Source organism: Secundilactobacillus folii, from assembly GCF_009720675.1.
GTDB lineage: Bacteria > Bacillota > Bacilli > Lactobacillales > Lactobacillaceae > Secundilactobacillus > Secundilactobacillus folii.
Genome location: NZ_WNJO01000001.1, coordinates 1 through 56,853, shown reverse-complemented (window position 1 = coordinate 56,853; position 56,853 = coordinate 1). Strand labels below are relative to the sequence as shown.

The 56,853-nt window shown below is 45.1% G+C and carries 65 protein-coding genes, 1 tRNA gene and 2 other annotated features (1 of these 68 only partly in view); of the genes, 9 read left to right on the top strand and 57 right to left on the bottom strand.

Features of this window, described 5'->3' with window-relative positions:
* The 6 genes from rsmB to gmk all read right to left on the bottom strand — a co-directional run.
* Positions 1-1,123 carry the 5' portion of a 16S rRNA (cytosine(967)-C(5))-methyltransferase RsmB gene (gene rsmB / locus GM612_RS00330; RefSeq protein WP_155430397.1) on the bottom strand. 224 nt of this gene lie to the left of the window's left edge, so only the first 1,123 of its 1,347 coding nucleotides appear in the window; its start codon is at positions 1,121-1,123; its stop codon lies off the left edge, out of view.
* Positions 1,120-2,067, bottom strand: coding sequence for a methionyl-tRNA formyltransferase (gene fmt, locus GM612_RS00325; protein WP_155430396.1), 948 nt, complete (start codon positions 2,065-2,067; stop codon positions 1,120-1,122). The genes rsmB and fmt overlap by 4 nt, the downstream gene beginning before the upstream one ends.
* 39 nt (positions 2,068-2,106) lie before the next feature.
* On the bottom strand, positions 2,107-4,521 hold the full coding sequence (gene priA / locus GM612_RS00320; RefSeq protein WP_155430395.1) for a primosomal protein N': 2,415 nt from the start codon (positions 4,519-4,521) through the stop codon (positions 2,107-2,109).
* Between the two features lies 1 nt (position 4,522).
* Positions 4,523-5,731: a bifunctional phosphopantothenoylcysteine decarboxylase/phosphopantothenate--cysteine ligase CoaBC gene (gene coaBC, locus GM612_RS00315; protein ID WP_155430394.1), complete on the bottom strand. Its 1,209-nt coding sequence runs from the start codon at positions 5,729-5,731 to the stop codon at positions 4,523-4,525.
* A 132-nt stretch (positions 5,732-5,863) separates the two neighbouring features.
* Positions 5,864-6,076, bottom strand: coding sequence for a DNA-directed RNA polymerase subunit omega (gene rpoZ / locus GM612_RS00310; protein WP_155430393.1), 213 nt, complete (start codon positions 6,074-6,076; stop codon positions 5,864-5,866).
* A gap of 1 nt (position 6,077) precedes the next feature.
* Positions 6,078-6,698: a guanylate kinase gene (gene gmk, locus GM612_RS00305; RefSeq protein ID WP_155430392.1), complete on the bottom strand. Its 621-nt coding sequence runs from the start codon at positions 6,696-6,698 to the stop codon at positions 6,078-6,080.
* A 174-nt stretch (positions 6,699-6,872) separates the two neighbouring features.
* On the opposite strand from gmk, the gene GM612_RS00300 reads away from it, so the two are divergent.
* Complete coding sequence (locus GM612_RS00300; RefSeq protein WP_155430391.1) at positions 6,873-7,199, top strand: hypothetical protein; 327 nt, start codon at positions 6,873-6,875, stop codon at positions 7,197-7,199.
* Between the two features lie 181 nt (positions 7,200-7,380).
* Here GM612_RS00300 and recN read toward each other — a convergent pair whose 3' ends face one another.
* The 27 genes from recN to fabZ (GM612_RS00165) form a co-directional block, all read right to left on the bottom strand.
* Positions 7,381-9,093, bottom strand: a complete 1,713-nt coding sequence (gene recN / locus GM612_RS00295; RefSeq protein ID WP_343031719.1) for a DNA repair protein RecN — start codon at positions 9,091-9,093, stop codon at positions 7,381-7,383.
* A 92-nt stretch (positions 9,094-9,185) separates the two neighbouring features.
* Entirely contained in the window at positions 9,186-9,638 is a 453-nt protein-coding gene (locus GM612_RS00290) for an arginine repressor (protein WP_343031718.1), read from the bottom strand.
* Between the two features lie 75 nt (positions 9,639-9,713).
* Positions 9,714-10,529 carry a TlyA family RNA methyltransferase gene (locus tag GM612_RS00285; RefSeq protein WP_155430390.1) on the bottom strand — a complete coding sequence of 272 codons (816 nt, stop codon included), beginning with the start codon at positions 10,527-10,529 and terminating at the stop codon, positions 9,714-9,716.
* 8 nt (positions 10,530-10,537) lie between these two features.
* On the bottom strand, positions 10,538-11,449 hold the full coding sequence (locus tag GM612_RS00280; protein WP_155430389.1) for a polyprenyl synthetase family protein: 912 nt from the start codon (positions 11,447-11,449) through the stop codon (positions 10,538-10,540).
* Complete coding sequence (locus GM612_RS00275) at positions 11,433-11,678, bottom strand: exodeoxyribonuclease VII small subunit (protein WP_155430388.1); 246 nt, start codon at positions 11,676-11,678, stop codon at positions 11,433-11,435. The genes GM612_RS00280 and GM612_RS00275 overlap by 17 nt, the downstream gene beginning before the upstream one ends.
* A 2-nt stretch (positions 11,679-11,680) precedes the next feature.
* The gene (gene xseA, locus GM612_RS00270) at positions 11,681-13,030 is read right to left on the bottom strand and encodes an exodeoxyribonuclease VII large subunit (protein WP_155430387.1); all 1,350 of its coding nucleotides are present in this window, start codon (positions 13,028-13,030) and stop codon (positions 11,681-11,683) included.
* Position 13,031: 1 nt separating this feature from the next.
* Positions 13,032-13,883 (bottom strand): bifunctional 5,10-methylenetetrahydrofolate dehydrogenase/5,10-methenyltetrahydrofolate cyclohydrolase, encoded by an 852-nt coding sequence (locus tag GM612_RS00265; RefSeq protein ID WP_155430386.1) that lies wholly within the window; start codon positions 13,881-13,883, stop codon positions 13,032-13,034.
* 358 nt (positions 13,884-14,241) lie between these two features.
* The gene (nusB, locus tag GM612_RS00260) at positions 14,242-14,679 is read right to left on the bottom strand and encodes a transcription antitermination factor NusB (protein WP_155430385.1); all 438 of its coding nucleotides are present in this window, start codon (positions 14,677-14,679) and stop codon (positions 14,242-14,244) included.
* Positions 14,676-15,116, bottom strand: coding sequence for an Asp23/Gls24 family envelope stress response protein (locus tag GM612_RS00255; RefSeq protein ID WP_155430384.1), 441 nt, complete (start codon positions 15,114-15,116; stop codon positions 14,676-14,678). The genes nusB and GM612_RS00255 overlap by 4 nt, the downstream gene beginning before the upstream one ends.
* Before the next feature lie 24 nt (positions 15,117-15,140).
* Positions 15,141-15,704 (bottom strand): elongation factor P, encoded by a 564-nt coding sequence (gene efp / locus GM612_RS00250; protein WP_155430383.1) that lies wholly within the window; start codon positions 15,702-15,704, stop codon positions 15,141-15,143.
* An 84-nt stretch (positions 15,705-15,788) separates the two neighbouring features.
* The gene (locus tag GM612_RS00245; protein WP_343031717.1) at positions 15,789-16,844 is read right to left on the bottom strand and encodes a M24 family metallopeptidase; all 1,056 of its coding nucleotides are present in this window, start codon (positions 16,842-16,844) and stop codon (positions 15,789-15,791) included.
* Between the two features lie 68 nt (positions 16,845-16,912).
* Positions 16,913-17,209 (bottom strand): 50S ribosomal protein L27, encoded by a 297-nt coding sequence (gene rpmA / locus GM612_RS00240; protein WP_155430382.1) that lies wholly within the window; start codon positions 17,207-17,209, stop codon positions 16,913-16,915.
* A gap of 18 nt (positions 17,210-17,227) precedes the next feature.
* A complete protein-coding gene (locus tag GM612_RS00235; protein WP_155430381.1) occupies positions 17,228-17,557 on the bottom strand; it encodes a ribosomal-processing cysteine protease Prp in 330 nt (109 codons plus the stop codon).
* A gap of 19 nt (positions 17,558-17,576) precedes the next feature.
* Entirely contained in the window at positions 17,577-17,885 is a 309-nt protein-coding gene (gene rplU, locus GM612_RS00230; protein WP_155430380.1) for a 50S ribosomal protein L21, read from the bottom strand.
* Between the two features lie 21 nt (positions 17,886-17,906).
* Positions 17,907-18,004: a sequence feature (ribosomal protein L21 leader region), on the bottom strand.
* A gap of 73 nt (positions 18,005-18,077) precedes the next feature.
* Positions 18,078-18,836, bottom strand: coding sequence for an acetyl-CoA carboxylase carboxyltransferase subunit alpha (locus tag GM612_RS00225; RefSeq protein WP_155430379.1), 759 nt, complete (start codon positions 18,834-18,836; stop codon positions 18,078-18,080).
* On the bottom strand, positions 18,836-19,645 hold the full coding sequence (locus GM612_RS00220; protein WP_246147459.1) for an acetyl-CoA carboxylase carboxyltransferase subunit beta: 810 nt from the start codon (positions 19,643-19,645) through the stop codon (positions 18,836-18,838). The genes GM612_RS00225 and GM612_RS00220 overlap by 1 nt, the downstream gene beginning before the upstream one ends.
* A 60-nt stretch (positions 19,646-19,705) precedes the next feature.
* Entirely contained in the window at positions 19,706-21,082 is a 1,377-nt protein-coding gene (locus GM612_RS00215; RefSeq protein ID WP_155430377.1) for an acetyl-CoA carboxylase biotin carboxylase subunit, read from the bottom strand.
* A gap of 9 nt (positions 21,083-21,091) precedes the next feature.
* Positions 21,092-21,538: a 3-hydroxyacyl-ACP dehydratase FabZ gene (gene fabZ, locus GM612_RS00210; protein WP_281349172.1), complete on the bottom strand. Its 447-nt coding sequence runs from the start codon at positions 21,536-21,538 to the stop codon at positions 21,092-21,094.
* Positions 21,539-21,549: 11 nt separating this feature from the next.
* Positions 21,550-22,032 carry an acetyl-CoA carboxylase biotin carboxyl carrier protein gene (gene accB / locus GM612_RS00205; RefSeq protein WP_155430376.1) on the bottom strand — a complete coding sequence of 161 codons (483 nt, stop codon included), beginning with the start codon at positions 22,030-22,032 and terminating at the stop codon, positions 21,550-21,552.
* Positions 22,032-23,264, bottom strand: a complete 1,233-nt coding sequence (gene fabF, locus GM612_RS00200; protein ID WP_155430375.1) for a beta-ketoacyl-ACP synthase II — start codon at positions 23,262-23,264, stop codon at positions 22,032-22,034. Before fabF ends, accB begins: the two co-directional genes overlap by 1 nt.
* Positions 23,265-23,280: 16 nt before the next feature.
* Positions 23,281-24,015 (bottom strand): 3-oxoacyl-ACP reductase family protein, encoded by a 735-nt coding sequence (locus tag GM612_RS00195; RefSeq protein ID WP_155430374.1) that lies wholly within the window; start codon positions 24,013-24,015, stop codon positions 23,281-23,283.
* Between the two features lie 2 nt (positions 24,016-24,017).
* The gene (locus tag GM612_RS00190; RefSeq protein ID WP_155430373.1) at positions 24,018-24,950 is read right to left on the bottom strand and encodes an acyltransferase domain-containing protein; all 933 of its coding nucleotides are present in this window, start codon (positions 24,948-24,950) and stop codon (positions 24,018-24,020) included.
* A 1-nt stretch (position 24,951) separates the two neighbouring features.
* A complete protein-coding gene (gene fabK / locus GM612_RS00185) occupies positions 24,952-25,902 on the bottom strand; it encodes an enoyl-[acyl-carrier-protein] reductase FabK (protein ID WP_155430372.1) in 951 nt (316 codons plus the stop codon).
* A gap of 4 nt (positions 25,903-25,906) precedes the next feature.
* Entirely contained in the window at positions 25,907-26,155 is a 249-nt protein-coding gene (locus tag GM612_RS00180; RefSeq protein ID WP_155430371.1) for an acyl carrier protein, read from the bottom strand.
* A gap of 23 nt (positions 26,156-26,178) precedes the next feature.
* Complete coding sequence (locus GM612_RS00175; protein ID WP_155430370.1) at positions 26,179-27,156, bottom strand: beta-ketoacyl-ACP synthase III; 978 nt, start codon at positions 27,154-27,156, stop codon at positions 26,179-26,181.
* 10 nt (positions 27,157-27,166) lie between these two features.
* Complete coding sequence (locus tag GM612_RS00170) at positions 27,167-27,628, bottom strand: MarR family winged helix-turn-helix transcriptional regulator (protein ID WP_155430369.1); 462 nt, start codon at positions 27,626-27,628, stop codon at positions 27,167-27,169.
* 68 nt (positions 27,629-27,696) lie between these two features.
* Positions 27,697-28,140 carry a 3-hydroxyacyl-ACP dehydratase FabZ gene (fabZ, locus tag GM612_RS00165; RefSeq protein ID WP_155430368.1) on the bottom strand — a complete coding sequence of 148 codons (444 nt, stop codon included), beginning with the start codon at positions 28,138-28,140 and terminating at the stop codon, positions 27,697-27,699.
* Between the two features lie 249 nt (positions 28,141-28,389).
* Here fabZ (GM612_RS00165) and GM612_RS00160 point away from each other — a divergent pair, with 249 nt between their 5' ends.
* The 3 genes from GM612_RS00160 to GM612_RS00150 all read left to right on the top strand — a co-directional run bounded on the left by GM612_RS00160 (position 28,390) and on the right by GM612_RS00150 (position 29,990).
* Entirely contained in the window at positions 28,390-29,160 is a 771-nt protein-coding gene (locus GM612_RS00160) for a biotin--[acetyl-CoA-carboxylase] ligase (RefSeq protein ID WP_173021171.1), read from the top strand.
* Positions 29,161-29,220: 60 nt separating this feature from the next.
* Positions 29,221-29,547, top strand: a complete 327-nt coding sequence (locus tag GM612_RS00155) for a heavy metal-binding domain-containing protein (protein ID WP_155430366.1) — start codon at positions 29,221-29,223, stop codon at positions 29,545-29,547.
* Positions 29,548-29,720: 173 nt separating this feature from the next.
* The gene (locus GM612_RS00150) at positions 29,721-29,990 is read left to right on the top strand and encodes a hypothetical protein (RefSeq protein WP_155430365.1); all 270 of its coding nucleotides are present in this window, start codon (positions 29,721-29,723) and stop codon (positions 29,988-29,990) included.
* A 208-nt stretch (positions 29,991-30,198) separates the two neighbouring features.
* On the opposite strand, the gene GM612_RS00145 is transcribed toward GM612_RS00150, so the two are convergent.
* Positions 30,199-30,690, bottom strand: coding sequence for an AP2 domain-containing protein (locus GM612_RS00145; protein WP_173021170.1), 492 nt, complete (start codon positions 30,688-30,690; stop codon positions 30,199-30,201).
* Positions 30,691-31,158: 468 nt separating this feature from the next.
* Between GM612_RS00145 and GM612_RS00140 the strand changes: the two genes are divergently transcribed.
* Positions 31,159-31,232 (top strand) — tRNA-Arg (locus tag GM612_RS00140).
* A gap of 539 nt (positions 31,233-31,771) precedes the next feature.
* Here GM612_RS00140 and GM612_RS00135 read toward each other — a convergent pair.
* The 6 genes from GM612_RS00135 to miaA form a co-directional block, all read right to left on the bottom strand.
* Positions 31,772-32,260, bottom strand: coding sequence for a dUTP diphosphatase (locus GM612_RS00135; RefSeq protein WP_155430363.1), 489 nt, complete (start codon positions 32,258-32,260; stop codon positions 31,772-31,774).
* Positions 32,261-32,270: 10 nt separating this feature from the next.
* On the bottom strand, positions 32,271-33,203 hold the full coding sequence (locus GM612_RS00130) for a hypothetical protein (protein ID WP_155430362.1): 933 nt from the start codon (positions 33,201-33,203) through the stop codon (positions 32,271-32,273).
* Positions 33,196-34,083, bottom strand: a complete 888-nt coding sequence (locus tag GM612_RS00125) for an exonuclease SbcC (RefSeq protein ID WP_246147453.1) — start codon at positions 34,081-34,083, stop codon at positions 33,196-33,198. Before GM612_RS00125 ends, GM612_RS00130 begins: the two co-directional genes overlap by 8 nt.
* A gap of 377 nt (positions 34,084-34,460) precedes the next feature.
* A complete protein-coding gene (glnA, locus tag GM612_RS00120; protein WP_155430361.1) occupies positions 34,461-35,801 on the bottom strand; it encodes a type I glutamate--ammonia ligase in 1,341 nt (446 codons plus the stop codon).
* 42 nt (positions 35,802-35,843) lie between these two features.
* A complete protein-coding gene (locus tag GM612_RS00115) occupies positions 35,844-36,227 on the bottom strand; it encodes a MerR family transcriptional regulator (RefSeq protein WP_155430360.1) in 384 nt (127 codons plus the stop codon).
* A 79-nt stretch (positions 36,228-36,306) separates the two neighbouring features.
* Positions 36,307-37,230: a tRNA (adenosine(37)-N6)-dimethylallyltransferase MiaA gene (gene miaA, locus GM612_RS00110; protein WP_155430359.1), complete on the bottom strand. Its 924-nt coding sequence runs from the start codon at positions 37,228-37,230 to the stop codon at positions 36,307-36,309.
* 106 nt (positions 37,231-37,336) lie between these two features.
* Between miaA and GM612_RS00105 the strand changes: the two genes are divergently transcribed.
* Complete coding sequence (locus GM612_RS00105; protein WP_155430358.1) at positions 37,337-37,510, top strand: DUF3042 family protein; 174 nt, start codon at positions 37,337-37,339, stop codon at positions 37,508-37,510.
* Positions 37,511-37,613: 103 nt separating this feature from the next.
* Here the strand turns inward: GM612_RS00105 and GM612_RS00100 are convergent, their stop codons facing one another.
* The 8 genes from GM612_RS00100 to GM612_RS00065 form a co-directional block, all read right to left on the bottom strand.
* On the bottom strand, positions 37,614-37,928 hold the full coding sequence (locus tag GM612_RS00100; protein WP_173021169.1) for a DsrE family protein: 315 nt from the start codon (positions 37,926-37,928) through the stop codon (positions 37,614-37,616).
* A gap of 281 nt (positions 37,929-38,209) precedes the next feature.
* A complete protein-coding gene (locus tag GM612_RS00095; protein WP_155430356.1) occupies positions 38,210-38,623 on the bottom strand; it encodes a rhodanese-like domain-containing protein in 414 nt (137 codons plus the stop codon).
* 30 nt (positions 38,624-38,653) lie between these two features.
* Complete coding sequence (locus GM612_RS00090) at positions 38,654-39,628, bottom strand: ROK family glucokinase (RefSeq protein ID WP_155430355.1); 975 nt, start codon at positions 39,626-39,628, stop codon at positions 38,654-38,656.
* Positions 39,629-39,647: 19 nt separating this feature from the next.
* On the bottom strand, positions 39,648-39,857 hold the full coding sequence (locus GM612_RS00085; protein WP_155430354.1) for a YqgQ family protein: 210 nt from the start codon (positions 39,855-39,857) through the stop codon (positions 39,648-39,650).
* A gap of 40 nt (positions 39,858-39,897) precedes the next feature.
* Positions 39,898-40,572: a rhomboid family intramembrane serine protease gene (locus tag GM612_RS00080; RefSeq protein ID WP_155430353.1), complete on the bottom strand. Its 675-nt coding sequence runs from the start codon at positions 40,570-40,572 to the stop codon at positions 39,898-39,900.
* Positions 40,573-40,583: 11 nt separating this feature from the next.
* Positions 40,584-41,132, bottom strand: a complete 549-nt coding sequence (locus tag GM612_RS00075) for a 5-formyltetrahydrofolate cyclo-ligase (RefSeq protein ID WP_155430352.1) — start codon at positions 41,130-41,132, stop codon at positions 40,584-40,586.
* Positions 41,133-41,184: 52 nt separating this feature from the next.
* Entirely contained in the window at positions 41,185-41,334 is a 150-nt protein-coding gene (gene rpmG, locus GM612_RS00070) for a 50S ribosomal protein L33 (RefSeq protein ID WP_155430351.1), read from the bottom strand.
* A 146-nt stretch (positions 41,335-41,480) separates the two neighbouring features.
* Complete coding sequence (locus GM612_RS00065; protein ID WP_155430635.1) at positions 41,481-43,487, bottom strand: peptidoglycan D,D-transpeptidase FtsI family protein; 2,007 nt, start codon at positions 43,485-43,487, stop codon at positions 41,481-41,483.
* Positions 43,488-43,734: 247 nt separating this feature from the next.
* Between GM612_RS00065 and GM612_RS00060 the strand changes: the two genes are divergently transcribed.
* The gene (locus GM612_RS00060) at positions 43,735-46,365 is read left to right on the top strand and encodes a YfhO family protein (RefSeq protein WP_281349171.1); all 2,631 of its coding nucleotides are present in this window, start codon (positions 43,735-43,737) and stop codon (positions 46,363-46,365) included.
* Between the two features lie 333 nt (positions 46,366-46,698).
* On the opposite strand, the gene GM612_RS00055 is transcribed toward GM612_RS00060, so the two are convergent.
* The 9 genes from GM612_RS00055 to GM612_RS00015 all read right to left on the bottom strand — a co-directional run bounded on the left by GM612_RS00055 (position 46,699) and on the right by GM612_RS00015 (position 55,391).
* Positions 46,699-47,004: a HesB/YadR/YfhF family protein gene (locus tag GM612_RS00055; RefSeq protein ID WP_155430350.1), complete on the bottom strand. Its 306-nt coding sequence runs from the start codon at positions 47,002-47,004 to the stop codon at positions 46,699-46,701.
* Between the two features lie 198 nt (positions 47,005-47,202).
* The gene (greA, locus tag GM612_RS00050; protein ID WP_155430349.1) at positions 47,203-47,685 is read right to left on the bottom strand and encodes a transcription elongation factor GreA; all 483 of its coding nucleotides are present in this window, start codon (positions 47,683-47,685) and stop codon (positions 47,203-47,205) included.
* A gap of 94 nt (positions 47,686-47,779) precedes the next feature.
* Entirely contained in the window at positions 47,780-48,433 is a 654-nt protein-coding gene (gene udk / locus GM612_RS00045; protein WP_155430348.1) for a uridine kinase, read from the bottom strand.
* 21 nt (positions 48,434-48,454) lie between these two features.
* Positions 48,455-49,585: an endolytic transglycosylase MltG gene (gene mltG / locus GM612_RS00040; protein ID WP_155430347.1), complete on the bottom strand. Its 1,131-nt coding sequence runs from the start codon at positions 49,583-49,585 to the stop codon at positions 48,455-48,457.
* 258 nt (positions 49,586-49,843) lie between these two features.
* Entirely contained in the window at positions 49,844-52,258 is a 2,415-nt protein-coding gene (gene pheT / locus GM612_RS00035; protein WP_155430346.1) for a phenylalanine--tRNA ligase subunit beta, read from the bottom strand.
* A 9-nt stretch (positions 52,259-52,267) separates the two neighbouring features.
* Complete coding sequence (gene pheS, locus GM612_RS00030; RefSeq protein ID WP_155430345.1) at positions 52,268-53,314, bottom strand: phenylalanine--tRNA ligase subunit alpha; 1,047 nt, start codon at positions 53,312-53,314, stop codon at positions 52,268-52,270.
* A 41-nt stretch (positions 53,315-53,355) separates the two neighbouring features.
* Positions 53,356-53,580 (bottom strand) — a binding site (T-box leader).
* A gap of 20 nt (positions 53,581-53,600) precedes the next feature.
* A complete protein-coding gene (locus GM612_RS00025) occupies positions 53,601-53,984 on the bottom strand; it encodes a winged helix-turn-helix transcriptional regulator (RefSeq protein WP_155430344.1) in 384 nt (127 codons plus the stop codon).
* Positions 53,985-54,006: 22 nt separating this feature from the next.
* Positions 54,007-54,522, bottom strand: a complete 516-nt coding sequence (locus GM612_RS00020; RefSeq protein ID WP_155430343.1) for an HD domain-containing protein — start codon at positions 54,520-54,522, stop codon at positions 54,007-54,009.
* A 92-nt stretch (positions 54,523-54,614) separates the two neighbouring features.
* Positions 54,615-55,391, bottom strand: a complete 777-nt coding sequence (locus tag GM612_RS00015; protein ID WP_343031745.1) for a TrmH family RNA methyltransferase — start codon at positions 55,389-55,391, stop codon at positions 54,615-54,617.
* Between the two features lie 67 nt (positions 55,392-55,458).
* Here GM612_RS00015 and GM612_RS00010 point away from each other — a divergent pair, with 67 nt between their 5' ends.
* Both GM612_RS00010 and yidC read left to right on the top strand, forming a co-directional pair.
* Entirely contained in the window at positions 55,459-55,731 is a 273-nt protein-coding gene (locus tag GM612_RS00010; RefSeq protein WP_173021168.1) for an acylphosphatase, read from the top strand.
* A gap of 93 nt (positions 55,732-55,824) precedes the next feature.
* The gene (yidC, locus tag GM612_RS00005) at positions 55,825-56,766 is read left to right on the top strand and encodes a membrane protein insertase YidC (protein WP_155430340.1); all 942 of its coding nucleotides are present in this window, start codon (positions 55,825-55,827) and stop codon (positions 56,764-56,766) included.
* Positions 56,767-56,853 lie beyond the last annotated feature (87 nt).

Genomic DNA, 56,853 nt, shown 5'->3' with positions numbered 1-56,853 from the left:
CCTTTTGAGCAACTGCATTTAAAATATCCAGTTGAATCTTCGCTAATGCCAGAACATCTTTTAACTCTTTTTCGTAACGGATCTCTGGTTTACGGCGTACTAGACCAATTCCAGAGCATGGTGCGTCAACTAAAATTTCATCAAACAAATCGTTGTCAAATACCTGGTTGACGTTTCTAGCATCTAACGCTTGGGCGACGACCCGGTCGTTAACATGCATCCGTTTGGCATTTTGCTTAATCAGCTTAACTTTATGCTCGTGAATGTCCAACGCAACGACTTGACCACGCTTGTTTGCGTCAAGTTGAGCAGCCATCTGAACGGTTTTGCCGCCCGGTGCCGCACAGGCATCCAAAATCATCATAGCCGGTTGAATTCGCATACTTTCGGCTGGCAGCATGGCACTTTCATCTTGAATCGTCATTTTGCCCTGCTTAAATAACGCCGCTTGATTAGCCGGCTTACCATGAAGTACCAAGCCATCACCAGCCACCTGACTGTCAGCTACTTGATAACCCTCATCGCTCAATGCTTGCTTCGCTTCAGTCAAACTGATTTGGTCAGTTGCGACTCGAACAGACTGATTGGCCGGATGATTAATGCTTTCAAAAACGTGGGTGGCCTTTTGAGCACCTAACTGGGTAGTTAGTTCCTTAACTAGCCATTCCGGAATCGAATACATCAAGCTTTGTCGCTGAAGTGGATCTTTAATATCAGCGGGGTCATAGATTCCTTGACGATCCATTTGATGTAAAACGCCGGTGACAAATCGACGAATACCCTCATGGCCCCGATCCTTAGCAATTTGGATACTTTCATCAAAGATCGCTCGTTTTGGTACCCGTTCCAGATACTGCATCTGATAGACCGCAGTCTCCAGCAATATCATGACCCAGTCCTCGACTTTTTGCGGGTGCTTAATGAACGGTGCTAATTGGTAATCGATCGTCATTCGATGCTGGATCACACCGTAGACAATGGTCGTTAAAAGACCAGCATCCCGCTGTGAAATCGGTGATTGATCGATCATTTGATTCAATTGCAAATTTGAATAGGCACCCTTTTTGACCCGGGTGAGGGCGGTCACCGCCATGGACCGCGGATTACTGTCAGTTCTACTCATAGTTTAACCACCTGTTCGCCTTCGTTGAGCGCGTCTTCCGTGCCGTTTAAAAAGTCAGTGATGCTTTGTTTGGGCTTCCCGGCAGGCTGTAACTGGTTAATTTGCAACGTGCCATGCTCACCGGTTGACAGTACTAACTCGTGTTTACCACGACGAACCACCTTACCGGGCGTTAAATCAGTCTTTTCTGGTAAAACAGTCACTTTCCAAAGCTTGGTGCGACGACCAGCCAAAATAATGTAGGAGGTTGGAAATGGGCGCAAACCACGAATCTTAGCATCGATCATTTCCGCTGGCATTGTGAAGTCTACCGCTTCTTGTTCCGGCTTGATGGTCGGTGAAAAAGTGACCTGCGTTTCGTCTTGTGGTCTAGCCTGAGCCGTACCGTCAATTAATTTAGGCAGCGTTTCTAGTAATAGATCACGTCCTAAGAGGCTTAATTTATCAAACATACTGCCAACGTCATCCGTTTTTTCAATCGGAATCGCCTGTTGACTGATAATGTCGCCGGCATCCATTTTTTTGATCATGTAAATGATAGAGACACCGGTCTGAGCATCGTTATTCATGACAGCGTAGTGCACTGGAGCACCACCACGGTACTTTGGCAGTAACGATGCATGCACGTTGATAGCGGCCGTTTTAGCAGCGGCTAACAGTTTGGTTGGCAAGAACTGACCAAACGCTGCGGTCACGATAAAATCAGGTGCCAGTTCAATGACTCGATCCATTTCATCACTGCCGGCGATTTTTTCGGGTTGAAGGACTTCGACTTGGTGTGCAACAGCCACTTTTTTGACTGGTGAAGCGGTCAAAATATGTTTCCGCCCAACTGGCCGATCCGGCTGAGTGACCACCGCCAAAACGTTGTAGTCATGCTGAATCAAAGCTTCTAAAATGGGAGCTGCAAACTCTGGCGTACCCATAAATACAATTGATGTCATTTATTTTTCTCCTTTAAAACTAATAAGCTTTAAGCTGACTCACATAAAGCTCATCGGATTACGGTCGATAGCAATCTGTAACCCGCCTCGGCTGACCTTTTGTGCCTGACTAAGAATCTCAAACAAGGCCGAGTCAAGCTGCGGTTCTTTTTTATATTTGATGACAAGCTGATAATAGTAACGTTTATTGACCCTGGCAATGGCGCTGGGAGTCGGCCCCAATAGAATCGCTTTGGGGGTCAAGACTGTTTTAAGCTTCCTCACAATGCTGACCATCGCTTCAGCCGCTTTGTGCTCGTCAACGTCACTGGCTGTCAACTTGACCGCAAAGTAGTACGGCGGGTAATTACCGCGATGTCGCAACTGCATTTCCCGACCAAAAAACTGTTCATAATTCTGTGTCTTAGCAAGTTGGATCGCATAGTGATCTGGATTATAGGTTTGAATAAACACCTGGCCAGGCTTTTCGGCCCGGCCTGCTCGACCACTGACCTGCGTTAACAGCTGAAACGTGCGCTCACTAGCCCGAAAATCCGGTAACCCGAGCGAGGTATCCGCATTTAAAACACCCACCAGCGTCACATCTGGAAAATCAAGTCCCTTCGCAATCATTTGAGTCCCCAGTAAGATGTCTGCTTGGTGGCTGCCAAAGCGCCTTAAGAGTCTTTCGTGAGCACCCTTCCGCCGGGTCGTATCCACGTCCATACGGATGATTCGAGCCGCTGGCAGCAAGCTCTTTAATTCCTGCTCCACTTTCTGCGTGCCGGTACCATAATAACGAATGTGGCGGCTGTGGCAGTTAGGACAGATGTGGGGAATCGGTTCTTCATGACCGCAGTAATGACACTTCATGGTTTTCGTATCCATGTGCAATGTCAGTGAAATATCACAGTTTGGACACTGGAGCACAAAACCGCAGTCACGACACATCACAAATGAAGAGTAGCCCCGTCGGTTCAGCATGAGCAGCGTTTGTTCACCACGTTGCAGCCGGTCTTGAATCGCGGTCATCAGCGGTGTCGAAAAGTTAGATTCCTTATGGTGCCGTAACTCTTCAGTCATGTCGACCACCGTGACTTGCGGTAGTTGTTGCTGATTAACACGGTGGGGCAATACCAACCGCGTATAAACGTTTTTCTGCGCCCGCGCCCGGCTTTCAAGCGAAGGTGTGGCACTGCCTAAAACCACTGGGCAGTGATGATATCGACTCCGCCAAAGCGCAACGTCACGGGCGTGGTAGCGTGGATTATCTTCTTGTTTATAGCTGCCTTCGTGCTCCTCATCCACAATGATAACGCCTAAGTTTTTAAGCGGTGCAAAGACTGCGGAACGGGCACCAACGACTACCTGCGCCTCTCCGCGCTGAATCCGACGCCATTCATCAAAGCGTTCACCAGCCGATAAGCCACTGTGCAGCACAGCGACCCGCTTACCAAAACGGCCACGAACTCGGCCGACGATTTGTGGTGTGAGTGAAATTTCAGGAACTAGCATCAGTGCCTGTTTGCCCTGTTTTAAAGCGTTTGCCATGGCTTGTAAATACACTTCGGTTTTCCCGCTACCCGTCACGCCTTCCAGCAAAAACGTTTCCGGGTGCTGCTGATCAGTTGCCTCACAAATGGCATGGACAGCTTTTTCCTGGTCGGCGTTAAGGTGCAAAGCAGCCGTCTGAGCGACCGCTGTTTGGAACGGATCCCGGTAAACTTCCTTTGCCTGACGGGTGAGCCAGCCATTAGCTTCACCAGTGTTTAAAATCGTACTCGTTACTTTCAGATTGTGTTCCAGTTCGGGCTGACTAATGGGTTCGCGGTGCGCAATCAAATAATCGATCAACGTCGCCTGTTTAACGGCAGTTGACCGAAGTGCTTTGCGTGCCCGTACGAGTTCATTCGTACTCATAGCCGGTTTTACCATGGTGATTTTTTTCACATGAGACTGGTTATTCACCGCGTAGTGAACTTGAACTAGATGCTGCCGGTTCAACGTTAATAACTGTTTCACAATTTCGGGCTTCAGTGAATCGTCCCATAATAATTCAGACTGTTCACCAAAGATTTGCTGACGAACCGGCTGCGACAATTCGGGGCTTGGCTTGACCCATTTTTGGTATTTTGCCTTCAACGCATTGGGCAACATCGTTTGCAAACAGGTAATCGTAAACGCATAAGTTGTGCGTGCCAACCAACCTGCCAACTGCATCAATTCGGCATTCACAACTGGTGTCGGATCCATCACTGTATCGATGGTCTTTAACGTCACTTCCGGATCTGGTTTGGCATCCGGTTTAACCTGCCAAACAAATCCCTGAACCTTACGGCCACCATTACCAAAAGGTACAACGACCCGCATACCGGGCTGTAACTGGTCGGACAAAGCGGCCGGTATCTTATATGAATAAGGCGTGTTGGTCTGCATCGTCGGAACGTCAACGATGACCTCAGCGATTTGCGTCATACTATCCCTCTCTTTGTACTCGTTGACTGATCTGATCGACCACTTGTTGAGCGATGGTCTGTTTATCAGCCAGTGCAGTTTTAATTGGTGCGTGATCTGGTTGCAGAATAGTGACTTGATTGGTGTCGCCATTAAAGCCGACACCCGGTTTAGAGACGTCATTTGCAACTAACAGATCGAGTTGCTTACTCGTTAATTTCTGATTGGCATTATCAAGCAAATTTTGGGTCTCCGCCGCAAACCCAATTGTCATTTGCCCCGGACGCTTGAGCTTAGCCACGTCTTTTAAAATGTCTGGGGTCTTTGTTAATTCTAATGTCAGATGGTCATTATCAGCGGATTTTTTAATCTTTTGATCCACGCTATTAACCGGTTTAAAATCGGCTACTGCGGCTGCCATGACCAAAATATCACTCGTCTTAAAGGCTGTTGTGACGGCCTTTGCTAAATCTTCGGTAGAACGGACGGAAACCAGTTTAACTCCCGTTGGCGGCGTTAATTTAGTGGGTGCACTGATTAAAGTAACGACAGCTCCGCGCGACTGCATCTCGCGCGCAATCGCGTAACCCATTTTACCCGATGAATCATTAGTAATAAAGCGTACTGGGTCGATACGTTCACGCGTTCCGCCAGCGGTCACAATGACCCGCTTGCCAGTTAACGGTGTGTTATGCGGCGTTAAATCGGTAATCATGTTCATGATGGCTTGCGGTTCTGGCATTCGTCCACGGCCAGTGTAACCCTCAGCGAGAAAACCGGTGGCTGGCGCCATGATTTTTACGCCATCCTCAGATAGTGTCGCCAAATTACGCTTCATTGCTGCACTATCTAACATGTGCTGATTCATCGCTGGCACGACCAATTTAGGTGCGGTAGTTGCCATCAGTGTCAGACTAGCCATGTCATCCGCAATCCCGTTAGCCAACTTACCGATCAAGTTTGCGCTGGCAGGCGCGACAACAGCCAAGTCGGTCCAGTCAGCCAGTTCAACGTGATCCACGGCTTTGACATTCGTGCCCGCAAACATATCCGTAGCTACGGCATTTTTTGACAGCACTTGAAAGCTCAGCGGTGTAACGAAATCTGTGGCGGCTTTTGTCATCACAACTCTTACAGAGGCACCACTTTTAACCAGCAGCCTTGTTAGCGTCAAGGATTTATAAACCGCAATACTACCCGTTACGTATAATGCGACGTGTTGTTCACTCATTTTCAGTGCCCCCATTGGTTAATTAATTACCCTTAATTGTACCAGAGTCCGTCTGCCCTTGCACAAACAAACCGCCGTTCCAACCCGAACCACGGGGTTAAAACAGCGGTTTAAATATGACAATGATTCAAATTAGTCGTGATCTTCTTCATCTGGGTCTATAATCACCTTACCGGCAGCAATTTCTTCAAGTGCTCGGCCGATAGTTTTAGGTGACTCATACGAATCAAGCAGCGGCTTAGCGCCGGCATCCAATTCGTGAGCTCGCTTGCTGGCAAGCATGATCAGCGAATAACGGGAATCCACACGTTCTAGTAACTTATCAACTGATGGGTATAATAACATTTTATTCGTCTCCCTCTAATAGCATCTGTTCATAGTCTGGCATTACCCGTGAGACCCGCAATCTTTCCGAACGAATAATCGTCCGAATACGGGCAACGGCGCTGTCGACTTCATCATTGACGACCGCATAATCGTAGTTGCGCATCATCTTGATCTCTCCAACCGCTTTCTTGATTCGCGCATTAATAACGCTCATCTCTTCAGTACCACGATTAATCAAACGGTGTTTCAATTCCATCAGGTCAGGCGGTGTCAGGAAAACGAAAACGGCGTCGGGACAGTTAGCCCGAACCTGCATCGCTCCGTTGACTTCGATCTCCAAAAAAACGTCCTTGCCTGAATCCAAGGTCTCATTAACATATTTTAATGGCGTGCCATAGTAGTTGTCAACGTATTTGGCATATTCCAGCATTTCACCATTCTTAATGTTCTCTTCAAACTGATGCTTCGAAACGAAGAAATAGTCGACCCCATTTTTTTCACCCTCACGTGGCTTACGCGTAGTCATTGAAATGGAGTACTGAAAGTCAGTATCCGGTTCGTCAAAGAGGGCCTTACGAACGGTTCCTTTGCCAACACCAGAAGGACCGGAAAGCACAATCAACATACCTCTTTTTGTCATTACATGAGATCCCCTTACATATTTTCGGCGTGATAATAAGACCCATTATCGCACGTCACGCAACGATTTGACAAGTTATAGATGATAAATAATAAAATTAATCATTTTCAGCTTGCAAAATCAAACATAGGTTCGTATAATAATAAATGCAAACAAATGTTCGAGGTGATAAAAATGTCAAACCAAGTCTCCGCAATTAGAAAAATTTCATCACAAATTAATGACCGTTACCGTCAATTTTTAGATTTAGATCCCCTTGATCCATTACAAATGCCTGACAGTCAACTCGATTATTTCTTAACACAAGCATTGAACCGTCATTACAATGTCACGCTACATCTTAATACCAATTCAAATGAGGATGGCGAAGACGCTACGATGGCAGGATATTTAACCAAGGGGCCAAAAGATACTTTCCTGGTGAGCGTGGCTGATCAAAAGATCACCCAATTAGTTCACACTCCTCAAATTAAATTTATTGAACGTAACGATTACCGCTAAATTGAAGTCATCATTTTAAAAAAGCCACTTGCTAGTTTGATGCGCCTATCCGCCCATCGAACTAGTTTTTTTGTGTTTAATCCCAGCAGCCTTTGAAAGTGACCGTAAAATTGTCAACACTAAGGGGTTCTCAAAATCTAACGCGATTGCTTTGCACTGATCTTGAGAGCCCCGTTAGTAATTATTTGCTTTTTACCCGTTGTTTTTTTTCGTCAACTGCCATATCCAATAATTCTTTAGCGTGGTCGAGTGTTAATTCCGTGACCGTCGTCCCGGCCAACATCCGTGCTAGCTCTTTGACCCGAGCTGGCCGATCCAGGCGGGCAATGTGCGTTTCGGTCCGGTTGCCCTTGATCTCTTTAGCTATGAAGTAGTGGTGATCACTCATGGCGGCCACCTGTGGTAAATGCGTGATGCAAAGCACTTGGGAGTTATTGGCAATGCCACTGATTTTTTCAGCAATTGCCTGGGCGACCCGGCCGGATACCCCAGTATCCACTTCATCGAAAATAATCGACGTTACACCCTGCGACTGAGAGAAAATCGTTTTAAGTGCCAGCATCAATCGTGATAACTCACCACCAGAGGCGATCTTAGCCAACGGCCGAATCTCTTCACCTGGATTAGGCTGAATGTAAAACTCCACGTCATCCATTCCAGTCGCAAAAAACTGATCTGCTGAGACTTCTTTAAATCGAACTTGAAAGACCGTTTTTGCCATGTAAAGATCCTTTAATTCCGACTTAATGGCAGCTTCGAGCTTAGTAGCCACTTGATGGCGTTTTGCAGATAGCTTTTGCCCGTATTTGACCAATTGCTGCTGCTTTTGATCCAGTTGTTCATCCAGGTCACCTTCGTCAATTTCGGCGGCTTCCATGTCTGTCAACTCTTTTTTAATTCTATCTAAATAGGTCAAAATCTGCTGCTCAGAATCACCGTACTTGCGTTTGAGCTGATGAATGACATTTAAACGTTGTTCGATCTCATCCAGCTTATTATCGTCATATTCCAGCAAGTCCACCTGCTTTGATAGCTCTCCAGACGCGTCTTGTAAGGCATAGTAAGCCGATTGCAGTGATTCAAACAACTGCTTAAAAGCGGGGTCTAAGTCAGCAATTGTCGACAGCGAATTCATCGCCTCACCGCTTAAATCGAGTGCCCCAGTGGCTTCTTCATCACCGTTTAGAGCCAAAAAGCCCTCCTGCAAAGCGGTATTGATCTTTTGGTAATTCATCAATCGATCGCGCTGCTGGGTCAACGAATTTTCTTCATCTGGTTGCAGTTGAGCATCTTCAATTTCTTTGACTTGAAACCGCAGCATGTCTAAACGTTGGGCCCATTCTTTTTGGTGTGTATTTCGCGAAACCATTGAATGGTGCAGACGCTGATAATCTTGATAAGTTGTCTGATACTGTTGCTTGATTTTTTGGAGTGGCGTGCCGCCAAATTCGTCTAGCAGGCGTAAATGCTTATCTGGTTGCATGAGCTCTTGATGTTCATTTTGACCATGAATATCAACAATCGTCTCGCCCAACTGTTTCAGAGTCGACGTGTTGACCAACATCCCGTTGATTCGGCAAATATTGCGTCCACTCCGGTAAATTTCACGTTGTAAAATAACGGTTCCGTCATCGTGGTCGATACCAAGGTCATCCAGTTGCTGGTAGGTCTGACCGTTTTTGGGAAATACAAATGCGCCCTGAATGACTGCTTTGTCAGCACCCGTTCGGACAAAGTGCTGCGAACCGCGACCGCCTGCTAGCAAACCAACCGCGTCGATAATGATTGACTTACCAGCACCGGTCTCACCAGTCAAAACGGTCATGCCTTCCTCGAATTCAACATCCAAGCTAGCAATGATTGCAAAATTTTTGATTGAAAGTTCTTGTAGCACCGTTTTACCCCCTGTAATTTGTCTAGGCTAATTATAACCGATAACTCAAAAACGAGCTAGACCAGAAGTTTAACTCAAGTCTAACTCGCGCCTTAATTTAATAGTTCTTCAATGGTTTCCTGCAGCTGCAACGCGCCCTCCGCATCTTTACAGATTGCCAGCACCGTTTGGTCATCACCAATCGTCCCAAAAACGTAATCGTACTTCATTTGGTCGATCAGAGTCGAGATGGCGGGACCGTTACCTGGAAGGACCTTGATTAAAACATCCTTGTCCTGAACCGCGATACTGACGTAGGCATCTTGCAAAGTATGCTTCAATTTCTTTTTAGTGTCCAATTTCTTTTGAATCGGCATATTATACCGGTAACCGCCAGAAGCGGCCGGCACTTTCACCAATTGCATCTCTTTGATATCCCTTGAAATGGTAGCCTGAGTTACATAAATATTTTGCTCCTTTAACAGGCGAACAAAATCCTCCTGACGTTCAATGTCTTGAGTCGTCAATAATTGGCGTATCAAGCGCTGTCTGTCCTGTTTCTTCACGTTACCATCTCCTTAGGATATCATTTAGTAACATAATACCGCTAAGAGGCATATTTTAAAAGCTATTTGATAATTTTATGCAGTTAATATCCGATGGGCGTCACTGACAGTTTCGGCTACATCAATAGTTGGGGCAATCGCAGGCGTCCCAGTAGCTGATTTCAAGTGGATCAAAAACTCGATGTTACCTTCGCCCCCAGTGATGGGTGAAAAGTCCAAATGCAGCGGGCTAAACCCGCTATCTAAGGCGAGTTGAATCACTTTTTGAATCACTTCTTCATGAATCTTTGGATCCTTGACGATCCCGTGTTTGCCAACGTGCTCCCGACCGGCCTCAAACTGCGGTTTGATCAGGGCAACAACCTCACCATTTTCGGCCAGGATTTGCTTTAACGGCGGTAGGATCAGGCTAAGGGAAATAAACGAAACGTCGATGGAAGAAAAGGTTGGCCGTCCCTGGCTAAAGTCCGCCGGTTTGCTGTAGCGGAAATTAGTATGTTCCATCACCACCACACGAGGATCCTGACGCAGTTTCCAGACCAATTGGTTGCTGCCCACATCCAGTGCATAAGATAATTTAGCACCATTTTGAAGCATGACGTCAGTAAAACCACCCGTCGAAGACCCAATGTCCAGCACGATACGATCTTGAACGCTGATTTGAAAGACTTTCAGTGCCTTGGCCAGTTTTAAACCGCCACGGCTAACGTATGGCAGTGGCTTACCCTTAATATGTAGATCCGTATCCACGGGGATCTTGACCCCCGGTTTGTCGAGCCGCTCCTCGTTATCACCAAGAACTTCACCGGCCATAACTGCCCGTTTAGCTTGTTCACGGGACTCAAAAAGCCCCTTAGTCACTAATAAGACATCAACACGTTGTTTCTGCATGATTTCTCCTATTCCTTAATTTGAAAATAACTGCAAAATGACAATAATAATTGATAAGAATGGCCGGTCTTGCTTGCCAGATCAGTTAAACTTTGTTCAGCTTGACCAACAACTGCTTTGAGGCGCGTTTTTGTGCCTTCGATCCCAAATAACCCGGGATAGGTATTTTTGGCTTCGCTTGCGTCCTTATGCGTCTTTTTGCCTAACTCGGCAGCGGTTGCTGTGACGTCCAGTAAATCATCATAAATTTGATAGGCCAGACCAAACTGATCTGCAAATTGGAGTAGTGCCACCCGTTCAGTCGCTGGTACTTCAGCCATAATGCAGCCTGCTTCAACTGCGTAGTGCAGCAAAGCACCCGTTTTTTGACGGTGAAGTTTAGCTAGCTCTTCAATTTTAAGCTGGAGATGCTCACTAGAAATATCCTGTGCCTGGCCAGCGACCATTCCAGCAGGCCCTGCAGCATGACTCAAAGCGCTAACAAGTGCTAATTGTTGGGTCGCAGGTAAGTCAGCATGGCATAACCATTCGAAGGCCAGCGTCAAAAGACCATCTCCGGCAAGCGTCGCCATACCAGCACCAAATTTCACGTGGTTAGTTGGTAAGCCACGCCGCAGCTCATCATTATCCATTGCCGGTAGGTCATCATGAATCAATGAATAAGTATGCAGAAGTTCCAACGCACTGGTTGCCATTAGCTGGCCATCAGTGGGTTGATCGTGATAGGTTTGCAAAACAGCAAGCGTCAGCAACGGCCGCAACCGTTTACCACCTGCATTTACCGAATAGATCATCGCTCGCTGTAAAATTGGCTGGTCGATCCAGTCGTGGTTGAGCTGCTGAAGGGTTTGGTTGATGCGTGGCACGTAGGTCGCCTCAAACTGTTTAAGTTGCTGCTTCAGGTTACTCTTCTTTACCATCTGTATCATCCTTTGGGGCTTCAAACTGTTCCGTCGTGTCATCATCTTTCATCATTTTGGCCAGCGTTTTTTCGGCTCCTGTCAGCTTGACTTGGAGATCATGGCTCAAGGCGACCCCCTGCTTAAATTGTTCCAAAGCCTGTTCAAGCGGTACATTACCCTTTTCCAATTCCGTCACAATTTGTTCTAGATGGTTTAGATTCTCTTCAAAAGTTGGTTTTTCACTCATGATTATTCGTCCTTTTCGTTTGGTTGGATTGATTTAATCGTTGCGGCTGCTCGACCATTGACTAAGTGCATAGTCACATCGTCCTTAGGGTGCAGTTGCGAAACATCGGCGATCACTTTGTCATGACTGGTAACGTAACTATAGCCCCGGCCCATGATTTTAAGAGGACTTAAGTAGTCTAGGGACTGCGCTAATTCAGTGACGCGCTGTTTTTGCTGCTGGTAATCCTGTCGCATTGCCCGTCTTAACCGGTCAACTAGGTCGCGCCGACTCTGCTCTAACTGTGAAATTTGATTCGCCGGGGATGCCATGCGTAATCGCTGGTCAATGGCTTGAATCTGAGTGGTCACAAGGCTCAAGCGATGGGTCATATTTTGCTGCAATGCATTGGTCAATTGATCGACTTTTTGACTGTAGCCTTCATAGAGTCGTTCGGGTTGTTGAAATACATAGGTGTTGCGTAACTTCTTTAACCGTTCCTGATACATTGCCAGCTCGTTTTGAAAAGCATTCAATAAGCGAACCCGGTCCTGATTGATCTCCAAAAGGACATCACTTAAAACCGGCACAGCTAATTCAGCCGCAGCAGTTGGGGTCGCAGCACGAACATCCGCAACCAAATCAGCAATCGTCGTATCAGTCTCATGGCCAACAGAAGAAATCACTGGAATTTGACTATCAAAAATGGCTCGGGCGACGGCCTCTTCATTAAAGGGCCAGAGATCTTCTATTGAACCACCGCCACGACCGATGATCAGGGTATCAAAGTTACCGATCTGATTGACCCGCTGAATCTGTCGAACTATGTCACCGGCTGCTTCATTACCCTGAACCAGGGCAGGAAACAAAACAATCTGGGCAATTGGATAGCGTCGACGAGTAGTCGTGATAATGTCTCGAATCACTGCCCCACTGGGACTCGTCACAACGGCAATTTGTTTTGGAAAACGTGGCAGGGGCTTTTTAGGGGCGGAAAAGACGCCTTCCTGTTCCAACTTACGTTTTAATTGTTCATAGGCCTGGTAAAATTGACCAACGCCATCCGGTTCCATGTGGTCCACGTAGATTTGATAACTGCCACTGGGTTCGTATAGCGAGATGCGTCCCGTAACCAGTACCTTCATCCCCTCTTCAGGGGTAAACTTAACCTTTGCAAACGCCGACTTGAACATGATAGCGTTAATTTTAGCGTGGTCGTCTTTGAGGCTAAAATACTGGTGAGCGTTCGGCCGTAACCGAAAATTGGAGATTTCGCCAGTCAGATAAACTTTACCCAAGTAGGGATCCACGTCGAATTTACGTTTGATATAGCTTGTCAGCGCGCTGACAGTCAAATAGTCCTTAGGTTCCAAATTATTCACTCCATTTTGCAAGTTCAACAGTCTGCTGCATCAACGTCGCAATGGTCATGGGTCCAACACCACCGGGAACTGGCGTGAGCTTACCAGCCACACTGAACGCGCTATCAAAATCGACATCACCCGTCAGTTTACCGTTGGCATCGTGATCCATACCAACATCGATCACCGTTGCACCAGGTTTGATGTCACTGCCCTTGATCAGGTGAGCAATGCCCGTTGCCACCACCAAAATATCAGCTTGGCGTGTATAGTCAGTCATGCCTTTAGTTTGGGTGTGAACGACCGTTACCGTAGCACCTGCATTTAATAACAAAGCTGCCATCGGGCGACCCACAATATTGGACCGACCGACGACCACAGCGTTGGCGCCAGTAAGTTCAACGTTTTCAGCCCGTAACAGTGTCATGATGCCCTTAGGGGTGCAAGAGACGGGAAAATTCAGTTTGGCATTCGTATACAATTTACCAACGTTGACCGGATGAAACCCGTCAACGTCTTTAGCCGGTGAAATCGCCCGTGTGATAGCCGCTTCATCAATCTGTTTTGGTAGTGGCGACTGAACTAAAATAGCGTGAATACTTGAATCCCTATTATAGCCATCGATGACACTCAGCAAGGCCTCTTGACTAGTATCTGCAGGCAGACGCTTAATTTCTGACAGGATCCCGATTTTGTCAGCCTTTCGATGCTTATTACGAACGTAAATTTGACTCGCTTCATCACCACCCACAATGATTACTACAAGTTTAGGTGAAATACCACGTGCCTTTAAATCATCAACTTTCGCTTTCGTTTGAACGTTTAGTTGCTGAGCCCATTGTTTACCATCAATTATTTCTGCCATCGCATTCACTCTCACTATCTGCCCTGATTTGAAAAATCTACTGCCTACCATTTTATCACATTTCAATCTCTAAAGCGGCAACGAGAGCGACTTTGAAATCGAAAATCACACTGATTTTTTAATGAGCTGAGTGACGATTACTTAGGCGTGCTGGTCTTCAAAAGCTCATCGACATGCCAACCAGTCAATTTCAAAAATCCCGGTAACAGTTAAGGGGTGTCTCAAAGGTATCAGCAAGCCTCATTGACAACCAACAATTAATCCGCACAAAAAAGGCAGCCCAGTTGAAAAAGCTTCACTAGTCTGCCTAACGCACTTTGCGAGATTGATCCGCATGAATACGTCATTTTTTTGAATCTTATTTTTCGGTTTCATTTTTATCCGGTTCGATTTCATGGGACAAAACACCGTTCACAAAGCGGCGTGAACGATCATCACTAAATTGTTTTGCCAATTCCAAAGCTTCATTAACTGCAACCCGTTTTGGAATATCGGTTTGATAATCTAGTTCATAAAAGGCAATTCGTAAAATCACCAAATCAGTTTTAGCAATTCGCGGCAATGCCCAACCCGCACTCAGATACTTGGTAATCTGCTGGTCAAGCTGATCCTGGTGATTCAAGACACCCTCAACCAGGGTTTCAAGGTATGCTGGGACAGCTACAGTTTGATCGTCTTCATCCGACAACAACTGCTGAAAGATCACGTGCCGATCTGCCTCCGGGTTAGCATTCATTGCAAATAACGTTTGAAAAGCTCGAATCCGAATCTGGTGTCGGGTTAATTCTTCAGTCATTTATCGTCACCATTTTCACTTTCATCATCTTCAAAAATGTTGTTTGGATCAACAGTCGAAGTTGTTTTTTCAGGAATCACACCCTGAATATGGACGTTAACTTCTGAGATTCGTAAATCCGTCATGAATAATAACTGCTGTTTGACCTGCTCTTGAATTGCTAAAGCAACCTTTGGTACGGAGACGCCGTAGTTCAAATAGACGTAAACATCAACGTTTAACGCGTCACCATTTAATGATAGTTTAACGCCCTTACCGCGCTCTTTTTTGCCAAACAGTTCATTAACACTGTTAGCGAGCGAACCGCGCATTCTGGCAACGCCCTCGACGTTACTAGCAGCAATACCGGCAACAATTTCAAGAACTTGTGGTGCAACTTCAATTCTGCCTAAAACAGGCTCGGTTGCTTTTAAAACAATGTTCGTATCTTCAGCCAATTTCAAGCCTCCGTTTCAAAAAGATCAGTTGGCACGTGAGATGTATGACCCATCCTGGGTGTTAATTGAAAGCTTGTCGCCCTCGTTAACAAAGAATGGCACTTGAACCACTAAGCCGGTGTCCATAGTAGCGGGTTTTGAACCGCCAGAAGCCGTGTTGCCCTTGATTCCTGGTTCAGTTGCCGTGACCGTCAAAACAACCGTGTTCGGCACTTCAATTCCTAACGTCTCTGAGCCATACTGAACCAAGTTCACTTCCATATTCTCTTGCAAGTATGGTAATTGATCCTTGATGGTGTCATCTGGGACAGCAATTTGTTCGTAATTATCAGTATCCATAAAGACCCGCGAATCACCGTCAGCATAGAGGTACTGCATCTTACGGGTTTCAATAGGTGCCTGTTCCATCTTAGCACCAGCACGGAAAGTCTTTTCTTGAACGGCACCGGTTCTCAAGTTCTTTAACTTAGAACGAACAAAGGCGCCCCCCTTACCTGGCTTAACGTGTTGGAATTCAATGATGCGCCAGATTGCGTTGTCAACTTCAATTGTTAATCCATTTTTAAAATCTGCTGTAGAAATTGCCATATTGTGTTTCCTCCTAAATAATTCTTTCTAATGATACCAACTAACGGCCTATAATTGCAAGCTCACCGTTAAATAAATCACGAATCATAAGATCATCAAGTCCGTTGGCTCATCAGTTAAAATCTGCTGGCCAGTATTCGTCACCAAAACATCATCCTCAATTCGAATACCGCCTAATCCTGGTAAATAAATCCCTGGCTCAACGGTCACGACGTTATTGACCGTCATTTGGTCTTCTGAACGGGTTGACAGGGCCGGTCCTTCATGAATATCAAGGCCGATGCCATGTCCCGTACCGTGGTTGAAATATTTTCCATAGCCAGCGTCCGTAATGATCTCACGACCAATTTCATCCAAGCGTTTGCCTGAAACTCCGGGTTTAACGGCTTGAATGATGGCCCTTTGTGCTTCACGCACGATTTGATAAACGTGTTTCAATTTATCTCCCGGATTGCCTAGTGCAACGGTTCGGGTCATATCTGAAGTGTAACCATTGAATTCATAACCGAAATCGATCGTGATCATTTCTCCGTTTTGGATTGTTCGGCTGGTTGCAGCTCCATGCGGTAGTGCGGCACGAGTCCCGCTAGCAACGATCGTGTCAAAACTTGGCTTTTGCGCTCCGAGAGATTTCATGATCGCGTCTAATCGATTAGCCAGTTCACGTTCCGTTACACCCGGTTTAATGATGGGGAGTAACTGGTTAAATCCGGTCACGGTCAACTGGCACGCTTTTTTGATATCCGCTAATTCTTCAGGTGATTTAACCTCACGCATTTGTTCGATCAACTGGGTCATTGGCACGATGTCAGCTGCCATTATCTCGTCAATCAAATCGTAATCATGATAGGGTAGCGTATCTTCAAAGCCCATGACAGCAACGGCTTCACGAGTGACTTGCTGAGCTGCTGCGTGAAAGTATTGCCGGGTAATAATAACGTCAAAGTCATGTGGTTTTTGCGCTAATTCAGTTTCATAGCGTGAATCAGTGATCACAAAGGTGCGTGCACCCGTGATCAGAACCACACCATCCCCGTCAAAACCCGTTAAGTATTTTTTATTCACCGTGTTAGTTACGAGAAAAGCATCAATCCTCAAATCCTCAAACTGTGCCTGCAGTGCTCGAACTCTATTTACCACTTGCGTTACCCCTCCCTTTAAATCAAAATCACGTCAAATAAAAAAGGCCCTCACGGGGCCTTTTTTGATTATCTTGCTGCGGCTTCTGTTACAGGGTAAACAGAAACTTGGCGTTTGTCACGGCCCTTACGTTCAAAGCGAACGACACCGTCGACCTTTGAAAATAAAGTATCGTCGTTTCCACGCATAACGTTGGCACCTGGATAGATGTGCGTTCCACGTTGACGGTAAAGAATTGAACCACTGGTTACAGTTGAACCATCAGCAGCCTTCGTACCCAGACGACGTCCAGCTGAATCACGACCGTTGGCAGTAGAACCACCACCTTTATGGTGAGAGAAGAATTGTAAGTTCATTTCTAACATGAGTTTCACCTCCAGAAATTAGTTGATTCGAATGTAACTCGAATATTGTTTTTCAACATCTAAAAGTCCATTTTGAAAACTTTGTAATAATGCCTGACTAATTCGATCTTGAATATAGTCATCGACCGGCGGCATTCTTAGGCTTAAATAGCCACCTTCATCGGGCTTAGAAACCACGACTGGCTTAATTGAAGCCACTGAGGCCAAACCATTAACGGTACTGATTGACAACGCCGAAACAGCAGAACACACAATGTCACTGCCGTATGGGCTACTGTCCGCATGACCAGTTAATTTGAAACCGACGATTCGATCGTCATTATCATAATCAAATGCTGCTTGAATCATGAATGATCACCCACAGAACTTAAGCATTGATAGCGTCGATAACAACCTTGGTATATGGTTGACGATGACCAACCTTCGTGTGTTGACCCTTCTTAGGCTTGTACTTGAAGGTCACGACCTTCTTTTCACGGCCTTGCTTTTCAACTGTTCCTGATACCGAAGCACCGGAAACTAACGGTGTCCCAACTTTTGTTGAATCACCACCAACGAAAACAACTTGGTCAAAAGTGACCTTGTCGCCAGCCTTGGCGTCGAGTTTTTCAACGTAAACAGTTTCACCTTGTTGAACGCGGTATTGCTTACCGCCAGTTACGATAATTGCGTACATGTATGTGCACCTCCTTCTTAATTAAACACTCAGACTCGCCGGAAACAAGCGCCAAACTGCCGATTCAAAGGAATATAGGCAGCGATCTTAATACTTGGCCCGTGCGGTTGTAGCTGTGGAAGCCCACAAATACAACAAACTGTATTTTACAAAACATCCAGCGGTTCGTCAACCCCCCGGGCTAACAAATCGCTAGAATTTTCTGAAGAACGCAGCTCTTCTTGTTAGCCGCTGTTCAACACTTTGTTGACTTAATCGCTCCAGAGTGGTTGTCATCGCCGTTTGAAGGGACCCGTCCGCCAACATATCTTCTGGAATGATTCGGTGAATCGCGTGCTGCTCGAGTAGCCACTCAGGTGTTAAGCGCATCAAATCAGCCGCCTTATCAGCCAAGTGCGCATCCTTCCACATGATGGAAGCAAACCCCTCTGGAGATAGAATTGAATACATACTATTTTCAAACATCCAAATCTCATCCGAACAGGCAAGCGCTAGCGCACCGCCTGAACCAGCTTCGCCAACGATCAGCGTCAGAATCGGTACTTTTAACTTTAACATCTGCCGGATATTTTGCGCAATCATTTGCCCTTGTCCGGAAGCTTCCGCATCCGCACCCGGGTATGCACCTGGGGTATTAATCAGAGTTATAATAGGAAAGTTTAATTTTTCAGCCGTTTCCATGACCCTGAGTGCCTTTCGATACCCAGTGGGTTCAGGGCTACCAAAATGGGTGGCCATTCGTTCCTCTAGGGTATTGCCCTTTTGAGTAGCCACTAGTGCAACGGGATGACCACCAAGTTTAGCTAGGCCGGCAATGATTGCTGGGTCATCACCTGCCACTTGATCACCATGCATTTCAAAAAAGTCGCTAAATAGGCGGTCAATGATATCAGCCATGTTTGCTTTCCGGTCACTCCTGGCGCCCGCAATGATCGATTCTGTATCAGACATTAGTCACCACCCCACTTTTTAGCAGTCAAAATTCCCAAAAGTTGCTCCAGTCGTCCGGGTAAAGCCTCACGACTAACAATTTCATCGATAAATCCGCGCTTATAACCGTTCTCGACGCTTTGAAAATCAGCTGGTAGCTGCTTGTTAATGGTTTGTTCGATGACCCGTTTGCCAGTAAATCCTAACAGGGCTTTGGGCTCCGCCAAAGTGATGTCTGCCTGACTAGCAAAGCTAGCGGTTACTCCGCCCGTTGTGGGATCCATAATGACAGAGATAAAGGCCAGGCCAGCGTCAGAATGGTCGTTAACAGCCTGCGAAATTTTGGCCATTTGCATTAGAGAATAGATGCCTTCCTGCATCCTTGCCCCACCTGAGGCGGTCAGTAAAATCACGGCCAAATGCTGACTGGTCGCTTTTTCAAACAGACGCGTAATTCGTTCACCGTTTGCTGTCCCCAAACTGCCCATAATAAAAAGTGGATCCATAATGCCTAACGCTGCTGTTTGGGAACCAATCTGCGCCTTACCAGTTAATACACCATCTTTGAGGTGGGTGGTTGACTGGGCCTTTTTGATTTTACGTTCATAATCAGGAAATTCTGTGGGGTCAGCGGTTTCAAGGCCTGCATCCCACTCGTCAAAATGGTGCGTGAGCATGCGCAAACGTCGGTGAGCTGTCACGCGAAAGCCGTAACCACACTCGGGACAAACTTTATACTGGCCTGCCCGCTTGAAGTAAAAACTCGCCCCGCAGTGTGGGCAGACCATCCAGATTCCGTTTGGCACCTTGGCCTGATAGTGTTTCAGCATGGAAACGGAACGCGAAGAAAACCGCTTCACGTGTTCGCCAAGCTGTTCACTAAACGACATCTAACCCACCTCCTGAATCGAATCTTTGGTGTATTCTGGCATAAAACTGCTTGTCACATAGTCGGTAGTGGCCTGCCCTTTACGAACAACAGGATCATTTAATAACGCCTGCAAAAAATCTTGATTACTAGCGGTCCCAGACATTTCAAATTCAGCCAGTGCCTCGTTTAATTTCTTTAAAGCTTCTTTGTAAGTCGATGCATGGGCAATGATCTTAACCACCATTGAATCATAGAACGGAGAAATCATGTCACCAGCGTGAATGCCGCTATCAACTCGAATCCCTGGTCCACCAGGTAATTTCAGTTGCTTAACCACCCCTGCTTGGGGCATAAAATTCATTGCTGGGTCTTCAGCGTTCACCCGCGCCTCAACAGCAAAGCCGTGAACTTGAATATCGGACTGCTTAAAGGATAATGGTCTGCCCGAGGCCACTCGGACTTGTTCTTTAACCAGATCAATGCCGGTGACGGCTTCAGTAATCGGATGTTCAACCTGAATTCGGGTATTCATTTCCATGAAGTAGAATTGGTGATCCTGATCCATTAGGAATTCAATTGTACCGGTATTCAAATAACCAATCGTTTTTGCTGCGCGCACAGCAATCTTCAAAATGTTTTGTCGCTCTTCAGGTGAAACCACCGGGCTGGGGCTCAATTCGAGCACTTTTTGCTGGTGTCGCTGCAGTGAACAGTCCCGTTCTGGAAAAGCAACGGTGTGGCAAAAGCGATCAGCAAAAACCTGCACCTCGATATGTTTTGCTGGAGTAATGATTTTTTCCAAATACATCCGCTGGTCACCAAATGAAATTTTGGCTTCACTGGTTGCATCTCGGTAGGCAGCACTCATATCGTCTTCACTTTCTACGCGACGAATGCCTTTACCACCGCCACCAGAGGCAGCCTTTAGCATGACCGGATAACCAACTTGCTTGGCAACCTTAACCGCATCAGCTTCATCCTTTAAGAAGCCGGTGCTACCAGGGATTACCGGAATGTCACCCGCCTGCATTTGAACTCTTGCGTTGGCTTTATTCCCCATTAACGCAATGGTTTCAGGCTTTGGGCCGATGAAGGTAATATGGCAGGTTTCACACAGTTCGGCAAAGTCTTCATTTTCAGAAAGAAACCCATAACCAGGATGAATGGCTTCTGCACCAGTTAAAACGGCCGCACTCACAATATTTTGCATATTCAAATAGGAATCAGCAGGCTGGGGACCGCCGACACAAACTGCTTCATCCGCCAGTTTAACGTACTGGGCATCAGCATCCGCGGTCGAATAAATAGCGACCGATTTAATGCCAAGTTCACGTAGAGCCCGAATGATCCGGACCGCAATTTCACCGCGATTAGCGATCAGAACTTTTGTAAACATGTTATTCACCTACCCAATCATAAAGGTGAGATCTCCAGAGCAAACCCGTTTGTCATCTACGTAGGCCGTTCCGTGACCCAGTCCTGCGTTACCGCGAATCTTATCTAGGGTTACTTCTAACCGTAACGTGTCTCCAGGCCGAACCATTTGACGGAATTTAACTTTATTCATGCCACCAAAATAGGCCGTCTTGCCCTGAAATTCCGGTTTTGTCAACAGAGCGATGGCTCCAGCTTGGGCCATGGCTTCAACAATTAAAACGCCAGGCATAACTGGATTGCCAGGAAAATGGCCCTGGAAGAAGGCCTCGTTCACCGAAACGTTTTTCTTGGCAACGACCTTTTCGCCTGGTACAAAATCCACCACGCGATCAACTAAGAGCATCGGATAACGGTGCGGTAAAATTTTCTGGATCTCAACAACATCTAATTCATGTTTTGTTTGTTCTTCTGACAAGCTCTATCACCTCATTTAGTTACCTTAAACAGTGGCTGATCAAATTCAACCACCTCTTCATTTTTAACTAGTACTTCAGAAATCGTGCCCTCAACCTTACTCTTGATCTCCGTCATCATTTTCATGGCTTCGATCACGCAAACAACTTCGCCTACTGAAACATGGTCACCCACTTGTTTGTAGGCCGGCTTATCAGGCGCGGGCTGAAGGTAAATAACGCCGACTAAGGGGGCCTTAATGGTTTCACTGTTATCTATCGGTGCAGCTGACGCTTTGGGTTCGGCTGACTCTGAAGCGACAACGGCTTCACTTTGAACCCGCGGCGCCTGAGTTGTCCCTGCTGGTGACGGAAGAATCGAAGAGGCAGTGGCGTCACGATGACTGGTTTTATTTTTGTTCAAATACAGGTGGATATCTTGATAATCTAAATTGATCTCACGAATATCACTGTCGTTGATCTGCTTAATAATGGCTTGAATTTCTTCCAGTGTCATTATTCCGCCCACTTTCGAAACGCAAGGACGGCGTTATGACCGCCAAATCCAAACGAGTTGCTAATAGCGTATTCAGCCTGAGTATCTCGATTTTTAGCACTAACTAAATTGACGTTGCATTCTGGGTCCTGTTTGGTCACACCGACGTTTTCGGGTAACTGGCCAGACCGAATGGCACCCATCGTGGCAACGGCTTCAATTGCTCCGGCAGCACCGAGTAAGTGTCCAGTCATGGACTTAGTACTCGATACCAGGACGTCACTGTCAGTGCCAAAGACCGTGTTGATCGCCTTTGATTCAGCACTATCATTACCCATCGTAGCCGTGCCATGGGCGTTGACATATTGAACATCCGCTGGTGTCACCCCAGCTTCATCAATAGCCAACTGCATGGCACGTGCAGCCTGAGTGCCAGCTGGGTCTGGTGAGGTAATATGGTAAGCATCAGCGGTTGCACCGTAACCGACAATCTCGCCTAAAATTTCAGCGTTACGTGCTTGTGCGTGTTCCAGTGATTCCAGAACTAAAGTCCCGGCACCTTCACCCATTACGAAACCAAGCCGATTCTTATCAAATGGTAACGAAGCTTTTTTAGGATCCGTCGCAGTCGAAAGAGTAGAAAGGGACGCAAAACCCGCAATGCCAATTTCGTTGACAGAGGCTTCAGAGCCACCCGTCAACATGACCTCAGCCCGGCCCTCCTTAATCTGACGAAAAGCTTCACCGATTGCATTGGTTCCCGAGGCACAAGCTGTCACAATGGTGGTACAAATATTTTTAGCGTTGTAACGGATGGCCATATTCCCCGATGCCATATTTGAAATGGCAGTCGGAACAAACATTGGTGAGACTCGTTGTGGGCCCTTATTGGCCATCTTTATCACCTGTTCTTGAATCGTCGTTAGACCACCGATCCCTGAACCATAAATCACTCCCATATCTTCAGGAACGGTATTGGTGCCATCAATACCTGCCTGTTCAATGGCCTCCGCTGTGGCATACATCGCGTACTGAGTAAATGCATCCATCCGCCTGAGGTCTCGCTTTCCCAACCGCTTTAAAGGATCAAAATTGGAAAGTTCACCGGCCAGTGTGATACCAGTCTCCGTTGCGTCAAAGTGTGAAATTGGGTTAAAACCAACTTTCGAAGCCGCTAAACCGTCTTCGAATTCTGCGACGCTATTACCAATCGGTGTCAACGCACCCATTCCTGTAATGACAACTCTACTCATAAATTAAAATCGCTCCTTACTGCATGGTCAGACCGCCGTCGACGGTAATCGTCTGACCTGTCATGTAATCATTTTCCGCCAAAAAGATGGCCGCTTGTGCCACTTCATCAGTTGATCCCAAACGTTTGAGCGGAATCTGTTGTAAGATACTTTCTTTCACCTTGTCACTCAGTGCCGCAGTCATCGCAGTGTCAATCATTCCTGGGGCAATGGCATTGCAACGAATGCCTCGCATTGAAGCTTCTTTAGCAACTGACTTAGTCAGGCCAATGATGCCAGCCTTACTTGCCGCGTAATTTGCCTGGCCAATATTACCTGTCAGACCAATCACACTTGCCATGTTGATGAAGACCCCGCTGCGAGCCTTATACATCGAACGCAAGCAGGCCTTGATCACGTTAAATGTCCCCGTCAAATTGGTATTGATCACCTGACTAAAGTCGTTTTCGCTCATTCGGTTCAACAATTTATCATTGACGATTCCAGCATTATTGACAACGACATCTAAGTGGTCTGAAACCGTGTAGACGTGGTCGATCAATTGTTTGATCGCATCAGGATCCGTAATATCAGCAGAAACGTCCCAACAAGTGACGTTCTCATTTTGAATCAAATCAATCACTTCTTGGCTAGCTGCATGACGGCCGTTTAGGACAATATTAGCACCCCGTCTTGCAAATGCTTGGGCGATGGCTAAACCGATGCCCTGTGTACTGCCAGTGACCAAAACCGTTTTATCCTTTAGATCCAAACCTATTCACTCCTTAAAGCTGTTAGCGTCTCGTCTAACGTCTTCTGGTCATCAATATGATAATAGTTAATGCCCTTAATCGTCTTTCGAGCGAAACTCATTAGCGTTTTACCTGGTCCCAATTCAATCACGGCGTCAATTTGCCCTGCCAACTGCTGAATTGCATCGGCAAACCGCGTGGTGGAAACCAATTGATTGGTCAACGTAGTTGTTAAGCTGGTCGTCTTAAACGGTTCATTAGTCGTATTACTGATCACCGGAAATGACCCCTTTTGCCAGTTGACCTGTTGCAAAGCTTGATTTAACCCCGTTTGTGCCGGAGCCATTAGCGGCGTATGGAACGCACCGCTGACCTGAAGGGGAACCATTCGTGAAACATCATGGTTGGAAAGAAAATCAACTGCTAAATCAACGGCGGCCACCTCACCACCAATGACAACTTGCTTAGGCGTATTCACGTTTGCAATCGCGACCACGCCCTTTTGCCTGCCACTCTCGCAAGCCGCTTGAATTAAGTCGATTGGGGTACTCATGATGGCAACCATCTTACTTGGCTTTAGATCACTAGCTTCCTGCATCAACTTGCCACGACGCTTGATCAGTTGCAAAGCGGTGGTTTCAGTTAAGAAGCCACTGGCCGCCAGAGCGCTATATTCGCCAAGACTCAACCCAATACCGGCCACGATCTGGTGTAGGTCGGGCTTCACAGCCTCGTAAAGCGCTAGGCTCATCGCTACGATTGCTGGTTGAGTGAATGACGTTGCGTTCAAGTGAGCGCTCTCAGCTTTGTCAAAATACAGTTTGGGCAGATCCATTTCGAGCGTGTCACTCGCCTGATCGATCACTTGTCGATAAGTCTCATTATGGTCGTAGAGGTCCTGCCCCATTCCCGTTTTTTGAGCCCCTTGACCGCTAAATAACAATCCAACTCTCACGCTAAACACCACCCATCAATTTTGTCGCTTGTTCAAACACCTCTGCTAAAATTTCAGCAGCTGGCTGCGTCTGTTTAACTAGGCCGGCAATTTGACCCGCCATGTAGGCCCCAGTTTTAGCATCACCCGTCAAAACCGCTTGCCGCAGACTACCGTTCCCGATTTCTTCGACTTCTGAAAAATCAGGGTTGGGCTTTCCAGCCTCTGCTTTTTCCAGCCGGAGAAACTTTTTGGCCATTGGGTTTCGCAAGACTCGGGCTGGATGCCCAGCATATTCACCGGTAATCACAGTGTCAATATCCTTAGCCTTTAAGACCGCCTGCTTATAATTAGGATGAACCCGGGATTCAGTGGCCACTAAAAAGCGGGTTCCCATTTGAACTCCTGCTGCACCCAGCATGAAGGCAGCAGCCATCCCACGACCATCAGCAATTCCACCAGCTGCGATCACCGGAATATCGACGGCATCGACCACTTGTGGTACCAACGCCATGGTGGTCAATTTGCCAATATGGCCGCCGGATTCCATTCCTTCAGCAATGACAGCGTCAGCGCCGACACGAGCCATCCGCTTTGCCAAGGCAACCGACCCAACAACGGGGATCACCTTGATATTAGCAGCGGTAAATTGCGGTAGATACTTGGAAGGATCTCCAGCACCTGTAGTCACAACGGTAATGCTATCCTGAGCTGTTAAAATCACCTTCACAACGTCTTCTACGTGCGGTGACAGTAACATCACATTGACGCCAATGGGTTTATCAGTCAGTGATTTAGCCCGTTTAATTTCTTGAGCGACTACCTCACCTGAAGCGTGTCCCGCACCGATGATTCCTAGTCCACCGGCGTTTGATACGGCTGCGGCTAACCGACCGTCAGCGACCCAGGCCATACCGCCTTGAAAAATGGGATATTTTAATCCCAGCGTTTTCATCAATGGGTCTAATTGCATCGAACTAACCTTGTTCCTTAGCGAGTTGTTTCTCAACGAAAGTGACTAAGTCAGAAACGGTTTCGATTCCTTCCTCAGTTTCAATTTTAATGTCGAACTCATCTTCAATTTCGTTGATAACTTCGAAGATGTCTAAGCTATCAGCATCCAGATCTTGCTTGATGTTAGTCGTCATAGTCACTTTGTCATCGTCTTCACCAGTTTGGTCCACAATAATAGCTTGTACCTTTGAAAAAATTTCGTCGTTTGTCATGATTAATAATCTCCTTAAAGTTGTTAGTATCTAATGATTTGCGTGCCGACGGTAAGGCCACCGCCAAACCCGCTTAAAACGATGGTTTGACCACGCTTGATCGTCCCTGATGCCAGTTCTTGATCCAGCAGCATGGCCACGCTGGCAGCTGAAGTATTGCCATATTCAGCAACGTTACTGAGAAATTTGTTTATCGGTTGGTCTAGCCGCTTAGCAATTTGATCAATAATTCGCTGGTTTGCTTGATGTAAAATAAAATAATCAACGTCATTAACTAATAGTCCCGCTTTGTTCAACGCCCGTTCGATGGATTCTGGAACACTGTGGGTTGCAAACCGGTACACCGCTCTGCCGTCCATTTCAAAATACTGTTGATGGCTGTCCGTCGCATCCGTATTAAAAACGGAATTAACTGGCTGATAACCAGCGGTCAAACTATCACCAAGTTCACCAAGAGTTTCAAGATCTGATGCTATAAACTGGGATCCTTGCTCTGGTGAATTGGCTAGCAAAACACCACCGGCTCCGTCACCAAACAAAACGGCTGTTGACCGTTCATGCCAGTCAACTAACTTTGACAGTACTTCGCCGCCGATCAACATCCCTCTGGCGTGTGGTGTTTGCAGTAGTCCTTCAGCAATTTTTAAGCCATAAATAAAGCCTGAGCAAGCAGCGTTGATGTCGAATGCATAGGCCGACTTGGCACCAATGCGCCCTTGAACAATTGCGGCCGTCGCCGGTGTCAGATAATCCGGTGACATGGTTGCAACAATGATAAAATCTAAATCTTTTGGTTGCCAGCCTACTTTATCCAGCAGCTGCTGAGCAACAATTGTACATAAATCACTCGTTTTTTGACCAGTTGAAACGTGTCGTTGCGAAATACCAGTTCGCGATTTGATCCACTCATCAGAAGTGTCCATATAGTTGGTCAACTCGTCATTTGGCACTACTCGCTCAGGAGCAACGTGCGCGCTCTGGACAATTCGGATGTTTGTCATGAATAACCCCTCACTTATTTGGAGTAGTCGGATCAGCTAGTTCAAGAAACGCTTGTAGGTTTAATAGCGCCTTTTCAATGATTTGAAGCTGTTCATCGTCCATATCCCTAGCGAAGCTTTCAACCATTCGACGGTGGAAGGATTCGTGAGCCCGATAAATCAAGCGGCCACGTCGAGTCAGTCCAAGGCGGACAAATCGGCGATCATCATCGCTTCGAAGGCGCTGCACATAGTCCTTTCTGACCAGGTGATTCACCATAGTTGTTAGCGTTCCGGGGGTAATTCGCAGTTCGCGGGCGACTTGGGAAGTCGTCTTATGTTCATACATTGAAATGGCCGCAATAGCGTGCACTTCTTTGATCGAGATATCTTTGAACTGACTCTGCCTTAGTGCCAGTTCTTCGACCCTTAGTACCTCACCGTAAACCGTTGTCAATAACTGATTAATTCGTTTCGCCCTGCCGTAATCCATACACTCACCACCCATTTCGATCGTCAAATTGTTCCATTATCAAAATAATAGCAGTGAAAGCTGAAGAATCAAAGTTCGGTCTCTTCGGGCTCAACGATAAACATCAGTTCAGCGGTCAAAACGACTGTTTCTTTGACAACGGCTTCGCAGGAAACAACACCCATGTTGTCACGCTGCTTTTTCATCCTGACTTTTAGCGCTAGTTGATCTCCAGCGTGAACGTCCTTAATAAACTCCGATTTTGGTATGCCACCCAAATACGCTGTTTTATGAGCGAATGCAGGTGATTTTAAAATTAAAATCGAGGCTGCTTGTGCCAGTGATTCAACGATCAATGCAAATGGCATAGTGTACTCACCGGGACGAAAACCGTTCACAAAGCTTTCATCGGCTGTCACATTTTTTATGGCAGTAATTGACTCGCCAGCAACCAAGTCGGTTACCCCGTCCATATAGAAGATGGGAAATCGGTTGGGAATCAGCCCCCGAATCTCTTGAGAAGTTAATTGCATACGATGTAAAGCACCCCCTTCAAAACTATTTCAAACATCAAAGTATTTGATGGCAGTATCATATTCTAAAAAAAGGGCTCATGTCAAGTAAAAATTCAGATAAACGCCTTTAAATAACCGTTTAAATCCTTCAAATACAAGAGATAATCAAGTTAATCATCTTTCTAAATGCTTTGATTATCAAACCAATTTGTTGCATTTTCTAGAATTTTAGGTATGCTAGTCTTATCACAAATAAGGAGTTTCATCATGACAGACGCAGAGATCAAGCTTGAAATTGAACGCGTGATCAGGTCAAAAATAACTTTTTGGCATTTCAGTACAATTGATTCCACTAATGCCTACGCCAAGATCATTTGTCGACAGCGTCAGCTAAACACACCCGTTATTATTTGGAGCGATCAGCAAACTGCTGGAGTCGGGCGTTTCAAGCGTCCCTTCTATTCATCGCAAAATGGTGGCCTATATCTGACCGTTATTTTCCCCCACTCACGGCCTGATCCGCAGGCCATCGGTCTTTTGACCACTGGTTTAGCTGTCGCAACGTTTAACGCTATTCTGACGGTCTTCAAGATCACGACTGATTTAAAATGGGTCAACGACCTTTACTTAAACCATCGAAAAATTGCCGGCATCCTCACTGAGATAGGCGCTCAGGGCGCTTTGATCGTGGGCATTGGTATCAACCTTTATCAGCAGGATTTTCCGTCAGCTTTAAAAGCCATCGCGGGTAACTTACTGACTAGCCAGCCAAGTGATGAACAACGAACCAGCTTCTTAATTCAGCTAGTCGCGGAAATTACCCGCCTAACTCAAACCTATACCAATCATCAACATTTAGCGATTTATCGCCGGCATCTCAGTTTCTTGGGGCAGTCTATCCAAGTCCAGTATGGAAACCAATTGTTTACTGGTATTGCAAGTAATATCAACGACTTCGGTGAGCTAGAAATGATCGATGACCAGGACCATCAGCTGCACACGTTCAACGCTGGTGAGATCACCAAAATATTTGACTAACCAATTGGTTCTTTAAACAGCCTATGTTACAATAAGCACAGTTTTAAAGGAGGAATCAAAATGGCAGACATTTTAGTTTCAACCACGGAACATATTCCCGGACAAGACTACGAGATCATCGGCGAAGTGTTTGGGCTAACCACCCAATCAAAGAATGTTGTTAGAAACATTGGCGCAGGCTTAAAAAATATCGTGGGTGGCGAAATCAAGGACTATACCAAAATGATGGTTGAAGCCCGTGATGTAGCGATTCAGCGGTTACGACAAAACGCGGTGGACATGGGCGCAGATGCCGTCGTTATGATGCGTTTTGATTCGGGTTCAATTGGTGCCGACATGCAATCGGTCGCAGCCTACGGAACAGCAGTTAAATTCAAAACGGAATAACTCATAAAATCATGGCTGACAACCACACCGTCAACCATATTGATAACTCATTTTATGTTAATTTTTATCGTTAATTTTTGGCGTAATCAACCTAGGATATTCAGAGTTTAGTCACACTTTATTTTAATTATTCAGGTATAATAATGGCAACTTAAGGGAATGAGGTGATGATGATGGCTGACCATAAATTTGATGATCATACTGCTAATATGGCAACTTCAACCATTTTAAGGGCTTTGAACAATGCAGCGGATACCAAGAGTCTTCCTGCAGACATGAAGAAGGAATTTGCCTCGATGTTGACCGCTGCATTAAACGATGAAACCGTCAAACGTTCACTAACAAGAATCATGGTGCAAGAAATTGATTATTTGCGTGACACCGACCCAGAAAAACACCTACCCAATCATGATACTAGGACGTCCATTCTAAAGTTAGACTAATTTTTAAAGGGTTTATCAAGCTGATTAATGGCTAGTGAGCTGTCTGTACTTCCAGATCACTAGCCATCTTTTCTCGAAACATTAAGGCTTTTTTGCTCTTCACACAAAGAACAACTAAAATAATAAAGCAGCGCTAAATTCCGAAAAACGAAATTCAGCGCTGCATTATTATCAGTCGCGTTAAACACAAAGGCTCAATGAGTCTGTGTTAACTGACGGTTTGTTTTTGCTTATCTGATTTGTGCCAATATAGTGTCTCAGCTTCTTTACGAGCGTGAATTGCTTCAGTTTTAGTTTCAAAACTCTTCAATAATACATAGCGTCCTTGATACATTAACCGAGCTAACCAACGCTCAGTCGCTTTATCATACGAGACACCCACCACACCTGAGGTATTCCGCTGTGATTCCTTCATTGAAGAAACCATAATACCGTCGCTATTTCGTAAGTTCTGTGGGTTACCCATATTGCGGGTAAAGCCTTCGTTCTTCGAATAGCGCTGACGTGCTAACTCTCGACGTAAGCAACCGCAACTGCGAACGTAACCGCCACGCAGTCGAGAACCATCAACAGTGACAATGTTGCCACAACTGCAGCGACATTCCCACAACAAATCAGCATTCTTCGGATCTTGTCCATTCTGGCGAATAACGGTCAAGCGGCCAAACTGCTTGCCCTTCATTTCTATCATTCTGCTCATCGCGTTCCCCATCCTTTTAGTCATGGCTGACACCCCTGTCAATCATAGACTGAAATTTTTGACACCTACAACGAAAACTAAAAACATTCGTGACCAAGTCAAACAGCTCATGCTCCTGATCACAAGCCAACTGGGAACAACCTCCCAGACAGGTTCAAAAAACGTCCCTCCAAGTAACGTTTCCCGAAGCTGTACCTCAGCTTAAATTCATTTTATCAGTGAATTTTTTCTATTTCAATTGTAATTTACGAATCTAAGGATAAAATTTAAGTTTTTTCTTATTTAAATACATTTTTTACAAAATATTTACCTTTTTGTACATGAATATTTGACTAAGACAAGTGAATGCAACACGAAGATTCCCCTCTTAGTATGAGAAACGTATAAGTTTTTAATGAGTATTAAACCATTTCAGATTGACTTGATTCCCCCTGTCACGTATACTTATACATGTTGTTTTATTGCACTGCGGCAATAGCTCAGCTGGATAGAGCAACGGTCTTCTAAACCGTAGGTCGAGAGTTCGAATCTCTCTTGCCGCATAGAAATGAAAAAAGCGTTTATTTCCAATATCAGATTAATTAGCACAATGACTCTAATTAGAATCATCGTGCTGATTGATTTCTAGAAGGAAGTAAGCGCTTTTTTGAATTGCTTTTTTTAACATTTCAATGTTTCAAGAGCCGATAACATCAGTAATCTGTATGATACAAACATTAAGGAGAAAGTTTCCTGTGAACCTCAATCAATTTCTTGTACAGCGAAAACTTTTTGAATAAAATGCTTGCTTTTTCATCGTCATAAAACGATAATGAAACTGTAACGAAATTGACATCTTTATTTTGGAGGGATTGCGATGATCTTTATCTCATTTATTATCGGTTTATTTGTGATTGCCGGCGCGTGGGAAATGTATCAGAGCGCAAGTCGTCAGCGTGCGCAATCAAAGCACTTCATGAGCACTCCCAAGCGCGAATATGTGCACTTGTTCTTCAAACTTCTTCATCTTAGCTAACGGCTATCATTAATAAAAAAGTCCGTTTATCAACTGGTCATAGTGCCAGAATTGATAAACGGTTTTTTAATTTAAAAAGGTTTTTTGAATTGTCTCTTCATCAAAACCTAAATCAACTAAACCAAGTTTCAAAATCAGGTGCCAAGCATGTCGAAATGCATCTTGTTGCCGTTCAAATAAGGACTGATCAATGAAGTGCTGAATTGACAAGAATTCCTGACTCAAACTCTTTGCCTTTTGCTTTTCCTTCAGTGCTTCAAGGTCGTCCGGTTTAATCACTATTAAGTGTGACCAAGTTTGTCTGGCTGCAACGTGGAAGACCCGATTGATCAAATCTACATAGCTCGTCAGCAGCGTTTCCGAATCAGATGGATCAACATCTTCACCTAATTTATACCAGCCCATCACATTTGCCAAGCGTGCGAGGGAAACGTTCAGAGCAACATAATCAATTCGTAACCCCTCCTCCGGCCGAACGGCAACTTGGTGCTCATAATTAAACTGGTTGCGGCGCTGAATTGACGTTTGAAGCATATTCGCTAAATCAAGTATCAAAATGTCACCTCTAAAAAACTAAATTATCGGATTGAATTTGCAAATCTGCGAGATCATCCAAATACCAGTGACGCAAGAACGGGTACTGAAGTAAAATCTTAAACCAGGAAACCTCTTGCTTGCTGTCTTGAACATAAAGGCCCCAGGCAGCTGCCCCAGTACTATTATGACTGGCAATTTTAAGGGTGACGTCTGGTGTCAGCTCCAAAACTGCACCATCCTTGTCATGTTTTAGCATGTAATCCTCAGAAGCAGCAGCCACGAATAATTTGTCAACGATACCACTTGCTAAATTGCTGGTCTTGAACGCGTAGAATTCATTGTTGCTGGTATCCAGTAAATTAAAGTCGACATCAAAACCAAAATCAGTTTTCAGCGATTGTCCAAACGCAATCAGCAAGTCAGTAGCAGATAGCAGATGGTCAGAATCGATTTTATCCGCGTAGGTCTCAATAAACAGCGTCGTAATCGCACTGCTATTGAACCGCATAATCTGGCGTTTCAGGTTCAGGTAAAATACTGTTTCATTCGTCACCTGATCTTGATAGTAGACACCGCCAGTGGAGTCGTTGGCAGCTGTGAAGGCAAAGCTGGCCAAATCACCTAAAGCAGAAAGCGACTGTGTTAAATGTTGATCTCCTTCATGAGACTGCAAAGTAATTGCTTCACCCTTATCGTGTAATTCCAACAGCCGACTCATAAAAATCAAGTAGTAGTCCGCATTGTTATACTGGTGCGGAAAAGTAACGTAATCACTGTCGAGTTCAAAAACGGAGAGCGCTTCTGCTGCCTCTAGTAGCACCTTTGGATCCTTAGTATTAATTAATTGATCCATCAAATCGGTAAACTTTTCACCGGTTTTAAGCCCTTCTTTAACGGCGTCATTATACGAAAGTAAGCGTCCACTTGTACTAAGTGTCGACGGATCGTTATCATTAATCATCAGTCTTCACCTGCCCTTTGCCAATCAAATTATTCAAATAGTCCGCGTATAAACTCAGATTATGTGATTCAAAATGCGAAAAGTCTTCAAATGATTTTTGAATACTTTGCTTCTCATAAGTCAGAATTGTATCCTCTTTGGACAGGGTCAGGATCTGTTCATCATTTTCTTTAATCTGTTTATTGGCATTGATGGCAGCTTCGTCATCATCAGCCAGCTTAGAAAGCTGGTCAACAATGGTCTGACGCTCTTCTTTGACTTTACCAGAATCCCAGGGGAGCGTGCTTCGTTGACTGATCTCTTTCAACTGATCACGTAAACTCTCCTTTTGATGGTCCCGTTCGTCCTGTTGGTCAATGAGCTTTTGCAGTTCAGCACTTTTAGCCGTAATCTGAGCAATATTTTCGGTATTGTAACGTTGGTTAGCCGAATCGAGTTCAAAGGTTCGCTTCAACTTGTTATACTCGGTCTCATCAAATTTAAAGGCCACGTTTAACACATCTAACTGCCCAAACAAGCGACGATCCCACCAGTTACCAAAGTAGATATCAAACTCACCGTCCTGGACCTCATCGTAGTAAAAGAATGGGTAAGTCTTGCCTAAATATTCAATTAAATTTTGACTGAGGTAGTGACTTAACTGCGGGTGATCATCGGCCACAAGATCAGCCAAATTCTGGGTCTGGGTAGTCGACCGGGATTTCTTGATTTCACGTGCGTAGCGCGTGTTATCGATCAGTTCATAGATTTGTCGGTCATCACGATCGTGCAAAGCATCCTGCAACGTCTGCAAATAATTGATTTTTTGGGTGATCGACGAATCTAGTTGAGCTTGACCCGGCGTCAGTTCTTGATTTGATTCTTCGTTATTATTTTGCATATTATCCCTCGTTTGCTATTTCTCGCGTATATAGTTTAATCTTAAATGATATTTTGGTATTAATAAAGCTGTTTTTCCGAAATTTGTCAGAAATTATGAGTTTTGCAAACTGCTGAACTTAAAAACCAATGCACAGTGAGGCTTGAATCATTACAATCTTGAATTCAAAAACGGCTAGAACACCATGCCAGATGTCTTAGCCGTTTTTGGATGTGTACATATTTAATTGAACATCTTTTACCCAGTAATAACTTATATTCGGTTACTGAAACCACAGTTTGATTTTATTTGCGTGAAAATGGAGGTTTGAAGCATTGACTTCTTTGCCCCTAGTCGCAAAATAACTGCAACAATCAATCACTGACTTCATCACGATTTTAGTACAATTCTAGGTACTGGTCTCTTTCCCACTTTGAAACCTGGGTCCGATAGGCATCATACTCCATGTTTTTGGCTTCAAGGAAGCTTGGATACAGGTGTGGACCCATAGCCTTCTTCATGACATCATCAGCCGCCAGATCTTTTAATGCGTTGTGCAGGGTGTCTGGTAAATTGGTAATGTGACTTTCCGTTCTTTCTTCTGCATCCATCCGGTAAATGTTGCGGTCCACACTATCCTCTGGTTCAATCTTATTTTTAAGACCGTCCAGGCCAGCTTCCAAGACTGCGGCAATGGCCAAGTAAGGGTTAGCTGACGGATCAACACTCCGGAGCTCCAGACGCGTGGACAATCCACGGGAATTTGGTACCCGAACCAGTGGTGACCGGTTTGAACCGGACCAAGCCACGTAAACAGGGGCTTCATAGCCTGGAACCAAACGCTTGTAAGAATTAACGATTGGGTTGCAGATCGCAGTGAAACTACGGGCGTGCTTCAGCAGACCGCCTAAGAAGTAGTAGGCGTCTTGTGACAACTGTAATTCGCCCTTGGCATCGTAAAATGCGTTACCATCTTTATGGAACAAAGACATATTCAAATGCATCCCGGAACCGTTGATACCAGCTAATGGTTTCGGCATAAACGTTGCGTACAGACCGAACTTCCGCGCAACGGTCTTAACGACCAGTTTGAATGTTTGGATGTTGTCGGCTGCTTGCAAGGCATCGGCATACTTAAAGTCAATTTCATGCTGGCCTGGTGCGACTTCGTGGTGGGCTGCTTCAACATCAAAGCCCATTTCTTCAAGTGTCAGCACGATTTCACGGCGGCAATTTTCACCAAGATCCATCGGTGCCATATCGAAGTAGGAACCCTGGTCATTCAGCTTCATCGTTGGCTTACCGTTGTCATCCATCTTAAACAGGAAGAATTCGGGTTCTGGCCCAATGTTGAAGTCGGTGTAGCCAGCTGATCGCATATCTTTCAAAACCCGAATGAGGTTGTTGCGGGGATCACCAGGAAACGGCTTTTGATCCGGTGTATAAACCTCACAAATCACCCGAGCAATCTTGCCACGATCACTACTCCATGGGAAGATCATCCAGGTCGACAAATCAGGATACAGATACATATCACTTTCCTCGATCCGGACAAAACCATCGATCGAAGAACCATCGAACATCAACTTGTTGTCAAGTAACTTTTCCAACTGAGAAATCGGTACTTCAACGTTCTTGATCGTTCCGAACAGGTCCGTAAACATCAACCGTAAAAATTGAACATTTTCGTCTTCAGCCATCTGACGGATTTCGTCTTTGGTGTAATCGTGTTTTGGCATAAAATCGCTCCTTGAAAGATAGAATTAATGTAACGTGACAATTTACTGGAGAGGATGCTGTGAATGCAATGACGTTCCAGAATTACGTTCGAACCCGCTAATGTTGAGAAATTCATCGTGCAGGATCCGTCGCACATCACTATCAGTTAAAGGCTCATTCTTACGTTCAGCAGCCCGTTTCTCCTGCTGAGCATAAATTGTTTTGATACCCGCCATATTGATACCATCACTCAAATAATCCTTAATTTCTAAAAGCTTATCAATATCGTTTAAAGAATAAAGCCGTCGATTGCCTTCTGTTCGTTTCGGAATCACCAGTTTCTGTTCTTCATAATAACGAATTTGACGGGCTGTCAGATCGGTTAATCTCATGACCGTACCAATTGGTAAAACTGACTTAGAACGTTGTAGTTCTTTTTCTGCCATCACACTCACCTCCCTTAACATGGTTTAATCATACCACTGATTATTTGCGTGTCAACACTTCATGTTATATTTTATTACATCATTTTCCCAACCATGTCGAAATATCTGAAATGATCGCCTTCTTGACACCTGGATCTTGGATAATATCGTACCAGTGAACCGGAATTTGGTGTCGAAACCAAGTCAATTGCCGTTTAGCATAGTGCCGCGTATCCTGTTTTATTTTTTCAGTCGCTTGTGACAGTGAGACTTCACCTTTAAAATACGGGAATAGTTCTCGGTATCCAATCCCCTTTCCGGACTGCCACTGCGAACCGCCTGCTTCAAAAAGCTGACGCGCTTCAGCCAGTAACCCGGCTTGAATCATGAGGTCGACTCGGTGGTTAATACGCGCATAGACCGTCGGCCGATCCGTATTTAAACCGATTACAAATGCATCATAACGCGGTTTAAGAGTCGTTTGCTGTTTCGAAAATAAAGTGCCAGTTCGTTCATAGACTTCTAACGCACGAATGACCCGGCGCTGATTACTCACCGGAATTTTGGCTGCGGCATCCGGATCAACAGCGTTCAAACGGTTCCAAAGCGCTTGACCACCCTTTTCATCTGCGAAATGATGCCACCTGTTTCGAATCTGCTGTGACTGGTCAAAGGAATCACCGCCAAGATTCATATTGTACAGTAGCGCTTTGAGGTAAAAGCCGGTGCCGCCAACCACCATCGGTAACCCGCCACGTGCAGTGATTGATTCAATCAGTGATTGACTCTCACTCACAAAATCAGCCACAGAATAGCGCTGATCCACGTTTCGAATATCAATTAAATAGTGGGGAATTCCCTCCCGTTTTGATGGCATGATTTTGGCCGTGCCAATATCAAGTCCACGATAAACTTGCATGGAATCTCCCGAAATGATCTCGCCGTTAAATTTGCGTGCGAGTTCCAATGATAACTCCGTTTTACCAACCGCAGTCGGGCCAATGATGGCAAGTACTTTTTTCAAACTGATCACTCCGCTATAATTTTGTTAATTACTGGATATTTAGGCCTAAAACCTGCATAATGTAGGTAACAAACTATATTTTAACCTGTAAGGGGGGCCTTTAACAATGAAGCATTTCATTAAGGGATTTTTATTTGGTTCGGTGGCCACTTTAGGAGCCGTGGCCGGTGCAGCAATGTCCTTCAAGAAAAAGGTTGTTGAACCAATTGAAGATGAGGAACAACGTTTTGAGGATAACCGAAAAAAAGCTGCGAGAAAGAGCCGTTCAGCTCATCAATAAAAATCGCGGCAACCTAAAATAGGATTGGCACCTAAACTCATTTGACACGCTTTTGAAACTACTTTCAAACGTGCCAAAACAAGTTTAGGTGCCAATTTTTTAGCTATAATTTGATGTAAGCAAAACCATTGGACTGCAGTTCAGCAATTCTTAAGACTCCAACGGGCACAATTTTAGTGCCAGCAACTTGGTCAGCAGTAATATGATGTGATTTCATTGAATTTCGGCAGGAATCAAATTCCACCGTTTGATGATTGGCCATAAACTGTTTCGCTTCAGCGGTTAAATAGGCTTGGATTCCGCTACCGTTAGCAACGACTACGATTGCTGTTGACGGCTGTGCTGCCAAGGCGTTTGTGATGTTGGACTGTAAATGGGTCCACTTTGCTGGATCATCAATATGAAATAAGATTTTCAATTTAGTGACTTCTTTCCTATGAATCAGAACTTTATTGTTTTAAGAGCATTTGCCAAAACTTGGCTAGTTAAATATGTGACCAGTGTCTTTACTCGACATTCAAGCTTAATTTTAAAACCTCTTAAAACTGGTATCTAGAGCCAAGGTAGGCCAAACTCAGATTTTGGCCGAACAGGCACAAAGAAGGAAACTTCCTGAGTACAGGAAGTTTCCTTCTTGATTACGATACCCAAGAATCTACCCGAGTTTGGTCACGCTTGCTCTTGATGAACAAATCGATCTTAAATAGCAGATTTCTTAGTCTTACCTTCCCAACGTGCATAACCCGTTTTCAGAATGAAAATCTGTTTGTAACCGTGCTTTTTCAACAAAATCGCTGATCGAGAACTCATTTCTTTGCCCTGATCATACAGGTAAACTGGTAAGTCCTTCCTAATTTGTTGATAAAACGACCGCATCGTTGAATAGGGAATATTTCGGGCGCCCAGAATGTGACCAGCATCAAAGTCCTTTTTCTCTCTGACATCGATCACTTGAGCCTTACGCATGCCCGCCTGAAACGTTTTTTCATCGATCAGTGTTGCTGCTTGATTGCGTTGATAAACACCCCATAAGCGCCAGAGTGCAAACACCACGATCAAGATCAGTAAAATAATCGTATACAAACTTAGTGTAGAAATTGCTGCAGTTAACATGTATCTCGTCCTTCCAACCCGAAATTAAAATTAGGCACGCGCGTTTTCAAAACGTAATGCCAATGAAGCTGCACCAATCGCACCGGCGTCATTTCCAAGTTGTGCTAACTTCAGTCGGGTCGAATCACGAACGGCTGGGAAAGTATTTTCCTGGAAGTAACGGGTCGTTGGCTGCAGTAAAGTGTTGCCGGCAGCTGAAACACCGCCACCAATGATGATGTTTGCAGGGTTCAAGATGTTGGCACTGTTAGCCAAAGCTAAACCTAAATAAAATGAAACGCGATCAACGATCCGGTTAGCTAAAATGTCACCATTGTCGGCTAAGTAAACCACCATCTTGGACGTTACTTCTTCGTTATTATCAAATAATTCTTTCAAACGTGATTTGCCAGTAAATTCAGCAGCCATGTCCTTTGCAACGTGGACGATACCGGTTGCTGAAGAATACTGCTCAAGGCAGCCACGCTTACCGCAAGTACATAAATAGCCGTTCGGTTGCACGGTAATATGACCCAGTTCACCGGCACCACCATTGATGCCGTGAAGTAACTGACCGCCGGCAATGACGCCACCGCCGACACCGGTTCCTAAGGTAACGAAGATCACATCTTGGTCCTTTTCACCGGCACCCTTCCAGAACTCACCTAAAGCAGCAACGTTAGCGTCATTTTCCAACACTAACTGAAGACCTACTCCGGCCTGAATCTGGTCACGAATATGTTGCGTGGTTTTCCAGTTTAAATTAAAGGCACCAATAACGGTTCCTTCTTCAATATTGACAGCACCGGGCGTTCCCATGCCGATTCCCATGAACTGATCCTTGGTGTAACCCGAATCAGTCATCGTTTTCTTTAAAGAAGTGATAATGTTTGGCACAATATGCTTCCCATTTTCACTCTTATCGGTTGGGATACTCCACTTCTGCATGATGTCACCATCTCGGGAGACAAACGCAATTTTGGTGGTGGTACCACCTAAATCAATACCAATCAAACTCTTTGCCATGAACTTGTTTCCTCCAGACTTATTTCGTTTTCTCACGTGCTTCTTCGATACGATGCTCATGCGTTAGAACCAATTTAGCGTGAGCAAACGTTGCGTGATCAATTAGGCTGGCATCATGGAGATGATCCAGTTCCAAAGCCATTACTTCAATGTCCCACAATCGCTTACCAACGTATACATAGATGCCGAATTGTTTCAGCAACTGTTGTACATCATAGAGCGTTTTCATTTCGACATCCTCCGATACTTCACACGATTACTATATCATTCTACAACGTATTCCCATAATAGTATAGCCCAATAATTATAAGAATGGTAACGATTACACCCAGCACCCGTTTGACGCGGTTGACGGGGCCTAGCTTCGGTACGCCAACGATGTAACCGGCCAAAAAGCCGACGACCAAACCACCAATATGACCGACCAAATCCGTTCCAGGTGTCAGAAAACCAAAGACCAGGTTCAAGACGATAAATAGCAAGAACGTTCGCGTCATTTGGCGGATGTAAGGATTCTCCCAGAAGGACTCACCTAACATCAAAAAAGCGCCAAATAAGCCAAAAATCGCGGTACTTGCCCCGGCTGAAATGGCATTAGGGTTAAACGCAAAACTGGCTAAGTTGCCACCAATCCCCGACAGCACAAAAATCACTAAATAACGCCAATGCCCAAAAATGCCTTCGATTTGAATGCCGATAAAGTACAGAGTGACCATGTTCAGTAACAGGTGTTCAAACCCCATATGCAAAAATACCGGCGTGATCAGTCGCCACCATTGCCCCGCTAAAATCAGTGGATCATACTTAGCACCAAATTCTATCAGTACCTGAGCATTCTGTGAACCACCCATAACTGACATTAATCCATAGATGATCACCATGATTACGATCAGGGAAACGGTGATATACGGCCCTGCAAGCCAGCGTCTGATTCGTTGTTGCATTCTTTGCCCCCTTAGTGAGCAGAAATGACGTGCTGAACATAGATATCGTGTTCAGCAACTTTCCAGGTTGGTTCGTCAAATAACTGAGCATCAAACGCCAAGCTCACTGTTCGACCCTGATAATCACTTAAAAAGCGGTCATAGTAGCCACCACCAAAACCTAAACGAACACCTTGCTTCGTGAAGCCTAAACCGGGCACAACAACTAGATCGATCTGGTCTTTCGTGACTGGAATACCATTTTCCGGTTCTAAAATGCCAAATTTAGACGCTTTAAGCGTAGTGCTTTCGGTCAGCGGCACAAAGATCATCGACCGATCAGAATCGAATGTTTTCGGCACCAAAACCTGTTTGCGGGCCTGTTTAGCCGCATCGATAATTGGTTGAGTATCTAACTCGATACCCGTTGAGAGCGTAATGGCCACCGTTTGACTGCGTTCCCACTCCGGCGAATCCTCTAACCGCTCGTATAGCGCATCGGCCTGAAAATGACGGACGTCATCAGGCATTGACCCTAGGGCTGCAATAATTTTTTCGCGAACTGCCTTTTTACTTGCCATCGTTTATCTCCTTCGGTCTAATAAAAAAGGCGCAGGCTCATCGCCTATGCCTTTATTTTGTTTCTCTGTGTAACGTCACCTTGTGTTGACGTGGGCAATACTTCTTGAGTTCTACCCGGTCAGGATTGTTACGACGGTTTTTACTTGATAAGTAGTTTTGTTCGTGACATTCAGTACATTCTAACGTAATGTGTACGCGCATAGCTTCTGACCTCCCAACGTATATAGAATTTGGCAAATAGCCTTAACTCGTAGTATTTTATCATTTATTGAAATCAATTACCAGTCTAAATACTAGATTTGTTAAGTAAATTTACTTTACAGCTTCTCTCCATTTGCCAAAGACGATTAATTTATCGTCGATGAACCGGAATTAGCAGTCGACGTTGACTGAACCATGCTCCAGTATGCTGAATAGATCTGCTTTGCCAGTTTCATGTTATTATCTTCGGCGTTATAGTTCAGGTTTGGCATTGCTAAAGCAACAACTACCTGCGGATGTGTGGACGGTGCATACGAAGCCAAACTTAACGTAACCGTTTCAGTCTTCTTATAGTAGGTCTGAGCAGTCCCAGTCTTACCTGAAATTTCTGGCTTAATGGTGTCCAGTTCGGCACCGGTTTTATAGGTATTTGTCCCGTGAACCACATCGTACAGTCCATCAGTGACCAATTTACGCTCGGCAGGCGTCATGTTGATCTCGTTTAACACTGTTGGGGTGACAGAAGCTTTAACAGCTCCCAGACCACCATTTTGACTGGTCCCACGAATCGAGCCTAAAACGTGTGGTTGAATTCGATAGCCACCATTGGCGATCGTTGACATGTATTGCGCAACCTGCATGGTTGTATAGGCATCGTAGTTCCCGTATGCCTCATCAAGTGCATTTCCAATATGCGACTTAGTTGAAGCACCTTCAATACCGGTTGTTTCACCAGGTAGGTCAATCCCCGTCTTAACGCCAAGGCCAAATTGATTGAAGTAACCACGCAGCTTACTGAAGATGCTTGGACTCATCGTTAAAGCAGCGCCGGACGAATACTTAAAACCAGCTTCCTTCATCGCCAATTGCATCATATACGAGTTAGAGGAAACCTCCAGCGCTGTTGAGGCATTGATGGCCATATCAGCACTACCACTTTTATTGAACCAAGAAGCCTTCTTGGTCCCACCAACGGTAATTGGCATATCGGTCAACGTACTATTAGAAGGCGAAATGACACCATCCATCAAAGCGCCAGAGACCATTGCGCCCTTCACAACAGATCCCATTGTAATCGAGCTGTTAATTGTCCCTAATGCGTTATTGGTCACCTTACCAGTGGAGGGGTCTCGATCCACACCGGCCATACCAATCACCGCGCCATTATTAGGGTTCATGACCACGGCATAAACACCGGTAGAATCGCCACCAGCGCCACTTTCAGCAGACCTGACTAAAGACTGCAGCCGCTTTTGAAACTGGGCATTAATGGTCAACTGGAGGTTATCACCTTTTTGACCGCCGTATTTTTTAACTTCCTTCATGATTTTAGTTCCCGAAACTTCAACGTCGGTCTGCGATTTCGTCCCCCGTAAAACTGGTTCATACTGCTGTTCCAAGTAACTTTGACCAACTGAGTCGTTCCGCGAGTAGCCCTGTGCTAGGTATTGATTGACTTTATTGTCTGGTAACCCAACCTTTTCGGAAGAAACGGTTCCCAAGATACTCTTCAATGAACTGCCATACGGATAATCACGTGTCCAACTTGTGCCGACTTTCACACCAGGCATTTCCCCCAAATGTTCACCAACTTCTGCTAGTTCTTTACTGGTGACACCAGTTTCCTTGATGTACGTTGTCGATAACGAATAAGCCCCACTCATCTTAGCGTAGATCATCGCATCGTTGGTTTGGCTTTTGGTCAGCTTGAAACTGCCTGGGTGAGCATATAGGTACTGCAGTTCTTTATCGTAAGCCGCAGAGGCAGTATCTTGCGAAATATTTGGAATTTGAGCTTTGACCTGCTTAAGTCGCGACGGTGATGCTAAGTAATAGTCGGCCCGATTTCGGCGGGTCAGACTACCAGTTGAAACCGTCAAGTAGCGCCCTAACCGATTGGCAATTCGATACATATCAGAGGATAAAACGTTGACCCCCTTTGTATAACTAATTGCCTGGTGGGTCTTGTTACCCACTAACACACGACCAGTGGAATCAAAAATCATCCCTCGTTGGACGTTGTTAGTTTCAACGGTACTGTCAGTCCGATTCACTTCAGCTTTGAGCTGGCTACCGTGAAGAATCTGCAAATAAGCGAGTTGTGCAATTAACGCCGCAAACAAAAGACCCACAACAATGAACAGAAAGTTCATCCGAAATGGAATCTGCTCTGTAGTTGACTTTTGGTTTCGTGACGCGTGATTTCGGTTAAATCGACTGAAGAAATTTTTCACTTTTCTAACGCTCCTTACCTAACTTCATCATTCTACCAGAATTTTCTTAACGAAACCATTAACCCTTAAAGGATTTAATACTTTTTATGAATTTTTATGATATGCTTTGTAATTAGAATTAGTCTCGTTTGGGCAATTTAATTTTCGAGTTATCGGAGGGCTTTTTTTGAAAATAACTATTCAATGGATCAAAAGGCATGAGAAATTAACGTTGCTGACCCTGAGCTTCCTCATTCCCGCGCTCGTAATGAGTGGCTATTTTATGTATCGGCAAATGGCACCATTTGGATCTTCAACATTATTGACCGTGGATCTCGGCCAGCAGTACGTTGACTTCTTCGCCTATTTCAGACACACACTTTTAGCACATCCGAGTGGCTTCTTCTATACCTTCCAAAAAGCCTTAGGCGGCGAAATGTTTGGTGTTTGGACCTATTATTTACTCAGTCCGTTCAACCTAATTTTACTCCTGTTTTCAGATCATAATCTACCGACCGCCATCTTTTGGTTAACCGTTTTAAAATACGGGGCAGCCGGTCTGAGCTTTGCATGGTTGCTTTTAAAAACCAAGGTTCAAAAACACCTACCAGTCCTGGCATTCTCCACCAGCTACGCTTTAATGGGTTGGATGATTGCAAATCAGTTAAATTTAATGTGGTTAGATGCCATTATTATTTTACCGCTAATCATCTGGGGCGTGATCCGGCTCATTGATACTGGCAAAATTAGGACCTACGTTGGCTGGCTCGCTGCTTTGCTGATCATTAACTATTACATGGCGTTTATGGTCTGTCTGTTTACCGGCCTCTTCTTTATTTGGTACTGGCTCTCAAACTCTGCAGACTTTAAGGCCGCCGTGGCCAGTCTCCGCCGCTTTGTGATTGGATCGTTGCTGGCCGCGGGGATTGCGGCTATCACACTGCTGCCAACTTGGTACTCACTGAGCATCAGCAAGACTCAGTACACGCAAACCGACTGGTCGTTTAAATTTGAATACTTCCCACCCAAAATGTTGGCCAAGTTTTTCCTTGGCAGTTTTAATTTTAACCAAATGCCAAAGGGCACACCAAACTTATTTATTGGTAGTTTAATGGTACTGGGTGCACTATTCTTCTTTCTGCAAAGAAACCGCAAGCCGCTGACACGATGGGTAGGCCTAGCCATCACCGCCATTTTAGCGTTATCACTTTGCTTTGAACCTCTGGACCTTTTATGGCATGGTTTACAGTTTCCAATCTGGTATCCGTACCGCTTTTCCTTTGTGGTCAGCTTCTGGCTTGTCTGGCTAGCAGCTAACGCATTGCAACCCGAATTTGTACCAAAACTTTGGCAACTGGGCGCGGTGACTGGTATTTGTGCAGTCGTCGTGGCTTACGTTTGGCTAAACCTAAAGCAATTTTCCTTCCTTGATCAAAGCCAAATGCTCATTGGGACGCTCTTACTCGTTGCAGCAACCTGCCTGATTGCGTTGCCAGACAAGCGACCATGGTTTTACCAGCTGGCCTTTGTCTGTTTTGTCATCATTGAAATGTCCAGCAACGCTGCAACGAGCTTGAACCGAATTAGTTACGTCACTGAACCTGAATATCAAAATTACCAACGTGTTTTGGCAACCCAATCTAATCGTGTGACATCAGCAGACCATGGCTGGTACCGGATGACACCAACGTTTATGCGGACTAAAAATGATCCGTTATCCGGACAATTCAATGGTGGCTCAGTCTTCTCGTCAACGCTGGAGAAGTCAATGCCCACTTTCATGGGTGACGTCGGAGAACCCGACGGCGATGGTTTTGTCACTTACACAAATGGTACTTTGCTGACCGATTCACTGCTTAATATGCGCTACATCATGAATCAGCAGACTACTGGTGGTGAGTTATCAAATCCGGACATCAATAGCGTGTCAACGCGCGCAGACTTAGTTGATTACAAACCGATCAGAAAAGATGGCCTGATCACGACTTACAGGAATCCGTATGCCTTACCGGTAGGCTTTCTAGCAAATAGCCAGATTCTATCGCTGGAAAATACGACCAAGGATCCCACTCAGTACCAAGCTAATTTATGGGCCGCACTCACCGGCAACGCCAGGGATAGACACCTCTTCAGCGCGCAGAACTTTGACCGGGTCGTCTTTGACAATGTCCGTCAACAAACTAAACTAACTGGTGCAATCCTGCAGAAAACTAACTTGATCAAACCAGGTAATATCACCTTCTACTTTACTCCCAAAACAAACGATGCATTCTATCTAACCCTCGGCTCAAACTTAATTGATAGCAACGTTTCAATCAGCTTGAATGGTCGTCCGTTAGCCCAATATCCAACCTATCGCAACACGATTGTTGTCAACATCGCTGACCATCAAAAAGGACAACAGGTAAAGTTGCAACTGCATTTAAAAAAATCAACCCTCTGGCTGCAAAACTTTACATTGTACCAGTTAAACAATCAGCAATTTAAGGCGGGTCAGCAAAAATTAGCCGCACACCCAATGACCGTCACCCATCACAGTCAAAGTCGTATCACGGGTAAAATCAAAGTTAACCAAGCTTCAGCCACTTTGATGACCACAATTCCATACGCCAAAGGCTGGCACGTGACGGTGGATGGTAAAACCGTTCAACCTAAACGGGTTGCTGGAATCTTCACTGCCTTAAAATTAGGCCGTGGTACACACACAATCCGCTTTAGTTATTGGCCACCACTGCTCAATTTAGGCATTCTGATTTCTGTACTTAGCCTAATGATCTGTTCGGCCTACATTTATTGGCATCGTCGCCACCAAGCATAAAAGTGAGAAAATAATGTTTGTCCGAATGATGGAATTAATCAAACGGCAATTTTTTCATTGTTCAACTTAATAAGAGGCTGGGACAAAAGTTAATTTTGGTAAGTATCGAACCGATATTTTAATGCAGAGGTAGTTAAAAATGTGACTCAACCTTCAAGACTGTATTTGGCCTAAAGGTGCGTCAAAGCTCAGATTCTGACCATGCAAGCAAAGAGTGCCGCAGATTCCAAAACCAGGAATCCACGGCGCTCTTTGCTTGTATTCTGGGATCTAACCGAGTTTTGCCCTACTCTCCCATTTTTTGATCGTTTGACCCTCCTAGCAATGGATGAATCAAAGTTCACCATTTTCCACGTAATTATACCGTGGACCATCCTCGCTTTGGTCGTAATCGATCACGAGATCATAGCCCTTAAAGAACCAGCGGTCATCTTCTGAAACAAAGTAGTTCACACCATCTTTATTGGTAATCGCATACGGTTCCTCCGGATGATCATCCGGCGTCATGGCTAATGAAAAGCCTTCGTGAACGGGTGTATTGCCGTAGACCTTTCCGAAGAAGCGAAGGCCGCGACCCTTTGATAGTCCCATCTCATTATGAAACCACTTACTAACTTGATCAGTAACAATAATTTTCATTATAAATTGCTCCCTTGTTTCCAATATTGGTTGCGCTTTCATCACCTTCATTTATAACCTGAAATTCATAAAAACGCAAGTCCATTAGTTTGCAAGCAATTTGATGGCGCAGCCAGAATTAGCAGACAACAAACAAAAAGGCCACCTTCAAAAGATGACCTTCGAAAACAGTTTAGATGATTATTTTTTTGAAATTCACTAGGCCGATTCAACCGTCAGAATTTTGACTTTCATATCACCGGCTGGAATTTCAATTGTGACTTCTTCGCCAACTTTATGGTTCATCAAGCCCTTCGCAATCGGTGAATCGTTAGAGATCTTACCACTCATTGGATCAGCTTCAGCAGCCCCTACGATCGTGTAAGATTCTGGATCCTCATCAGGAAGTTCCTTAAAGGTGACCTTCTTACCAACGGTGACTTCATCCTTGTTGGTCTTGTCACTTTCGATCACATCCGCGTATTGCAACATGTGTTCAACCGTTGTAATCCGACTTTCAAGCATACTTTGCTCGTTTTTTGCTGACTCGTACTCCGAGTTTTCGGATAAGTCACCATAACTGCGGGCGATTTGAATACGCTTGATAACTTCTGGACGACGGTTCATTTTCAAATCTTCTAGTTCTTTTTCCAACTTGACCTTTCCATCGGCGGTCATTGGATACGTTTTTTGTTCAGCCAAAAATAGCACCTCATTACAGTTAAAATTTTTTGTCTGTCGCCTACATTACCATGCGACGACTCATCACGCAAGTTAAAATTTTTCAACGGTGAAATTATTCCTGACGACCAGTCTTTTTTTGGGTCAAAATCGAGCGAATCTTGGTGGTCAATAAATCAATGGCCACTTGATTTTCGCCGCCTTCTGGTACGATCAGGTCTGCATAGCGCTTAGTGGGTTCCACAAACTGATGATACATCGGCTTGACCGTTGTCAGGTACTGAGAAATAATACCATCAAGATCACGTTGCCGTTCCTTGATGTCCCGTTCAATTCTACGAATAATACGAATATCATCATCCGTATCAACAAACACTTTAATGTCCATCAAATCACGTAACCGTTCGTCATCCAGAATTAAAATACCTTCCAAGATGATCACGTCTTTGGGCTCTTGATGAATGGTCTCAGCACTGCGAGTATATTGCGTATAATCGTACACCGGCCGTTCAATCGCTTGATAAGCTTGAAGCTGTTTCAATTGCTTAATGAGCAAATCAGTGTCAAAAGCCAGGGGATGGTCGTAATTGACGGCTTTTCGCTCCGCCATCGTCATATTAGCCTGATCATTATAATAGGCATCCTGTTGCAAAATCATAATCGATTCGTTTTCTAATTCATTGTAAATGGCACGGCTAACAGTCGTTTTCCCACTACTGGATCCACCGGTAACACCGATGATTACCGGTTTAGATTGTTGTGCTGACATCTTCATTATCCCTTCAAGATTTTAATTATTGACCTTGCTTAGTGCAGCAACCCGTTTATTATGTTCTGCTAACGTCTTTGAAAAGTAGATTTTGCCAGTCTTAGTGTTGGCGACAAAATACAGGTATCCCTTACTCTCATCAGACGGATCAAGAACCGCTTTAATCGCTGACATACTTGGATTATTGAATGGTCCAGGACCATAACCGGCAAACTTGTACAAATTATATGGCGAATCAGTCTGCAGATCCTTATTGGTCAGGTGTTGCTTATGGTGTCCAATGGCGTATTCAACCGCCACATCAGACTGTAACGGCATTCCTTGCGCGATACGGTTAAAGAAGACCCCGGCAATTTTGCGCCGGTAAGATTGGCTGACGCCTTCTCGCTCGACTAGCGAGGACAGTGTCAATACCTGTTGAACCGTCAATTGCTCCTTCTTGATTCTCTTATAGTAAGGTGACAGTTCCGCATTCGTATGCGCCACCATCTGATTCACTAACTGCTTCAATGACATATGTTTGCTAACAATGTAGGTGGCCGGATAGAGGTACCCTTCCAAATGGTATCGAACCTGTTTAGACGCCATTGATGACGACAACAAAGCTGGGTACTGCTTAGCCAGATGCTTAATATAAGATTGGTCCTTCATCAAGCTCAAGAACTCGGCTTTACTAAAGTCGGTAGTCGAAGCCACGTTATTAGCAATGTCAGCAATGCCGGCACCCTCTTGAACTAAGACCTTACCCTTGCGACTCTGGATCGGCTCACTGCTACCACCCTGTTGCAACCGCTTAGCGACTTGTTTAAGCGTCATAGAAGCCTTTAGTTGATAGTACCCAGCGCGAAAATCAGAGAAATTATTTGATTTAACGTAGTAGTTAAAGACGGCACCGCTTTTCACGATACCTTCATTTTGCAAAATTGAGCCGATTCTTTTGTTTGACGCGCCCATTGGAATATCAACTTGAACGACCTGTTGACTCTTTGGATTCAATGGTTTTAAGGCCGATTGAAAATAATTATAAAAAACAATGCCAGTAACCACTAGCAAAATCACTAGTAGGCTGACAACCCCCGCAATAATTTTTTGACCAATCGACAGTTTCTTCTTCCCCGACTTTGGGGGAGTGGGCTGTTTGTCGTTATCCAAAGTATTTCCTCCGTTCCATTCATTCAATATCTGGACTATTATACAAGATTTTGATTGGCATTGCAGTAACAATCTTAGGAACTTAAGAATTTTGAAATACAGTTATCAGCTGGTTCATTAATCACCGCACACAAAAACGTCAGGTCGACCGTGAGACCGCCCCAACGTAATTGTATTGATTCAGTGAATAAGATGCTTCAAATAGCTATTATCAAAGCCAGACAGGAAAACTGCGCAATCAAATTAAATTCATGTTAATTACCGAATTTCAGCACCCAGTTCACTAACCAGGCTATTTTGAACCTTGTCGAAAGCCTTAGTGACTTCTTCGTCGGTCAGCGTCGCGTTCGGATTCTGATAGGTTAACGTGTAGGCTAACGATTGCTTACCATTCGGTAAATTCTTACCCTGATAAACATCAAACAAGTGGACCGACTTCAGGTAGGCACCACCCTTTTTGTTGATCTGAGCCAGAATTTGAGCGTTGGTGACGTTCTTATCGACAAGTAAAGCAACGTCTCGAGTAATAGCAGGATACTTGGAAATTGGCTGATACTGATTCATCTTCTTCGGCATTTCTAACAAAGCATCCAGATTCAGTTCAAAAACATAAGTTTCATTAATTTTGTATGCTTCAGCGACTGATGGGTGAACCTGACCGATGAACCCAACGTTGTGACCATGAATCGAAATATCTGCTGTTCGACCTGGGTGCATCTCTGGGTAGCGATCGGTAGCAACGAATTCAATGTCGCCCTCGATGGCTAAATTTTGAAGATACTGCTCAACAATTCCTTTTAGCTGGTAAAAATTAACTGCATTGCGCTTCGCATTTTGCAGCGGATCAACCACTAACTGACCACTAATGGCACCAGCAATGTGCTCATGTTCACTCGGCCGAACTTCATCGGCGGAATCCTTATAAAAGACCCGTCCCTGTTCGTAAAGGGCAACGTCTTTAACGTAACGGGCGTTGTTATAAGCAACGTCGTCCAGCAAACCACTGATCAAGTTCATCCGCAAAGTGGTATGGTCATTGGTCATCGGCCAACTCAACTGGGTCTCAGCACTCTTGCGCATCATAAATTGGCCAGCCTTTTCTTCGGTTGTCAACGCGTAAGAAATCGCCTGGTTTAATCCAAGCGCCTCAAAGAGCCGGCGGGAATCACGAATTAAAATCTGCTTTTCAGTCAATTTTCCTAGTGTGGTTGGCCCAGTTGGTAACGTTGCCGGAAGATTATCATACCCGTAGATCCGGGCGACTTCTTCCAGTAGGTCAGCAGCAATATGAATGTCCCAACGAGTCGATGGCACTGTTACCGTATAGGTATCCCCATCCAGTGTGACGCCAAATCCTAATTGTTTAAAAATGGCACTTACCTGGTCACTCTTTAAATGAGTTCCCAAAACGTGGTTGACCCGTGAAAGCGTCACTTGAACAACTTCATCTTTCACATCATAGCTTGAACCGGTCACGATACCCTTTAAAATATCGCCGTCAGCTAATTCGTGCATCATCTGGGCAGCTGCGTCAACTGCTTCATCAACACCACCGCGGTCAACGCCACGCTCGAAATGTTGTGAGGCACTAGTGTGCAAATTATGACGTTGCGCAGTCTTTCGAATCATTGTAGGCATGAACACGGCTGATTCAATGGCGACCGTCGTTGTGCGGTCATCGATTTCAGAATTTAAACCACCCATGACACCGGCCAATGCGATTGCTTTGTCGGAATCAGCGATCACAATATCCTTAGCATCAAGTTCACGTTCTTCTTCATCCAAGGTGGTGAGCTTTTCGCCTTCATATGCTTGACGGGCATAAATCGTGTTACCAGAAACCTTGTTAAAGTCAAACGCGTGCAAAGGTTGACCATACTTCAGTAAGATGTAGTTAGTGACATCAACAACGTTATTGATTGGTCGAACGCCAGCGTTCCACAGCTTGATCTGCAACCAAAGTGGACTTGGTTGAATCTTAACGTTTTCAACGATTCGCATCTTGTAGATTGGGGCTAAGTCAGCGTTGACATCCAGTTTAACCTTATCAGCGGCTAAACTGGAAACTTCCTCAACGCTTGGGTGATTCAGCTTTGGCTTCTGCGCGTAAATGGCACCTAAATCACGGGCCACGCCGTAGACACTCAGCATATCACCACGGTTGGGAGTAACGTCAACATCAATCAAATGGTCATCCATTCCGAGATATGAAAAGACGGGTTCGCCAATCTTAGCGTCATCAGGTAAGAAGTAAATGCCATCTGACCATTCCTTTGGAATCACGTCTTTTCCAAAGCCAATTTCATCTAAGGCACAGATCATCCCATTTGAGGTCACACCACGCATCTTGGAACGTTTGATCTTCACGTTGCCGCCGATTCGAGAACCAGGTAAGGCAACGATCACTTTATGTCCAGCTTCAACGTTAGGTGCACCACAGACGATCTCTGACAGCTCTTCTTCGCCAACATCAACGGAACAGATCTTTAAATGATCTGAATCCGGGTGATCTCTGAGGGATTCGATTTTACCCACTACCAGCTTTTTCAGGCCGTCACTAGGTTGTGTCACGGAATCGACTTCGACTGAAGAACGTTCGATTTTTTCGGCCAAATCCTTTGGCGAAACTTGGATATCTAAATATTCTTTTAACCAATTGTAAGAAATTTTCATTTTGGCTGATTATCCTTTCTTTGAGAATTGGGTAAGGAAGCGGACATCGTTTAAGTAGAAATTCCGAATATCATCCACACCATACTTCAGCATTGCAAAACGGTCGGGACCAAGCCCAAAGGCAAAACCACCAAAGACTTCTGGGTCGACTCCAGCCATCTTCAAAACGTTTGGATGGACCATGCCGGCGCCGAGGACTTCGATCCAGCCGGTGTATTTGCAGACTGCACAGCCCTTGCCACCACAGTTAAAGCAGGTAATATCAGCTTCGACTGATGGTTCAGTAAACGGAAAGTAGCTTGGGCGCAACCGAATATCAAACCGGTCACCAAACAATTCGTGGGCCACCAACTGTAAAGTCCCCTTTAAATCAGCCATGGTAATGTGCTTATCGATCACGATACCTTCCACCTGGTGAAACTGGTGAGAATGAGTGGGATCATCCGTATCACGCCGATAAACGACTCCAGGGGAAATCATTTTTAACGGTCCCTGACTAAAATCATGTTTTTCCAACGTCCGCGCCTGCATGGGTGAGGTTTGGGTCCGCATCAAGATTTCCTTTGTGATGTAGAACGTGTCTTGCATATCGCGGGCAGGGTGATCTTTAGGCAGGTTCATCATTTCAAAATTATACTTATCTTCTTCGACTTCTGGGCCAGTCAAAACTTGATAGCCCATACCGATAAAGAGATCTTCTATCTGGTCGATAATTTGTTGGATCACGTGCGGTTGACCCTGCGCAACTGGTTTACCCGGTAGCGTCACATCAATCTTTTCTTCTTGTAATTCTTTATTCAGCATCGCCTGTTTCAACTCGTCACGGCGACGTTCAATGGTCGTTTGCAGTTCATCGCGAACTCGGTTAGCAAACTGGCCAAACTGCGGCCGTTCTTCAGCCGGTAAATCACGCATACTTCTTAATGCTTGGGTAATGGGTCCCTTTTTTCCGAGCAGCTCGACCCTTAGTGCATCCAGTTTCTTAAGGTCACCAACGTCTTTAATATTTTGCTCTCGTTCTTGCCGAATTTTTTCCAGCTGATCTCTCAGTGTCATGTATGACCCTCCTTAAAAAATAAAAAAACTCCGTCCCAAAATAAAGGGACGAAGCTTTCGCGGTACCACCCTTGTTTACTTAATCATTAAGTACACTCGGTAATTTAATAACGGTTAATCAACCGGAAGATTTTTTATCATCCTGAAGATGATTCCCAATCTCTGCTCAAAGAGTGAATTCGTTCTTATTGACCCAAGTGCTTTCACTAAACGCACTCGTCTCTGTGATCAAATCAGAATTACTGGTCTCTTCTCATTGCATTTATACAATTTCACAACCACTAGTTTACAGCGGCTGATGGCATTGGTCAACCTCAGAAGAGGATTCGTTAGCACACCATTTTTCGGCCCAACTGTGGATCGAATGCATCACACCGGCTAAATCCTGCCCCTTTTCAGTCAAAGCATACTCGATCAATGATGAATTACGGTACGTCTTACGCATCACTAAGCCGTCACTTTCGAGTTCTTTGAGCCGTTCGACCAAGACCCGATCAGAACACTTGGTCACCTTACTTGCAATGTCCTTAAAACGTTGCGGGCCAAGGTTTAATAATACGTCAATAATTAGACCGTTCCACTTTTTACCTAAAATTGAAAACGTCCACTCAAATTTCGAACACAGTTCAAAATCATTTGGGTCGATGGTCTTACTGATTACTTGATCCATTCCTACACCCCCAAATCTATCCTTACTTATCTAACAAATTCAAAACTCGGTCAAGATGACGCTTACGCCATTCTGAAACCCGTTTACGAACGGGCGTGAAAAATTCCGAAATAGCTTCCTTATCATCTACCAAACTAACAACAACACTTTCGCGATACTTGGGTAACGCTGCCGTTGCCCCCCACATATGTTTAAGAATAATATCTTTTTCCATGGGGCTCAGTTCAGTTAATTTTTCTGCGTTCCGTAACGCTACACGAGGATGAATGAAAGCGTGCGAACCAAGGTTGAACTTGGTCGTCCGCCAATCATAGTAAAACAGGTCGTGTAACAGACCCGCACGTGCAGTCGCACGAACGTTTAAATGATGCTTCTTAGCAATTAAATAGCTATCATAAGAAACGGAGATCGAATGATCCAACCGATTGGAGTGGTGATGTTGGGTGTAGTCAGCCAGTTTTTGGACTTCTGGCTTAGCCAACAAATCACTGACTAAAGCAACGTACTCTGAATCTTGGCGCCAATCATTTCGTGACATACTACGCTTCCTTTACTTTAAGTAAGTTCATTTGTAACAAACTATACTTAATCTAACACATTTTGGCAAGCAAAACACCTTTTAAGTCTAAATTACACCAAATTTTGATTTAATTTAAACATTAGGATACCAGCAGCGACGGCAACGTTCAACGATTCCGCCTGCCCCTTAATTGGAATGTATAGATTAGTAGTCGTTTGGCTCATCAGCCGCTCGGACATGCCCTGCCCCTCATTACCCATGATCAGGCCGAATGCCGGCTGTGGTTCGACGGTCTGGTAGTTTTGAGCATCTTTATCTAACGCTGAACCATAAACCGGGATCTGCCGAGCTTCGAAAGCACTGACCCAATTGCCGAGGTCATCCTCACTCAAACGAATGTGAAACTGACTGCCCTGCATTGCACGAATGACCTTCGGTGTATAACGACTGGAAGTCCCGTTGCCAAATACAACGCCGGAGAAGCCTGCAGCGTCGGCAGTTCGAACCATCGTACCAATATTACCAGGATCCTGGATTCGGTCAAGCAAAAGCCAAGCACCGGTTGCCTCATCTGGATCGACGTGTTCAGCAGCTAGAATATCGATCACAGCAAAGATCCCCTGAGGCGTAACGGTGTCGGATAGTTTTTTGGCAATCTCGTCCGTAATTTCAAAGCGTTCCACGTCGTCCGGAATATCTTGAGCGTGTTCATCCAGCTGCTCTGGTGTGGCAGCAACCTGAACTACCGGCTGTTCAGCGGCAATGGCATCACCGACCGTGTGCCAACCTTCTACTAAATACTGGTGAAATTTATGGTGACCCTTTTTAGTCGTCAGATGCTGCCACTTTTTCACCTTTGCGTTTTGCGTTGAGGTAATTTTTTCAATCATGTCCTGCCTCTTCCTTCCGTTTTTTGTTACTATGGTACATAATATCACGATTAGAGGTGCTATGATGGAATCTGTACTAATTTCAGTCTCCGGTCGCGTTCAGGGTGTAGGGTTCCGCTGGACGACCGCTCGTTTAGCCAACCGCATGGGAATTACTGGCTGGATCAAAAATGAAGCTGACGGGTCAGTGACCGTTCGTGCGGAGGCTGAAAAGGCCGACTTAACTGCATTTATCAAAGCATTACGCCACTCACCTACACCCTACGCAAGTATTAGAGACGTTCAAATCACTTCCAAAAGTGTGGAAGACTTTAAAAAATTTGTCATTACCGATTGAAAAGCCCCCTCATATCAAGTAATATTTACCCTGTTGTGATTGATTGGAAATCATCAGTATTAAATTGTTCAGAAGGGAAATGAGACAAACTAAATGAAATCTAAAAAACCTTTACAGATCGGGCTTTTACTAACCACACTGGCCCTGCTACTTAGCGGGTGTGTGCAGCGAACTAAGGGTGGCAAACCCTACGGCCTGGTCTATGATTACCTAGCCGTTCCCGGTCAGCACGTGATGGAATGGATTGCCAACTTTCTTGGTCACTCCTACGGCTGGGCAATTATTGTTGTGACCGTCGTCGTGAGAATGGTTTTGTTACCATTAATGGTTCGCCAGCTGCGTAATTCAACGGTTCAACAGGAAAAAATTGCCGCAATCAAGCCCCAGCTGACAGAGATTCAAGCACGCCAAAAAGCGGCTAAAACTCAAGAGGAACAAGCAGCAGCGGGTCAGCAAATGATGCAGCTTTACCGTGATAATGGCATCAGTATGACTGGCGGTATCGGCTGTTTGCCACTGCTGATTCAAATGCCAATTTTTGCCGCACTCTACGCGGCCATCCAGTATTCACCAGAACTTTCCTCCTCCACTTTCATGGGGATCGCTTTAGGGAAATCTTCAGTGACACTGGCCATCTTGTCCTTCTTGGCGTACTTGCTTCAAGGCTACCTGTCAATGATTGGTATGCCAAAGGAACAGCGTAAAGCAATGCGGGTCACAATGGTGATCAGTCCAGTGATGATCCTGTTCTTTACGATTTCAACTTCGGCTGGCTTAGGCCTGTACTTCTTTATTGGTGGGATTTTCGCCTGTATCCAAACCCTGATCATTAATCTCTACCGCCCACGTATTCGGCGAGAGATCGATGAACAAATGAAGAAAAATCCGCCGAAGGTACCGGCTGCACCGCAACCTGCCACAGCGGCTTCAACCACTGCTACCGGTTCAACTTCAAACGCTGCGTCAAGACCAGCAACTGTTAACCAAGACAAACGTAATCGAAATCGAAATGCCGGTAAACAGCGACACCATTAATTTGGTTTTTTGCAATACTAAAGAGAGTCGGACAAAACTCGGTTAGATTCTAAAATATAAGCAAAGAGCGCCGCAGATTCCTGGTTT

Bases quoted from the DNA above. Each gene is read 5' to 3' on its own strand.
- fmt (WP_155430396.1), bottom strand. From the start codon at position 2,067: ATGACATCAATTGTATTTATGGGTACGCCAGAGTTTGCAGCTCCCATT.
- priA (WP_155430395.1), bottom strand. From the start codon at position 4,521: ATGACGCAAATCGCTGAGGTCATCGTTGACGTTCCGACGATGCAGACC.
- coaBC (WP_155430394.1), bottom strand. From the start codon at position 5,731: ATGAGTGAACAACACGTCGCATTATACGTAACGGGTAGTATTGCGGTT.
- rpoZ (WP_155430393.1), bottom strand. From the start codon at position 6,076: ATGTTATTATACCCATCAGTTGATAAGTTACTAGAACGTGTGGATTCC.
- gmk (WP_155430392.1), bottom strand. From the start codon at position 6,698: ATGACAAAAAGAGGTATGTTGATTGTGCTTTCCGGTCCTTCTGGTGTT.
- GM612_RS00300 (WP_155430391.1), top strand. From the start codon at position 6,873: ATGTCAAACCAAGTCTCCGCAATTAGAAAAATTTCATCACAAATTAAT.
- GM612_RS00285 (WP_155430390.1), bottom strand. From the start codon at position 10,529: ATGCAGAAACAACGTGTTGATGTCTTATTAGTGACTAAGGGGCTTTTT.
- GM612_RS00280 (WP_155430389.1), bottom strand. From the start codon at position 11,449: ATGGTAAAGAAGAGTAACCTGAAGCAGCAACTTAAACAGTTTGAGGCG.
- GM612_RS00275 (WP_155430388.1), bottom strand. From the start codon at position 11,678: ATGAGTGAAAAACCAACTTTTGAAGAGAATCTAAACCATCTAGAACAA.
- GM612_RS00265 (WP_155430386.1), bottom strand. From the start codon at position 13,883: ATGGCAGAAATAATTGATGGTAAACAATGGGCTCAGCAACTAAACGTT.
- nusB (WP_155430385.1), bottom strand. From the start codon at position 14,679: ATGACTGAAGAATTAACCCGACACCAGATTCGGATTCGAGCTTTTCAA.
- efp (WP_155430383.1), bottom strand. From the start codon at position 15,704: ATGGCAATTTCTACAGCAGATTTTAAAAATGGATTAACAATTGAAGTT.
- rpmA (WP_155430382.1), bottom strand. From the start codon at position 17,209: ATGTTAGAAATGAACTTACAATTCTTCTCTCACCATAAAGGTGGTGGT.
- GM612_RS00235 (WP_155430381.1), bottom strand. From the start codon at position 17,557: ATGATTCAAGCAGCATTTGATTATGATAATGACGATCGAATCGTCGGT.
- rplU (WP_155430380.1), bottom strand. From the start codon at position 17,885: ATGTACGCAATTATCGTAACTGGCGGTAAGCAATACCGCGTTCAACAA.
- GM612_RS00225 (WP_155430379.1), bottom strand. From the start codon at position 18,836: ATGTCTGATACAGAATCGATCATTGCGGGCGCCAGGAGTGACCGGAAA.
- GM612_RS00220 (WP_246147459.1), bottom strand. From the start codon at position 19,645: ATGCTGAAACACTATCAGGCCAAGGTGCCAAACGGAATCTGGATGGTC.
- GM612_RS00215 (WP_155430377.1), bottom strand. From the start codon at position 21,082: ATGTTTACAAAAGTTCTGATCGCTAATCGCGGTGAAATTGCGGTCCGG.
- accB (WP_155430376.1), bottom strand. From the start codon at position 22,032: ATGACACTGGAAGAAATTCAAGCCATTATTAAGCAGATCAACGACAGT.
- fabF (WP_155430375.1), bottom strand. From the start codon at position 23,264: ATGAGTAGAGTTGTCATTACAGGAATGGGTGCGTTGACACCGATTGGT.
- fabK (WP_155430372.1), bottom strand. From the start codon at position 25,902: ATGCAATTAGACCCATTGATGAAAACGCTGGGATTAAAATATCCCATT.
- GM612_RS00180 (WP_155430371.1), bottom strand. From the start codon at position 26,155: ATGACAAACGACGAAATTTTTTCAAAGGTACAAGCTATTATTGTGGAC.
- GM612_RS00175 (WP_155430370.1), bottom strand. From the start codon at position 27,156: ATGACAAACATCCGAATTGTCCAGAGCGCGCACGTTGCTCCTGAGCGA.
- GM612_RS00170 (WP_155430369.1), bottom strand. From the start codon at position 27,628: ATGGATTACGGCAGGGCGAAACGAATTAATCAGTTATTGACAACGGTT.
- fabZ (WP_155430368.1), bottom strand. From the start codon at position 28,140: ATGCAATTAACTTCTCAAGAGATTCGGGGGCTGATTCCCAACCGATTT.
- GM612_RS00160 (WP_173021171.1), top strand. From the start codon at position 28,390: ATGACAGACGCAGAGATCAAGCTTGAAATTGAACGCGTGATCAGGTCA.
- GM612_RS00155 (WP_155430366.1), top strand. From the start codon at position 29,221: ATGGCAGACATTTTAGTTTCAACCACGGAACATATTCCCGGACAAGAC.
- GM612_RS00150 (WP_155430365.1), top strand. From the start codon at position 29,721: ATGGCTGACCATAAATTTGATGATCATACTGCTAATATGGCAACTTCA.
- GM612_RS00145 (WP_173021170.1), bottom strand. From the start codon at position 30,690: ATGAGCAGAATGATAGAAATGAAGGGCAAGCAGTTTGGCCGCTTGACC.
- GM612_RS00130 (WP_155430362.1), bottom strand. From the start codon at position 33,203: ATGATTAATGATAACGATCCGTCGACACTTAGTACAAGTGGACGCTTA.
- GM612_RS00125 (WP_246147453.1), bottom strand. From the start codon at position 34,083: ATGCAAAATAATAACGAAGAATCAAATCAAGAACTGACGCCGGGTCAA.
- glnA (WP_155430361.1), bottom strand. From the start codon at position 35,801: ATGCCAAAACACGATTACACCAAAGACGAAATCCGTCAGATGGCTGAA.
- GM612_RS00115 (WP_155430360.1), bottom strand. From the start codon at position 36,227: ATGGCAGAAAAAGAACTACAACGTTCTAAGTCAGTTTTACCAATTGGT.
- GM612_RS00105 (WP_155430358.1), top strand. From the start codon at position 37,337: ATGAAGCATTTCATTAAGGGATTTTTATTTGGTTCGGTGGCCACTTTA.
- GM612_RS00095 (WP_155430356.1), bottom strand. From the start codon at position 38,623: ATGTTAACTGCAGCAATTTCTACACTAAGTTTGTATACGATTATTTTA.
- GM612_RS00090 (WP_155430355.1), bottom strand. From the start codon at position 39,628: ATGGCAAAGAGTTTGATTGGTATTGATTTAGGTGGTACCACCACCAAA.
- GM612_RS00085 (WP_155430354.1), bottom strand. From the start codon at position 39,857: ATGAAAACGCTCTATGATGTACAACAGTTGCTGAAACAATTCGGCATC.
- GM612_RS00080 (WP_155430353.1), bottom strand. From the start codon at position 40,572: ATGCAACAACGAATCAGACGCTGGCTTGCAGGGCCGTATATCACCGTT.
- GM612_RS00075 (WP_155430352.1), bottom strand. From the start codon at position 41,132: ATGGCAAGTAAAAAGGCAGTTCGCGAAAAAATTATTGCAGCCCTAGGG.
- rpmG (WP_155430351.1), bottom strand. From the start codon at position 41,334: ATGCGCGTACACATTACGTTAGAATGTACTGAATGTCACGAACAAAAC.
- GM612_RS00065 (WP_155430635.1), bottom strand. From the start codon at position 43,487: ATGAACTTTCTGTTCATTGTTGTGGGTCTTTTGTTTGCGGCGTTAATT.
- GM612_RS00055 (WP_155430350.1), bottom strand. From the start codon at position 47,004: ATGAAAATTATTGTTACTGATCAAGTTAGTAAGTGGTTTCATAATGAG.
- udk (WP_155430348.1), bottom strand. From the start codon at position 48,433: ATGTCAGCACAACAATCTAAACCGGTAATCATCGGTGTTACCGGTGGA.
- pheT (WP_155430346.1), bottom strand. From the start codon at position 52,258: ATGAAAATTTCTTACAATTGGTTAAAAGAATATTTAGATATCCAAGTT.
- pheS (WP_155430345.1), bottom strand. From the start codon at position 53,314: ATGACACTGAGAGATCAGCTGGAAAAAATTCGGCAAGAACGAGAGCAA.
- GM612_RS00025 (WP_155430344.1), bottom strand. From the start codon at position 53,984: ATGGATCAAGTAATCAGTAAGACCATCGACCCAAATGATTTTGAACTG.
- GM612_RS00020 (WP_155430343.1), bottom strand. From the start codon at position 54,522: ATGTCACGAAATGATTGGCGCCAAGATTCAGAGTACGTTGCTTTAGTC.
- GM612_RS00010 (WP_173021168.1), top strand. From the start codon at position 55,459: ATGGAATCTGTACTAATTTCAGTCTCCGGTCGCGTTCAGGGTGTAGGG.
- yidC (WP_155430340.1), top strand. From the start codon at position 55,825: ATGAAATCTAAAAAACCTTTACAGATCGGGCTTTTACTAACCACACTG.